The sequence below is a fragment of the Marinimicrobium locisalis genome, assembly GCF_039822625.1.
Classification (GTDB): domain Bacteria; phylum Pseudomonadota; class Gammaproteobacteria; order Pseudomonadales; family Cellvibrionaceae; genus Marinimicrobium; species Marinimicrobium locisalis.
The window spans coordinates 1-57,671 of sequence record NZ_JBDLLG010000027.1 but is presented as its reverse complement, the minus strand read 5'-3'; the positions used below and the strand labels follow the sequence as shown (position 1 = coordinate 57,671).

At 58.3% G+C, this 57,671-nt stretch carries 42 protein-coding genes (1 of these 42 running past the window's edge); 37 read left to right on the top strand and 5 right to left on the bottom strand.

The features are described 5' to 3' along the window. Positions 1-72, bottom strand: partial view of a phosphomannomutase/phosphoglucomutase gene (locus AAE514_RS16080; protein ID WP_347332577.1) — the beginning only. It extends 2,391 nt beyond the left edge of the window; only the first 72 of its 2,463 coding nucleotides appear in the window; it begins with the start codon at positions 70-72; its stop codon lies beyond the left edge, outside the window. A 29-nt stretch (positions 73-101) separates the two neighbouring features. Then, complete coding sequence (gene coaBC / locus AAE514_RS16075) at positions 102-1,316, bottom strand: bifunctional phosphopantothenoylcysteine decarboxylase/phosphopantothenate--cysteine ligase CoaBC (RefSeq protein WP_347332576.1); 1,215 nt, start codon at positions 1,314-1,316, stop codon at positions 102-104. Between the two features lie 109 nt (positions 1,317-1,425). Between coaBC and radC the strand changes: the two genes are divergently transcribed. The 6 genes from radC (at position 1,426) to AAE514_RS16045 (ending at position 5,645) form a co-directional block, all read left to right on the top strand. Next, complete coding sequence (gene radC / locus AAE514_RS16070; RefSeq protein WP_347332575.1) at positions 1,426-2,100, top strand: RadC family protein; 675 nt, start codon at positions 1,426-1,428, stop codon at positions 2,098-2,100. 659 nt (positions 2,101-2,759) lie between these two features. After that, positions 2,760-2,996, top strand: coding sequence for a 50S ribosomal protein L28 (gene rpmB, locus AAE514_RS16065; RefSeq protein ID WP_347332574.1), 237 nt, complete (start codon positions 2,760-2,762; stop codon positions 2,994-2,996). Between the two features lie 12 nt (positions 2,997-3,008). Further along, positions 3,009-3,164 (top strand): 50S ribosomal protein L33, encoded by a 156-nt coding sequence (rpmG, locus tag AAE514_RS16060; RefSeq protein WP_027329872.1) that lies wholly within the window; start codon positions 3,009-3,011, stop codon positions 3,162-3,164. A gap of 185 nt (positions 3,165-3,349) precedes the next feature. Then, a complete protein-coding gene (locus tag AAE514_RS16055) occupies positions 3,350-3,931 on the top strand; it encodes an outer membrane beta-barrel protein (RefSeq protein WP_347332573.1) in 582 nt (193 codons plus the stop codon). Between the two features lie 41 nt (positions 3,932-3,972). Beyond that, positions 3,973-5,214 carry an RNA polymerase sigma factor gene (locus AAE514_RS16050; protein ID WP_347332572.1) on the top strand — a complete coding sequence of 414 codons (1,242 nt, stop codon included), beginning with the start codon at positions 3,973-3,975 and terminating at the stop codon, positions 5,212-5,214. A gap of 86 nt (positions 5,215-5,300) precedes the next feature. Further along, positions 5,301-5,645, top strand: coding sequence for a YciI family protein (locus tag AAE514_RS16045; protein ID WP_347332571.1), 345 nt, complete (start codon positions 5,301-5,303; stop codon positions 5,643-5,645). A 17-nt stretch (positions 5,646-5,662) separates the two neighbouring features. On the opposite strand, the gene AAE514_RS16040 is transcribed toward AAE514_RS16045, so the two are convergent. Further along, entirely contained in the window at positions 5,663-6,649 is a 987-nt protein-coding gene (locus AAE514_RS16040; protein ID WP_347332570.1) for a helix-turn-helix transcriptional regulator, read from the bottom strand. Between the two features lie 165 nt (positions 6,650-6,814). Here AAE514_RS16040 and AAE514_RS16035 point away from each other — a divergent pair, with 165 nt between their 5' ends. The 10 genes from AAE514_RS16035 to AAE514_RS15990 all read left to right on the top strand — a co-directional run bounded on the left by AAE514_RS16035 (position 6,815) and on the right by AAE514_RS15990 (position 23,103). Further along, entirely contained in the window at positions 6,815-7,360 is a 546-nt protein-coding gene (locus AAE514_RS16035; protein WP_347332569.1) for a GyrI-like domain-containing protein, read from the top strand. Positions 7,361-7,368: 8 nt separating this feature from the next. Then, positions 7,369-8,295, top strand: a complete 927-nt coding sequence (locus AAE514_RS16030) for an ABC transporter ATP-binding protein (RefSeq protein WP_347332568.1) — start codon at positions 7,369-7,371, stop codon at positions 8,293-8,295. Then, positions 8,292-9,053: an ABC transporter permease gene (locus AAE514_RS16025; protein ID WP_347332567.1), complete on the top strand. Its 762-nt coding sequence runs from the start codon at positions 8,292-8,294 to the stop codon at positions 9,051-9,053. The genes AAE514_RS16030 and AAE514_RS16025 overlap by 4 nt, the downstream gene beginning before the upstream one ends. Positions 9,054-9,724: 671 nt before the next feature. Beyond that, complete coding sequence (locus AAE514_RS16020; protein WP_347332566.1) at positions 9,725-11,218, top strand: discoidin domain-containing protein; 1,494 nt, start codon at positions 9,725-9,727, stop codon at positions 11,216-11,218. Between the two features lie 553 nt (positions 11,219-11,771). After that, entirely contained in the window at positions 11,772-13,418 is a 1,647-nt protein-coding gene (locus AAE514_RS16015) for a cellulase family glycosylhydrolase (RefSeq protein WP_347332565.1), read from the top strand. Between the two features lie 232 nt (positions 13,419-13,650). Continuing rightward, positions 13,651-15,660: a glycoside hydrolase family 6 protein gene (locus tag AAE514_RS16010; RefSeq protein WP_347332564.1), complete on the top strand. Its 2,010-nt coding sequence runs from the start codon at positions 13,651-13,653 to the stop codon at positions 15,658-15,660. A gap of 131 nt (positions 15,661-15,791) precedes the next feature. Beyond that, a complete protein-coding gene (locus AAE514_RS16005; RefSeq protein ID WP_347332563.1) occupies positions 15,792-16,949 on the top strand; it encodes an LpqB family beta-propeller domain-containing protein in 1,158 nt (385 codons plus the stop codon). Positions 16,950-16,954: 5 nt separating this feature from the next. Then, the gene (locus AAE514_RS16000) at positions 16,955-19,552 is read left to right on the top strand and encodes a glycoside hydrolase family 9 protein (protein WP_347332562.1); all 2,598 of its coding nucleotides are present in this window, start codon (positions 16,955-16,957) and stop codon (positions 19,550-19,552) included. A 267-nt stretch (positions 19,553-19,819) separates the two neighbouring features. Then, on the top strand, positions 19,820-21,640 hold the full coding sequence (gene recQ, locus AAE514_RS15995; RefSeq protein ID WP_347332561.1) for a DNA helicase RecQ: 1,821 nt from the start codon (positions 19,820-19,822) through the stop codon (positions 21,638-21,640). Between the two features lie 197 nt (positions 21,641-21,837). Next, positions 21,838-23,103, top strand: coding sequence for a Dol-P-Glc:Glc(2)Man(9)GlcNAc(2)-PP-Dol alpha-1,2-glucosyltransferase (locus AAE514_RS15990; RefSeq protein ID WP_347332560.1), 1,266 nt, complete (start codon positions 21,838-21,840; stop codon positions 23,101-23,103). A 30-nt stretch (positions 23,104-23,133) separates the two neighbouring features. Here the strand turns inward: AAE514_RS15990 and AAE514_RS15985 are convergent, their stop codons facing one another. Then, entirely contained in the window at positions 23,134-24,003 is an 870-nt protein-coding gene (locus AAE514_RS15985) for an SDR family oxidoreductase (protein ID WP_347332559.1), read from the bottom strand. Between the two features lie 72 nt (positions 24,004-24,075). Between AAE514_RS15985 and AAE514_RS15980 the strand changes: the two genes are divergently transcribed. The 5 genes from AAE514_RS15980 to AAE514_RS15960 all read left to right on the top strand — a co-directional run bounded on the left by AAE514_RS15980 (position 24,076) and on the right by AAE514_RS15960 (position 30,093). After that, complete coding sequence (locus tag AAE514_RS15980; protein WP_347332558.1) at positions 24,076-25,020, top strand: hydrogen peroxide-inducible genes activator; 945 nt, start codon at positions 24,076-24,078, stop codon at positions 25,018-25,020. Positions 25,021-25,032: 12 nt separating this feature from the next. After that, a complete protein-coding gene (gene recG / locus AAE514_RS15975) occupies positions 25,033-27,123 on the top strand; it encodes an ATP-dependent DNA helicase RecG (protein ID WP_347332557.1) in 2,091 nt (696 codons plus the stop codon). A 305-nt stretch (positions 27,124-27,428) separates the two neighbouring features. After that, entirely contained in the window at positions 27,429-28,829 is a 1,401-nt protein-coding gene (locus AAE514_RS15970; RefSeq protein WP_347332556.1) for an HDOD domain-containing protein, read from the top strand. 68 nt (positions 28,830-28,897) lie between these two features. After that, complete coding sequence (locus AAE514_RS15965; protein ID WP_347332555.1) at positions 28,898-29,674, top strand: 2-keto-4-pentenoate hydratase; 777 nt, start codon at positions 28,898-28,900, stop codon at positions 29,672-29,674. After that, on the top strand, positions 29,674-30,093 hold the full coding sequence (locus AAE514_RS15960; RefSeq protein ID WP_347332554.1) for an acyl-CoA thioesterase: 420 nt from the start codon (positions 29,674-29,676) through the stop codon (positions 30,091-30,093). The genes AAE514_RS15965 and AAE514_RS15960 overlap by 1 nt, the downstream gene beginning before the upstream one ends. Before the next feature lie 350 nt (positions 30,094-30,443). Here the strand turns inward: AAE514_RS15960 and AAE514_RS15955 are convergent, their stop codons facing one another. After that, on the bottom strand, positions 30,444-31,709 hold the full coding sequence (locus AAE514_RS15955) for a dicarboxylate/amino acid:cation symporter (protein WP_347332553.1): 1,266 nt from the start codon (positions 31,707-31,709) through the stop codon (positions 30,444-30,446). 218 nt (positions 31,710-31,927) lie between these two features. On the opposite strand from AAE514_RS15955, the gene AAE514_RS15950 reads away from it, so the two are divergent. From AAE514_RS15950 to AAE514_RS15875, 16 genes are all read left to right on the top strand, one after another. After that, entirely contained in the window at positions 31,928-32,542 is a 615-nt protein-coding gene (locus tag AAE514_RS15950; RefSeq protein ID WP_347332552.1) for a chorismate--pyruvate lyase family protein, read from the top strand. Next, positions 32,539-33,435 (top strand): 4-hydroxybenzoate octaprenyltransferase, encoded by an 897-nt coding sequence (gene ubiA, locus AAE514_RS15945; protein WP_347332551.1) that lies wholly within the window; start codon positions 32,539-32,541, stop codon positions 33,433-33,435. Before AAE514_RS15950 ends, ubiA begins: the two co-directional genes overlap by 4 nt. Before the next feature lie 150 nt (positions 33,436-33,585). Then, a complete protein-coding gene (gene phoB, locus AAE514_RS15940) occupies positions 33,586-34,281 on the top strand; it encodes a phosphate regulon transcriptional regulator PhoB (protein ID WP_347332550.1) in 696 nt (231 codons plus the stop codon). 67 nt (positions 34,282-34,348) lie between these two features. Beyond that, positions 34,349-35,641 carry a phosphate regulon sensor histidine kinase PhoR gene (gene phoR / locus AAE514_RS15935; protein ID WP_347332549.1) on the top strand — a complete coding sequence of 431 codons (1,293 nt, stop codon included), beginning with the start codon at positions 34,349-34,351 and terminating at the stop codon, positions 35,639-35,641. 238 nt (positions 35,642-35,879) lie between these two features. Further along, positions 35,880-36,692, top strand: coding sequence for a bifunctional DNA-formamidopyrimidine glycosylase/DNA-(apurinic or apyrimidinic site) lyase (gene mutM / locus AAE514_RS15930; RefSeq protein ID WP_347332548.1), 813 nt, complete (start codon positions 35,880-35,882; stop codon positions 36,690-36,692). Positions 36,693-36,772: 80 nt separating this feature from the next. Beyond that, a complete protein-coding gene (locus tag AAE514_RS15925) occupies positions 36,773-37,951 on the top strand; it encodes an acetate/propionate family kinase (RefSeq protein WP_347332547.1) in 1,179 nt (392 codons plus the stop codon). 22 nt (positions 37,952-37,973) lie between these two features. After that, positions 37,974-40,109 carry a phosphate acetyltransferase gene (gene pta, locus AAE514_RS15920; protein WP_347332546.1) on the top strand — a complete coding sequence of 712 codons (2,136 nt, stop codon included), beginning with the start codon at positions 37,974-37,976 and terminating at the stop codon, positions 40,107-40,109. A 1,463-nt stretch (positions 40,110-41,572) separates the two neighbouring features. Then, positions 41,573-46,177 carry a GLUG motif-containing protein gene (locus tag AAE514_RS15915; RefSeq protein ID WP_347332545.1) on the top strand — a complete coding sequence of 1,535 codons (4,605 nt, stop codon included), beginning with the start codon at positions 41,573-41,575 and terminating at the stop codon, positions 46,175-46,177. Positions 46,178-46,284: 107 nt separating this feature from the next. Then, complete coding sequence (locus tag AAE514_RS15910) at positions 46,285-47,181, top strand: hypothetical protein (RefSeq protein ID WP_347332544.1); 897 nt, start codon at positions 46,285-46,287, stop codon at positions 47,179-47,181. Positions 47,182-47,582: 401 nt separating this feature from the next. Then, entirely contained in the window at positions 47,583-48,476 is an 894-nt protein-coding gene (locus AAE514_RS15905; protein ID WP_347332543.1) for a hypothetical protein, read from the top strand. Between the two features lie 46 nt (positions 48,477-48,522). Further along, the gene (locus AAE514_RS15900) at positions 48,523-49,686 is read left to right on the top strand and encodes a hypothetical protein (RefSeq protein ID WP_347332542.1); all 1,164 of its coding nucleotides are present in this window, start codon (positions 48,523-48,525) and stop codon (positions 49,684-49,686) included. Positions 49,687-49,776: 90 nt separating this feature from the next. After that, positions 49,777-50,424 (top strand): hypothetical protein, encoded by a 648-nt coding sequence (locus AAE514_RS15895; protein ID WP_347332541.1) that lies wholly within the window; start codon positions 49,777-49,779, stop codon positions 50,422-50,424. An 80-nt stretch (positions 50,425-50,504) separates the two neighbouring features. Next, a complete protein-coding gene (locus AAE514_RS15890) occupies positions 50,505-50,858 on the top strand; it encodes a hypothetical protein (protein WP_347332540.1) in 354 nt (117 codons plus the stop codon). Positions 50,859-50,870: 12 nt separating this feature from the next. After that, positions 50,871-51,761, top strand: a complete 891-nt coding sequence (locus AAE514_RS15885) for a hypothetical protein (protein ID WP_347332539.1) — start codon at positions 50,871-50,873, stop codon at positions 51,759-51,761. A gap of 392 nt (positions 51,762-52,153) precedes the next feature. Then, the gene (locus AAE514_RS15880; RefSeq protein WP_347332538.1) at positions 52,154-54,112 is read left to right on the top strand and encodes a hypothetical protein; all 1,959 of its coding nucleotides are present in this window, start codon (positions 52,154-52,156) and stop codon (positions 54,110-54,112) included. Positions 54,113-54,185: 73 nt separating this feature from the next. Beyond that, on the top strand, positions 54,186-57,671 hold a 3,486-nt coding region (locus AAE514_RS15875), incomplete at its 3' end, for a two-partner secretion domain-containing protein (RefSeq protein WP_347332537.1).

The window sequence follows — 57,671 nt, the reverse complement described above, 5'->3', positions numbered from 1 at the left end:
GCTGCCAATCAGTTTCTGGCGCGCCTGGCTGGCGCGTCGTCGTTGCTGTTCCTTCTGAGTCTTGTTTGCCACAGTTATTCGGTTCCGGTTGTCAAAGTGCGTTATGAGTCGGAGGCTGTTGCCGGCAAGTAATCGGACAGCTCGGTGATCAGCGCTCGGGCCAGTTGGGCTTTGCTCATGGGGCCAAGTTCCAGGGTCCGCTCTCTATCGAGTAGAACCACGGCATTGTTATCGCTGTTGAAACCGAGCCCTTCGCGGCTGATGTCGTTGGCAATGATCCCGCGCAGGCCTTTGCGCTCGAGCTTGGCGCGCGCGAATTCGAGCAGGTTCTCGCTCTCTGCGGCAAAGCCAAACGTGGTTGGGCCCGACGGAAGCGCCGCCACAGCGGCCACGATGTCCGGGTTCTTAACCAGCGTCAGTTGCCAGTGCTCGCCCTCGCCTTTTTTCTGTTTTTGCTCGCGGTACTCCTCGGGGCGGTAGTCGGCCACGGCGGCGGCGGCGATGAACAAATCGCACCGGGGGGCATGCTCCAAGCTGGCTTCGTACATCTGCCGGGCGCTGGTCACGTCGATACGGCGCACCCGGTCAGGGGTGGGCAGCTGGGTGGGGCCGCTAACCAACGTCACCTGAGCGCCCGCCTCCACGGCCGCCTCGGCCAGAGCGTAGCCCATTTTTCCCGAGCTGTGGTTGCTCAGGTAACGCACCGGGTCGATGGCCTCCCGTGTGGGGCCGGCGGTAATCACCACCGCTCGGCCCGCCAGTTGGCCGCTTTTGAATTGGGCGGCCAGGGCATCGGCGAGCATCGCCGGCTCAAGCATGCGCCCAGGGCCCACCTCGCCGCAGGCCTGGCTGCCATCGCCCGGGCCGAACAGCGACACGCCGCGCCGCTGAAGGCGGAGGATATTCGCCTGAGTGGCTTCATTCTGCCACATGCCCTGGTTCATCGCCGGGGCCAGACACACCGGCGAGCGTGAGGCAAGACAGAGCGTGGTTAGCAGGTCATCGCCCCGCCCCTCGGCCAGTCGGGCCATAAAATTGGCGCTGGCCGGGGCCACGAGAATACGGTCCGCCCAGCGCGCCAGTTCGATGTGGCCCATGGCCGCCTCGGCCGCCGGGTCCAGCAGGTCGGTATGCACCGGGTTGCCGGACAGGGCCTGGAAGGTCAGCGGGGTCATAAACTCGCGGGCCGCCTCGGTCATCACAACGCGCACATCCGCCCCTCGCTCTTTCAGGCGGCGGACCAGGTCGGCACTTTTGTAGGCGGCAATCCCGCCGGTAACCCCCAGCAGAATGCGTTTGTTGGTGAGAGAACTCATAATGGCGATGCGGCGCGGCTCCCCGGACTTGACAGATTAGGGGGCTAAGATACCATTCTCTCTACCTTAATCACTAGGAAGTCACTCAAACCACGACAGGGAGTCATTAATGTCCATAGCCCAATGGCCCGAGGCCGAGCGCCCCCGGGAAAAGCTTCTCCACCGCGGCCCCGCCGCCCTATCCGACGCTGAATTGCTGGCGATTTTTCTGCGTACCGGCTGCGCCGGTAAGTCCGCCGTGGACTTGGCGCGGGAGCTACTCACCGAATTCGGTGGCCTGCGCCCCTTGCTGGAGGCCTCCCAGGAGGAGTTCTGTCGGGGGCTTGGCCTAGGCAATGCGAAGTTCACGCAATTGCAGGCGGTGCTGGAAATGGGCCGCCGCCACCTCTCGGCGAGCCTGGAAACCGGTGAGTCTCTGACCAGCCCGGACTTGGTGCGCCGCTATCTGGTGGCCCAGCTTCGCCACCTGAACCACGAGGTGTTTGCGGTGCTGTTTCTGGATAACCAGCACCGGTTGCGGGCGTTTGAGGAGTTGTTTCAGGGGACGATTGATGGGGCGAGTGTGTACCCGCGGGAGGTGGTGAAGCGAGCGCTTACTCACAATGCGGCGGCGGTGATCCTTGCCCACAACCACCCCTCGGGGGTAGCCGAACCCAGTCAGTCGGACCGCCGGATCACGACTCGCCTATGCGAAGCGCTGGATCTGGTCGCGGTCCGGGTGTTGGACCACATGGTGGTGGGTGACGGCGAGGTGGTTTCTTTTGCCGAGCGCGGTTGGCTCTGACTCCTCAAGGTACGTGGTGTAACGTCCGGCCCGGTGTGGGGTGCACTGTTCCCGGACACGCCGTAAACCCATCCCTGGGGGCTCGAATCGCGTGTCCCGCGCTCCACGGTCCGGGAACAGTGCACCCCACACCGGGCCTCAGTGCCACGCTCAATGTTTGTAGAGTTGGTAAGGCCGAAGGTCGCCACCTATCAAAGGTCTTAATCAACCTTAAACGGTGGGTGGCGCGCTTCGCGCTTACCGCACCCTACGTTCTATCTCCGTGATGGCCACTATTGGCACTGAGGCCCGGCATGGGGTAGACCCGTCGTAGACTCTCTGAGGCATGGATGCCGATGAGAAGCCCCCAGGGACGGGTTCACGGCGGGTCTACGGCGGGTCTACCCCATGTCGGGCCGGGCTTGATGCGACAAAGAACCACGGGTGAGCAAAAAAGCACCAAAATATGGAGAAATCATTGCTATTGACTCCGGGGTTTGGTATAAAACGCGCCTTTCTGCGGCTGGGTAGCCGGCAATCGCGCCAGGAACCGCCCCCGAACATCGCGTTTCGGGCCGCATGATGATCGAATATAGGCTGCAAAAACACCCCGCGCCGGGCTGTGGTGTGGCAACAAACCAACCCGCAGCGCAGCGCGCTGAATACGACGAGGCAAGACCATGTCCAAGGTATGTCAGGTAACCGGCAAGCGTCCCGTTACTGGAAACAATGTATCCCACGCAAAAAACCACACCAAGCGTCGTTTTTTGCCCAACCTGCATTCTCACCGTTTTTGGGTGGAATCCGAGAAGCGTTTCGTAAAGCTGAAGGTATCCTCCAAAGGTATGCGTGTAATCGACAAGCGCGGCATTGAAGCCGTACTGACCGATCTGCGCGCTCGCGGCGAACAAGTTTAAAGGAGAACTCCCATGCGCGATAAGATTCGTTTGAACTCCACCGCGGGCACCGGTCACTTCTACACCACCGACAAGAACAAGCGGAACATGCCCGAAAAGATGGAAATTAAAAAGTTTGATCCCGTGGCTCGCAAGCACGTGATCTACAAAGAAGGCAAAATCAAGTAAATGATCTTGTGCGTTCTTTAAGACCAAAACCCGGCCCCGGCCGGGTTTTGTCGTTTATGGGGGGCATTATGGGCGCCGCTGGCGCACAAACGTGACCCGGTCCGGCAAAAATCCGCACTGCCAGTTGATCCACGGCCCCGCTGTGAGATACTTCGCCACCTGAACTTGACCTCATGGAGCAACCTATGAAAACAGTCTGGATAAGCGGTTTGGCACTCGCCCTGCTCACCGCGCCGGCGCTGGCCGATAATAAACGGGGTTTCTATGCCGGAATCGGCACCGGAGTGGTCGCTGGCAGGGCGCACACCCCCTACGACGAGGCCCGAATGCCGGTACTGGAATTCTCCGGCGGCTACAAATACAACGGCCTCCTCGGCGTGGAAGCCCGCGTGGGTGTGGGCATCAAAGAAGAAGGCGACACAGAGTCGAATTACTTCCAGGCCGAGCAGGAGGACAACGACGCGCTGACGGAAATTGAGCGTGAAGTGGACCAGTTCTCCGCTATCTACTATCGCCCGGAGCTGACCAACGAGACCGCGCGCCTTTACGGGTTGCTTGGTTACGCCGAAGTCGACACCGTCGTCACCCGCTGGGAAGGCAATGCTTCGACGGAGCAGAGCGAGTCGGTTTCCGGCACCTCCTACGGGCTGGGTGCGGGCTGGTACGTGAATGACCGGTTGAACTTCAACATTGAATACCGCCAGTTGGTTAAGACCGATGAGCAGCGCTTTGAAGCCCTCACCATCCAGTGGGACTACCGCTTCTAGCGCCTTCTCCTATCACCTTCTTGAGCAAGTGAGGCGAGAAAGTGCAACCGGAGACTCAGCAGCGACTAGCCGCGCTTTATCAAGAGGAGTCCCGCCGGGTTCTGGCAACGCTGATTCGCCTGCTCGGCAGCTTTGATCTGGCCGAAGAAGCCTTACACGACGCCTTTGTGGCGGCCGCCTCCCAGTGGCCCCGCGAGGGCGTGCCGGAGAATCCGCGCGCCTGGTTGGTGTCCACCGGGCGGTTCAAGGCCATCGACCAACTTAGGCGCAAGGCTCGCTTTGATGACTCCCTGGACCACATCGCCGACAGTCTGTACCAACAGGCGGAGCGGGACGTCTTCGAGGACGATGACCGGATCGAAGACGACCGGCTGCGGCTGATATTCACCTGCTGTCACCCCAGCCTGGCCCCCGAGGCGCAAATCGCGCTCACCCTGCGCGAAGTTTGTGACCTGACGACCGAAGAGATTGCCCGGGCCTTTCTGACCACCCCTTCCACCCTCGCCCAGCGAATCGTCCGAGCCAAGCGCAAGATTCAATCGGCCGGCATTCCCTACGAAGTGCCCGGCCCCGTGGAGCTGCCCCAGCGGCTGGGAGCCGTGCTGCAAGTGATTTACCTGATATTTAATGAAGGCTACTCGAGCTCCAGTGGCGAGCAAGTGACCCGCCATGACCTTGCCGAGGAAGCCATTCGACTCGGTCGGTTACTGGCGGAGCTAATGCCGGACCCAGAAGTGGATGGTTTGTTGGCGTTGATGCTGCTGCACCAGTCCCGGCGAGCGGCGCGCACTTCTCCCGAGGGGGACTTGGTGCTTCTGGAGGAGCAGGACCGCACCCGATGGGATTCAACCATGATCGCCGAGGGCGAGGTGTTGGTTCGCCGGGCGCTGGTGTCTCGCCGTTTCGGGCCTTATACCCTGCAAGCGGCCATCGCGGCGCTGCACGCCGATGCCCCCTCGGCCGCGGACACTGATTGGAACGAGATTCTCGGCTTTTACGATTTGCTGCACCAGGCCCACCCCTCGCCGGTAGTGGCATTAAATCGGGCTGTGGCGGTGGCCATGCGGGACGGGCCACAGGCCGGTCTCCTCTTGGTTGACGAGCTGCACGACCAAGGCCAGTTGCAGAACTATCATTTACTCTATGCCGCCCGGGCGGATTTATGCCGCCGACTGGGGCGCACTGAAGAGGCCAAGCAGGCCTACGAGCAAGCGATTGCCCTCTGCCGGCAGGAACCGGAGCGGCGTTTTCTTCAGGCGCGGGTACACTCGTTGACCGACTAAGGTCGATTCCGTCCCACCTCAAACGACCAGCAGAAGAGAGACCCCTTTTATCCGCAACCAAGAAACGTTTACTGAGGAGTGCGATTATGAAATATCTCTGCCTGGTGTACAGCGACGAAAACGAGCTTCATAGCCTGCCGGACAGCCCCGAGGACACTGAATGCTACGCCTATGCCCAAAGCCTGGGGGAAAGCGGCCATTTGGTGGCCGGCGAAGCGCTGGAGCCGGTCTCTACGGCCACCACAGTGCGAGTGCGCGGCGGCCAGGTCAGTATTACCGATGGGCCCTTCGCGGAAACCAAAGAGCAACTGGCCGGCTTCTATATGATTGAAGCCAAGGACTTGAATGAAGCGCTGCGTATTGCGGCGGATATTCCCCCCGCTCGGGTAGGCAGCATTGAGGTCAGGCCGGTACGCCAGCTACAGGTTTAACCGCGCGGCTCGCTCCGTCAGCTCACCAGTGCGGCCGTATTCTGCTCCTCCAGGGGGTACTGAACGGCGATGGCGCGGGCCCGCTCGGCCACATACGTCTTCAGTTCCGTGGGGGCAATGACTCTGGCGTCGGGTAAAAAGCACATGACCCGGCGCGTCGCGGTCTCCAGGTCCGGGGCTCGAAAACCGGCAATAACCGAGCCGTCCGGCCGCTCTTCAAAACTTTCCCAGCAGCAACGATAATCATGCGCCACGTTGGCCGTTTCAGCGCTGAAATGGAGCCGGACCTCGTGGGTGGACTCCCCCTCAAAATTTTCATCAAGGTACTGTGCGGGGTCAAAGTCCGCCGGTTTGCTAAAGGCGGTATCCAAACGCTTCATCGCCTGAATGCGGTCTGCCCGAAACGAGCGCATGGCACCGCGCAACTGACAATAGGCGATGCAGTATTGTTGCCCCCAGCTGTAAACCAGCACATAAGGGTTCACACGGCGCCATATGGGCGACTCCTGGTTTTTGCCCTGGTACAGAATCTCCACCTGAAAGCCCTGGCGAACCGCTTGATACAGGGTTTCGAGTTGCTCCATATCAAGTTTCGGGTTGATGCGTGGAATCCCCTGAGTGATTAGATTCCCCCGTGCCCAGGCAATTTCCCGCAGCTGCTCTTCGGGCAACACATTTTCAATTTTGGTCAGCGCGCTCAGGGCGGAGCCGCGGAAGAGCTTGCCCCAGACGTGCTCGATTAAGCCGGTCCCCAGGTGCACCGCCACGGCTTCTTCGGGGGTGAGCATCAGTGGGGGCATGCGGTAACCGCGTACCAGAGAGTAACCCCCCTGAGAACCTCGTTCGGCGTAAATGGGAACACCCATGTCCTCCAGTGCCACAATGTAGCGCTGAACGGTGCGTGGAGAGACCTCAAGGGCCTCCGCTAATTGGGTCGCGGAGCTATTGGGGTGGCGTTGCAAAAACGCGATCAAATTAAACAGGCGGGTAGCGGTGTTGGCCATGTCTCTACCCCTTGGTTGGACATTTTGGGCGATTGTGAAGGCGAACTACGTCAAATAATGTCGTATTTATCGGTTAGATTCCACCTTAGTTGCGCAGACGTGTCGATTTTAGCGTTGAGCAGTCGACCGTAAGAGTGTAAGGCACTGAACAAACAGGTGGGCACTATGACAGGAATGCAACGAATTAAGTCCCAGGCAACCCCCGTCCCCGCTTTGCAGGGTATCTATGAGCAAGGGCCGATTCACCTGGCCGGCTTGCGACGGCCCATCGACGGAATGCCACACCAAGTGATACCCGGGCTTTGGGACCGATTTCACCCCTATCAGGGTTGGTTTCCGGGGCAGAAAGATAAAGCCAGCTACGGCGCGCTGTTCAAGCGCGAAGACCAAGGGTTTGATTATCTCACGGCGGTAGAGGTCAGTGACTTCGAGCGTATCAACGCCGACTGGGACTGTTTCGGTATTCCCCGCCAGCGTTACGCGGTCTTTCCCCACCAGGGGCATGTTTCGCAATTGCGGCAAACGCTGCATCGGGTATTCGCCCACAGTCTGCCGGCACTGCAACTGACGCCCAATCGCCAAGGGGCCAACCCGCCGTTGCTATTGGAGCGGTATGCGGAATCATTTGACCCGCGTACCGGCTGGGGTGATATTCAAGTGTGGGTTCCCCTTGAGAGGGCGGGACCGGCGGCCATGACAGGAACACTCTAGGAGGCAAGGTGCAGCCGATTATTGAAGTTAACAAACTCAGCAAAACGTACCAATCCGGGTTTCAGGCGCTCAAAAGCGTCGACCTCAGTATCCGAAAAGGAGAAATCTTCGCCCTGCTGGGCCCCAACGGGGCTGGCAAAACCACCCTGATCAGCATTATCTGCGGCATTGTAAACCCCTCCGCCGGCCAGGTGCGGGCCGATGGTTACGACATCGTCAAAAACTACCGCCAGGCACGCCAACTCATCGGTTTGGTGCCTCAAGAGCTGGCGGTCAATATCTTTGAAACCGTGTGGAGTACAGTGAGCTTCAGTCGCGGGCTATTCGGCAAGCCGCGCAACCCCGCCTACCTTGAGCAGTTACTCAGGGATCTGTCGTTGTGGGACAAAAAGGACAGCAAAATCATGGCGTTGTCCGGTGGAATGAAGCGGCGGGTATTGATTGCCAAAGCATTGGCTTATGAACCCAAAATCCTCTTTTTGGATGAGCCCACCGCCGGTGTGGATGTCGAGCTGCGCCGGGATATGTGGGAGATGATTCGAAAGCTTCGGGACAATGGCGTCACCATTATTTTAACCACTCATTACATTGAAGAAGCCGAAGACATGGCCGACCGGGTGGGGGTGATTCAGCGCGGGGAGCTGATCCTGGTGGAGGACAAGCAAGCCCTGATGGAAAAACTCGGCAAAAAACAGCTCAGCCTGCAGCTTGCCGAACCAATTGAACAGATTCCACCGGCCTTGAGCGGCTACTCACTCTCCCTATCCGAGGACGGCACGCAGCTGACCTATCAGTACGACCACCAGAGTGACCGGGCGGCGATCCCCCGGCTGCTTCGCTCCCTGTCGGAGCAGGGGTTGGACTATCGGGACCTGCACACCTCCCAAAGTTCTCTGGAAGATATTTTCGTCAGTCTGGTGGAGGAGAAAGTATGAACGGCCACGCAATCAGAGCCATCTATTTATTCGAGCTCGCCCGGGCCTGGCGGACGTTGATGCAGAGCATTGCCTCGCCGGTCCTGTCCACCTCCCTTTACTTCGTGGTATTCGGGGCGGCCATCGGCTCCCGTATGGTGGCCATTGATGGAGTGAGCTACGGCGCCTACATCGTCCCGGGGCTGATTATGCTGACGGTGTTGAACGAGAGCACCTCCAATGCGGCCTTCGGTATTTACATGCCCAAATTCACCGGCACCATGTATGAAATTCTGTCGGCGCCGGTTTCTTCGCTGGAAATCGTCATCGGTTTTGTGGGCGCCGCCGCCACCAAATCAATGATTCTGGGCCTAATTATTCTGATAACCGCCCGCGTGTTTGTCGACTACTCGATCGAGCATCCCTTCTGGATGCTGGGGTTTCTGCTGTTCACGTGCCTTAGCTTCAGCCTCTTCGGTTTTATTATCGGCGTAGTGGCCGAGAGCTTTGAGCAACTGCAGATCGTCCCGATGATGATTATTACGCCGCTGGCTTTTCTGGGGGGCAGCTTTTACTCCATTCAAATGCTGCCGCCGCTCTGGCAAACCATCACCCTTTTCAACCCCGTCGTCTATTTGGTCAGCGGTTTTCGTTGGAGTTTTTACGGCGTGTCCGATGTAGGGGTAGGCCTCAGCCTCGCCATGATTGTCGTGTTTATGCTTATCTGCCTGGGTGTTGTGACCTGGCTGTTCAAAACCGGATACAAAATCAAGCCGTAAAACGGAAAGCCTCGGCGGCGGCTATCTCGGTAGTCGTCGTCTCCTTCGTCTTTTTATGTTTTTAATACCCTAGAGGCGAGGTCAAAGAAGCCTATTTATTCAATTATTTTATTATAGATCCAGCCCTATCCTAGCCCTCCGGTTATGAATCTAAATCGACATATTCCCTGAGTGCTCTCTGCTCCTTGATTTTTTCGTTTTCAGTTATCGTCCGGCGAACCCAGCGTCGGAATGCTGACGGCCTTTCGTTGTGGCTCGGGGCACCTCGCTCCTCTTATAAAAAGCTTGGGGTGCCAGCTCCTGAGGCAAAAAGGAGACGTATACCACACTGTTCGGTTTCCCTTGCTTTTCCAGGTTAGTAATAACTCACACACATGGTAGCCTGCCCGTCATAAATCTTACGGTAGTGGCGCTCAAATCCTGTTTTGACAGGGGTTTGGAAATCCTTAATCTGCGCTTCGACAGCGAAGGCAAAGCGCCCCTGTCACCCCAAACACGCTATTTAACGGTCGGATGGAATCCCTTTATGAATAGCTCGACTGGTTGTACCCGTAATAGATTTATCGCTTCTTCCCGGTGGGTTGAGCACGACGGCGGAACACTCCCCGGCGAGCCCTAACCCTGAAACCTCGGAGGTGAGCGATACACATCGACCACCTTCGAGGTTATCAATGAAAAACGTCGCTACTGCAATACTCGCCACTTCTCTGTTGGCTCCGGTTTCCGCTCTGGCATCCACGTCCACCAATCTTGCGTTGGGCAAGCCGGTCACGGCCTCCAGCATTGAAAAAGACCAGGCTTCTCTGGCCCCGTGCTTCGCCGTAGACGGTGATGCCGGAACCCGCTGGTCCAGTGAGTTCTCGGATCATCAGTGGATCACTATTGATCTGGAGGCGACCTACCAGCTGACCGGCATCAACCTTCACTGGCAAAACTCCTACTCCAAGGACTATAAGGTGCAGGTCTCTGTGGACGGTCGGAACTGGATTACCGTTCACTCCGTGGTGAACAGCGATGGTGGATTGGACCAGCACGCCCTCGGTGAACAGGCTCGCTATGTTCGCGTTGAAGGCTCCAGCCGCGCGACCGCTTGGGGACACTCCCTGTGGGAGCTCGAGGTACAGGGGCACCCGATTGAGAGTCAAATTACGCTGAATCAGCAGGCGGTTACCGCCTCTAGCATTGAAAAGGGTGATGCTCGTTTCTCTGCCGCCCATGCGGTAGACGGTGACCCGAATACCCGCTGGTCCAGCGAATTTACCGACCAGGAGTGGCTTGCCGTTGACCTGGGGGGGAAGCACCAGATCACGAGCCTCAAGCTCTACTGGCAGAACTCTTACTCCGAGAATTACGAAGTACAGACCTCTTATGACGGTGTCACCTGGACCACCATCGAAGCGGTGACCGGAAGTGACGGTGGTATGGACAGCCTTAGTCTGTCAGGCCATGGTCGTTACTTGCGAGTGGCGGGCTCAAGCCGCGCGACTCGCTGGGGACATTCGCTCTGGGAACTGGAAGCCTATGGCTATGCCAGTGCTACCGGCGATGGCTACACTGGCGGTGACCAAGACAGCGGTTCTGGCGACAGCGGCAATGGCGGAGCCGATCCGGTGGTGGATACCGAAGCACCGACCGTGCCCGTTAGCCTGACCAGCTCAGAGCAGGGCGCCGTGTCCATCGGCCTTCAGTGGGGGGAGTCCACTGACAATGAAGGGGTTCTGAGCTACGAAATCTATCGCGATGGGGCGAAGGTGGCAGAATTGGTGGCACCGGTCACCGAATACGTAGATGCCGGCCTGGCACCGGCGACCGATTATGACTACCAAGTGCGCGCCAGCGATGCGGCGGGCAACTGGTCGGCCCTGAGCGATGTGATGTCGGTAGCCACTGTCGATGCCTCTGTGATCAGCGGTGCGGTTCGTCTGGAGTGGGCAACCCCGGAGCAGCGCGAGAACGGTGACTATCTGGAGCTTGATGAGATTGGCGGTTACGAAATTCGTTATCAAGCGGGCGCCGACGCCGAGCTGACTTCCATTGTGGTAGAGGACCCCTACGCAACGGCTCATGAACTGACGGTAGCGGAAGGGGTTTACCTTTTCTCCATCGCGGTCTACGACAACGATGGCCTCTACAGCGAATTCGTCTCAATTGAGCCGGTGCAGTAAGTACTAACAGTCCGTACTCCCCACCTCCCTTGAAGCCGGCCCAGTGCCGGCTTTTTCGTTTAAATCCTCTTTATATTTAGAAATTAAATAATACGTCTATTTCCTTATGTAGAAATAATCGTAGGGGAAAACGAAAAGTTTTGACGCTGATGCCCGCCAGATTGTGACAGTTTCGTTATTTTCAGGTTGACTTTTTGAAACCGTGACACAGTGCGCGTCTTTTGGCGCCAGCTTTCAACCCTTCTCCTTGTGTTGTAGTCAAGGAGTGGCTTAGTGTGTCTGCGGTTTTCGTGGCGTTACTCCGCTTTGGTATTTCCATTGAAACGCCAAAGCCCAATAAAGCGTTTTAAAAACGCAAGCTACGAGGATAAACGCGACAATGAACAATATCCGAATAATAACGATAACGGTGGGATAAGGAGGGTCATAGCCGTTCGGGGTGCTTGGGTTGTTTGAAGTAACTCGTGATGAGCGCGGCCATCTTGATCTTTTCTAGCGTCGAGCAGCCGGCTTTATCACTTAACCCTTACAGCACAATAAAGAGGCGATAGCCATGCGTGTTATGAAAAAAGCACTGCTGGGCGCAACCATTTGCGCCACGGCACTGTCAACGGCAATGAGTGTTCAGGCTGGGTTCCAGGTGTCGGGAACCCAACTGCTGGACGATAATGGCAATCCATTTTTGATCCGCGGGATCAACCACCCGCACACGTGGTTTACCAGCCGCACCGAACAGGCGCTGCAAGACATCGCCAGCGTTAATGCCAACTCGGTTCGCATCGTGCTGTCCGACGGTCAACGCTGGAATCGAAACAGTGCGTCGGATGTGGCGCAACTCATCGAGTGGTGTAAAGAAAACGATCTGGTCGCGATTCTCGAAGTGCACGACGTTACCGGCTCCGGAGAAGAGTCCGCCGCGGGGGATATGTCCACCACCGTGGATTATTGGCTCGATATCGCCAGCGCGCTACAGGGCGAGGAAGGTTACGTCATCATTAATATTGCCAACGAGCCGTTTGGTAACGACGTACCCGAAAGCACCTGGATCAACGAGCACGTGGAGGCCATTCAACGCCTGCGCGAAGCCGGCCTTACCCACACACTGCTGGTCGATGCCGCCAACTGGGGTCAAGACTGGCAGCATGTTATGCGTGACAATGCCTCCACCGTCGCGGCCGCTGATGAGCTGAACAACACCATGTTCAGCGTCCACATGTATGAGGTCTACCAGGATCGCAGCACCATCGAGAACTACGTTTCCACCTTCCTGGACACCCATAACCTACCACTCATTGTGGGTGAATTCGGTGCAGACCATTACGGCAACGATGTGGATGAAGAGTCCATTCTCGCGGTGGCCGAGCAGTACGACATCGGTTACGTCGGTTGGTCCTGGTCCGGTAATAGCAGCGAGGTCGACTCACTGGATATTGCCCTGAACTGGGATGTAAACAACCTCTCCAGCTGGGGCGACTTCTTGATTAACAGCAGCAACGGTTTGCGGGCCACCGCCGAAACGGCATCGGTTTACGGCGGCCAGAGTTCCTCCAGCCCCTCTTCAAGTGTTTCTTCCAGCGCTTCTGAGAGCTCATCAACGAGCTCCTCGATCAGTTCCAGCGCGTCCTCCAGTGTTAGCTCGGTGGCTAGCGGGCAGCAGTGTGACTGGTACGGCACGCTCTACCCATTGTGTGAAGACGCTCAAAGCGGTTGGGGTTGGGAAAACAACGAAAGCTGCCTGGCACCGAGCACCTGTCAGTCTCAGCCAGCGCCTTACGGTATTGTGGGCGAAGGTGCCTCCAGCGCGTCGGCTCCGGCCTCCTCCAGTGCCTCCAGTAACTCATCCGTGAGCTCCTCCACTGTTTATTCCTCCTCTTCAAGCAGCTCACAGCCCGCCGCGACTGGCAGTTGTGAGTATCTGGTGAACAACGAATGGAGCTCCGGCTACACCGGCGCCATTCGCATCCACAATGATGGCAACCAAGCCCTGAGCGGATGGTCGGTCAACTGGGAATACAGCGATGGCTCGCAGGTGACCAACGGCTGGAACGCGCAGATTGAGGGCAGCAACCCCTACTCCGCGACGGATATGGGCTGGAACGGCACCATCCAACCCGGACAATCTGTGGAATTTGGTTTTCAAGTCAGTAAAGGCGGCGAGAGCGCCTCGGTCCCGGCCGTGACCGGCGGCCCGTGTGACTGACTTAATAGAACTTCCGGCCAAGCGCTGTTAAAAATAACGCTTGGCCAGGAAGTGCCCGTGACGGACATTTTTCCGGCACGGGCACAGGCGCCCGTCAGGGCCAGACAGCCGACCGTGACCTTTAGTGAACATTCATGATTGGGCGCGGCTCGGTTCAACAGGGAGGGGCAGAACGTCTTGAAAGTGGCAGTACTTCATTCTCTCACAATATGTGTTCAGGAGATTTCACACAATGATAACGACATTTAAAAAAGGCAGTGGTTTGTCGGCAGTGCTGGGGTTGGCTATCGCCGCCGCCAGTCACGGCGCGGCAGCTGACTGTAGCTACTCCATCAGCAATGAATGGGGCTCAGGCTACACGGCAGAGATTACGGTCACCAACGACACTGGCAGTACCGTGGAAGGTTGGGACGTAAGCTGGCAGTACAACAGCAACCAGGTAACCAATAGTTGGAATGCCCAGGTCTCTGGTAGCAACCCATACACCGCCACCGATATGGGCTGGAACGGTACCTTGCAGCCCGGCCAGTCGGTCAGTTTCGGTTTTCAGGGCAGCACAAACGGCGGCTCCGCCGAGCAGCCCACCCTGGAAGGCTCTCTGTGTGGCGGCGGTACAGCCTCCTCCAGTGCCAGCTCGGTCGCAAGCTCGGTCGCCAGTTCCGTGGCGAGCTCGGTAGCCTCCAGTACCCCCAGTGGCGTGTTCCTGCAGTGTAACTGGTACGGCACGGTCTACTCAGTGTGCAGCGACACCCAGAGCGGTTGGGGCTACGAAGACGGTGAGAGCTGCGTCTCGCGCAGCGCTTGTGAATCCCAGCCCGAACCCTACGGCCTTGTGGATGAAGACAACTCCAGCAGCGAAGCGTCCAGCGTCGCCTCAAGCGTAAGCTCCAGCGCTAGCAGTGCGGTCAGCTCCAGCGTGAGCAGTGCCGTGAGCTCCAGTGCTTCTTCCGCTGTAAGCTCCACTGCCAGCAGCGCGGCCTCCTCCAGCGCGCCGCCCACCGGCGACTACCAGCGTGTGGATAACCCGTTCGAAGGCACCCAGCTGTATATCGATCCGGTATGGTCTGAAAAGGCTATGGGCGAGCCCGGCGGCGAAGCCATCGCTAATGAAAACACGGCCGTATGGATGGATCGCCGAGGCGCGATCACCGATGGCATTGGCTTGAAAGGTCACTTGGACGAAGCGGTCAACCAGGGCGCCGACACCTTTATGTTTGTGGTGTACAACCTGCCCAACCGCGACTGTGCGGCCCTGGCCTCCAACGGCGAGCTGCGCATCTCCGAGAACGGCTTCCAAATCTACCAGGACGAGTACATTGCTCCGATCAAGGAACTGCTGAGCCAGCCCAAGTACAGCAACCTGCATATCGTGGCGATCATCGAGGTAGATTCTCTGCCCAACCTGGTAACCAACCTGGATGAGCCCGACTGTCAGGAAGCGAACGGCCCCGGCGGCTACGCCGACGGCATTCAGCATGCGCTGAACGAGCTGAGCGATCTGCCCAACGTCTACTCCTATGTCGACATTGCCCACAGCGGCTGGCTCGGCTGGAGCGACAACTTCTCCGAAGCGGTTCAGCTGATTGGCGACACCGTTAAGGGTACTGACAAAGGTGTTGATAGCATTGCCGGTTACGTAACCAACTCGGCCAACTACACGCCTCTGGAAGAGCCGTACCTGCCCGATCCCAGCCTGCAGGTGGGTGGTCAGCCGGTGCGTTCCGCTTCGTTCTACGAATGGAACCCCTACTTCGGCGAGTTGGAGTTTGCTCAGGACTGGCGCGATGCCATGATCCAGAACGGCTTCCCGAGCGATATCGGTATGCTGATCGATACTGGCCGTAACGGCTGGGGCGGACCCGATCGTCCCACTGGTGTCTCCAGCAGCAGTGATCTGGATACCTACGTGGACGAATCCCGTGTTGACCGTCGTCACCATCGCGGTAACTGGTGTAACCAGCCCGGCGGTGTAGGCGAGCGTCCGCAGGCCAACCCGGCTCCCGGTATCGACGCGTTTGTTTGGGTGAAGCCGCAGGGTGAGTCCGATGGTGTATCCACTGCGGACTTCGAGCAGGATCCGAACGATCCCGCCAAGCAGCACGATCCCATGTGTAGCCCCGATGCCAACAACGAGGACGCTGGTGTCCCCACCGGTGCACTGCCCAACGCACCGCACGCGGGTCGCTGGTTCCCCGAAGCGTTCAACCTGTTGCTCGACAATGCCTATCCTCCGCTGGATTAATTCAGCGCGATAAGAAAGGCGAATGAGGGTTCGCTGTTGACCCCCTTTCAGCGAACCCGGCAACGCCGCCCTTCGGGGCGGCGCTTGTCTACTATCCCTCCACATCTAACAGCGAGTTCTCTGAACCACTCATGAACGTTAAATGCTTAAGCGTTGAATCGTTAAAAGGGCACCTGATTTTATTGAGTGCCATCTTTATGTTTTCGATGGGCTGCCAAACGACCGGCCCGTCATCCGCCGCTGATAACGGCTCATTGATTTTTCTGGCCCAAACCCTGGGTCCCGCAACGCAGTTGCAACGCGCCGACGAGCAGGGCGAAACCAGCCCCATTCTTGTCAGTGAAAAATGGCGCGACCTACACCCCGATGTGGCCAGTGACGGGCGCATTGTTTTTATGTCCAACCGCCACACGGAAAGCGGCATTGATTTAAGTGTACGCCGCGACCGCCTTCGGGTCTTTCTCTGGGCCCCGGGTGATGACTCCCCGCAGGCGTTGACCGACGGTCCCGGCAGTGCCGTTATGCCGCGCTTTGGCCCCCAGGGAAAACGCGTAGCCTTTGTGCACGCCGGGCCAAGTGAAGCCACGCTGAAGTACCTGCCCGAACCCGGTGCCGATCCAGTTCCTTTGGTCGCCTCGCGCGACGTGCTGGATTACAGCTGGTCCGCAGACGGCTCCCAAGTGGCAGCCGTCTTGTTTGCCTCCTCGGATTCCCGTCTGGCGTTGGTGGACGTGAAAGAGGGCGGCGGGGAAACCACGGCTATTACACCGAAAGAGAGTGGTGGCGTTATTACCGCCGTGAGTTGGTCCCCCACCGGCGATGCGTTGGCCTATATCGTCAACACTCGTGATGAAGCTCGTCGGCTGTACCGGTATGAGCTCGCCACGGGCGAGCACACACTGTTATCCGACCCCGAGGCGGATGTGCAACAACCCATTGACTGGTCGGATGACGGCGAAACCATTTTGTATTCCGCCCTGGTGGATTTTGATTTCTTTTACGACGAAGAAAAGCGGGAAAAGGTGTACCGCGGCAGCATGCAGGTTTTTCGGGTAGATCGGCAAGGCAATCGCCAGGCCGTGACTGAAGGCCCTGGCCGCCACGGTACTCCGGTGTTCTCTCCGGGGGAGGAGCGCATAGCCTACCTCCACGCGGAGAAACTGGACGCGAGGCGCTTGTCCTTGCGTACGGTGAACCTCGAGGGCAAGGAGGAACGGGTGCTGTACGACCGTGTCGCCCCCGAGTCCACTTTGCAATGGAGCTCTACCAACCTAAAAAATCGGAGATAACAACAATGCAGTTTTTCACATCGCATCGGCAAAAAACGCTCGCCCGCGTGATCGGTCAAACGATCGCGGGCTCTCTTCTCATCGGCTCGGCGGCCCTGGCCCAGGCCGAGGTGGGCAACCCCCGCGTAAACCAAGTGGGCTATCTGCCCAACGGGGAAAAAATCGCCACCTATGTCAGCGACAGCACCGTCGCCGAGACCTGGCGCTTGTACCGTGACGGGGAACTGATCGACCAGGGCACCACCGTGCCCCTCGGCACCGACGCCGCTTCCGGTGACAACGTCCACCAGCTGGGCTTCACCGACGTCACCGAAGAAGGCGACGGCTATGTTCTGATGATCGGCGCGGACGAAAGCTATCCGTTTTCCATCTCCGCCGACAACTTTACCGCGCCCATGTACGACGCGCTGAAGTACTTTTACCACAACCGCAGTGGCATCGAGATCGAAACCCAGTACACCGGCGGCGGCAATACCAGTTATGAGCCGAGCGCCGACTGGGCTCGCCCGGCCGGGCACCTCAACGAAGGCGTCAACCAGGGCGACTACGACGTGCCCTGTCGCGAAGGCACCTGCAACTATTCTTTGGATGTGATCAAAGGTTGGTATGACGCCGGTGATCACGGTAAATATGTCGTCAATGGCGGCATCTCCGCCTGGAAGCTGCTCAATATGTACGAGCGCGCTCAATACCTGGGCGATAACGCCGAGCGCTTCGCCGATGGCGCGCTGAACATCCCCGAGAGCGGCAACGGCACCCCCGACCTGTTGGACGAAGTGCGCTGGCAGATGGAATTCCTGCTGTCCATGCAGGTACCCGCAGGGGAAGAGAAAGCCGGCATGGCTCACCACAAAATGCACGACGTAGGTTGGACCGGCCTGCCGCTCGCTCCCCACGAAGACAGCAACCCGCGCGCCCTGGTACCGCCCAGCGTGACCGCCACCTTGAACCTGGCCGCGACTGGCGCCCAGTGCGCCCGTATTTGGGAAGGCATTGATGACAGCTTCGCAAACCAGTGCCTGAGCGCCGCCGAACGCGCCTGGGACGCTGCACAGGCCAACCCGGATGACATCTACACCGGCGGTTACGACGACGGCGGTGGCGCCTACGGCGATGAAGTGCCGGCGGACGAGTTCTATTGGGCCGCAGCCGAGCTCTACATCACCACCGGTGACGACCGCTACCTGCCCACCCTGAACAACTATGAGCTGGAGCGTACCGATTGGGGCTGGCCCGACACCGAGCTGCCCGGCGTTATGTCCCTGGCCACCGTGCCGGCCGCCCACACTCAAACCCTGCGCGCGGACGCCCAGCAGCACATCATCAATGTGGCGGATAGCCACCTGGGCACCATCGAGAGCACAGGCTATCGAATTCCCAGCACCGACGAGGAATTCTACTGGGGTTCCAACAACGTCATCGCCAACAAGCTGTTCCTGCTGGGTCTGGCCTATGACTTCACCGGCAACGAGCAGTACGCCGACGGGGTTGGCTTCGGTGTCGACTACCTGTTCGGTCGCAACACCCTGTCCTTCTCCTATGTTTCCGGCCATGGTGAAGACGCATTGACCGAGCCGCACCACCGCTTCTGGGCCGGCACCCTGGACGCCAGCTACCCCTGGCTGCCACCCGGCGCGCTCTCCGGCGGCCCCAACTACGGCCTGGAAGACGACGTGTCCGCGTCCGCTCTGGCCGGTTGTGAGAGCACCCCGGCAACCTGTTACCTCGACGACATCGAGGCTTGGTCCACCAACGAAATCACCATCAACTGGAACAGCGCCCTGGCTTGGGTACTGGCCTTCCAGGACGACTACGCCGAAGCGGGTAGCAACAGCTCCTCATCCAGCTCCGTTGCCTCCTCCACCGCCTCCTCGGTTGCCAGCAGCACCGGCTCCAGCGTCTCGAGCAGCATGAGCTCAAGCCTGTCCAGCGCTGCCAGCTCCACCGTATCCAGCAGCGCCAGCTCCACGGTATCGAGCACTGCCAACTCGAGCATCGCGAGCAGCATCAGCAGCTCGATCGCCTCAAGCGCCGCCTCCTCGACATCGGTCAGCGTTGGCCAGCAGTGCGACTGGTACGGCACCCTGTACGAGCTGTGCGACAACACCACCAGTGGGTGGGGTTGGGAAAACAACCAGAGCTGCATCTCCCCGAGCACCTGCGAGTCCCAGCCCGAGCCCTACGGCATCGTCGGCGGATCCGCCAGCTCCCAGGGTAAATCCAGCAGCGAAGCCCAGAGCAGCAGCTCCATCGCCAGCTCAGCGGCTAGCTCCGTCGTTTCCAGTGTTCCGGCGGGCGAGTCCCAGTGCGAATTCGTCATCAGCAACGAATGGAGCGACGGCTACACCGGCGCCATCCGCATCACCAACGACGGCGGCCAAGCCATCAGTGGATGGAGCGTTAGCTGGAACCTCACCGGCGGCGCCAACCTCACCAACAGCTGGAACGCCGAAGTCTCTGGCAGCAACCCCTACACCGCCACCGACATGGGCTGGAACGGCACCATCCAACCGGGCCAATCCGTCGAGTTCGGCTTCCAGGTCAGCAAAGGAAGCGGCGGCTCCGCAGAAGTACCCGAAGTTACCGGTGAAGTATGTGACTGAGTGACAGAGGGAGCATAAGCCAAGGAGTGGCACGTAGGTGCCCCGGGAGGTGCAGGGTTCCAGGACCGTAGAGCGTGGGATTCGCGGTTGCGAGCGTACAGGGATGTACTTGCAGCGTGTCCTGGAACCCTGCACCTCCCGGGGTGCCGGACCTTCTACGACGTCCCCGCTCGACTCACCCGAGAAGTCATCGAAACCCGAATCGCCCCCACAACTTGGCACCTCCCCCACTGGCTTTGACCCATTCGGCCCCGTATACTTCCCGCCATGCAGAACCCACAGGACATCCTCCAGCACGTCTTCGGCTATCATGACTTCCGCGGCCAACAGGAACAGATCGTCAACGCCCTCATCGACGGCCAAGACGCCCTCGTCCTCATGCCCACCGGCGGCGGCAAATCCCTCTGCTACCAAATCCCCGCCCTGGCCCGACAAGGCACCGGCATCGTCATCTCGCCGCTCATCGCCCTCATGCAAGACCAAGTCACCGCCCTGCGCGAACTGGGCGTCAACGCCGGCTTCCTCAACTCCACCCTGGCCTACCCCGACGTCATCGACACCGAACGGGCCCTGCTGGACGGCGAGCTCGACCTGCTCTACATCGCCCCCGAGCGACTGATTCAGCCCCGCACCCTCGACCTGCTGCACCGGGCCCACATCGCCCTGTTCGCCATCGACGAAGCCCATTGCGTCGCCCAATGGGGCCATGACTTCCGCGCCGACTACCTGCGCCTGGACCTGCTCCACAACGAATTCCCCCAAATACCGCGCATCGCCCTGACCGCCACCGCCGACATGCGCACCCGGGAAGAAATCATCGAGCGGCTGGAGCTGGGCGAGGCCAACCAATTCATCGTTGGGTTTGATCGGCCCAACATCCAGTACCGAATTCAGCAAAAAGACAACCCGCGCCGGCAACTGCTCGGCTTTCTGAAAGACGAATACCCGCAACAATCCGGTATCGTCTACTGCCTTTCGCGCAAAAAAGTCGAACAAACCGCCGAGTGGCTCACCCGGGAAGGCTTCAACGCGCTGCCATACCACGCCGGCCTTTCCCCCCGGCTCAGGGAAACCCACCAGAGCCGCTTCCTGCGCGAAGATGGCATCATCATGGTGGCCACCATCGCCTTCGGCATGGGCATCGACAAACCTGATGTACGGTTCGTGGCCCACCTGGACCTGCCCAAAAGCATCGAAGCCTACTACCAGGAAACCGGCCGGGCCGGGCGCGACGGCCAGCCCGCCACGGCGCTGCTGCTCTACGGGCTGGAAGATGTGGTCAAACTGCGCCAGATGATGGCCGGCTCCGAGGGCAACGAACAATTCAAACGCATGGAACAGCAACGGCTCAGCGCCATGCTCGGGCTGTGCGAAATCACCAATTGCCGCCGCCAGACCCTGCTGCGCTATTTCGGGGACACCCTGGATGAAGCCTGCGGCAATTGCGACACCTGCCTGATCCCGCCCCAGACCTGGGATGCCACCGAAGCGGTGCAAAAAGCCCTTTCGTGCGTTTACCGCACCGGACAGCGCTTCGGCGTAACCCACATCGTCGATGTACTGCGCGGCAGCAGCAACGAGAAAGTGCTTACCCAAGGGCACGACAAACTCTCCACCTACGGCATCGGCACCGACCTCACCGCTGATGAGTGGAAAGCCGTGCTGCGCCAACTGGTGGCCGCCGGCTACCTGGATGTGGACCCCGAAGGCTTCGGCGGCCTGCAACTGACCGAAAGCTGCCGCCCGATTTTGCGGGGAGAGCGGGCCGTGCACTTGCGTCGGGATGTGCGTACCCGCAAACCAGCCACCGCGCGCACGGCACGCCGCCCCGATGCGGACATCCCCGAGGCGGCCCGCCCCCTGTGGGAAGCGCTGCGGGCCTGCCGGCGCCGCCTGGCCGAGGAGCACGGCGTGCCGCCCTATGTGATTTTCCACGACGTGACTCTGCGCGATATGCTTGAGCAGCGCCCCCGACACGAGCAGGATTTGCTGGCGGTCAGTGGCGTGGGGGATAGCAAGCTGGAGCGATTTGGGGCAGACTTCCTGGAAGTGCTTCGCTCCTTCGAGGAAACGGGCGCCACCGTCTGAGGACGAACCGTCTCGTGGCTCGGCGGAAGGAGTAGTTAGCTGCCATCCCCCAACCAGTTGACTCAAAAAACCTTATAATCGGCTTAAAAATTTGATTTAGTTCCCAAAAAGGGAACTTTGGTGGCGTAGACTACCGCACCTGTATTCGGTCTATTAACGTCAAAACACTCGATAATAAAACTTTAGGTACCGCTCTTATGGAAGAGTCCGCTATCCGCAACGTGTCGGTCGCGCCCCACACCGAGCATCCCGCTCATACCGTATTGCTGGTACTGGCCGGTTGCACTTTCGGCTACGCATTATCCTGCGTGCTCGGTGGCCCCGCCTCCGACGAAGGCTTTCACGCGCCCCAAATCTGGCATTACTACCAGGGCGGGACGGATCATTTTGACAATATTACCGTGCCCACCACCTATCACTATGTGATCGGTTTTGTGATGCGGCAAATCGGTTACTATCACGACTACCTTCTTCGTTTGACCAGTCTGCTGGTGGCCCTGTGCGTGCTGCCGGTGTTCTACCAGTCGGTGCGCCGGTACCTGCCTGAACACGCCGGCGTGCGCACGCAGCAACTGTTTTTTACCCCGCTGATGTTTCCGTATTTCTTTATGATTTATACGGACTTATGGGCGCTGCTATTTGTCGCCACCTGTTTTTATTTTACGCTCGGGCGACGCTATATTCTGGGGGGCTTGGCCGCGCTCGTGGCCGTGCTGCTCCGACAGGACTCCATCATCTGGGTGGGGCTGGCCTATTTGCTGGTGGCGACGGAAAACCTCGAATTCCGGCGCCCACTGCCGATCAAGCCGCTGCTGGGTAATGCCTTCAAGCGCGGGGCCCCGCTGGCTCTGGTGCTGCTATTATTTCTCGGGTTTGTTATTTACAACGGCGGCGTGGCAGTGGGGGATAGAACGGCCCACCAAATCTCCCAGTTTAATATTAGCAACCTCTATGTATTGCTGACTTGCGCCTGGTTGTTGTTTTTTCCTTTGTGTATTCAGCAAGCTGGACGAATCCTCGCGCTGCGTCACTGCCCCAAAGTGTGGCCCTGGGTTGTGTTGTTGGTGTTGGGGGGCTTTCTGTTTTATATGGGAACGTTCAGTAACCCGCACCCGTATAACAACACCCTCTTTCACTTCTTCATGCACAATGGCTTGATGTACCTGATGTCCGAATACGTTTTGTTTCGGGCGTTGCTGTACATTCCCATCGCCTGGATGGCGCTCACCCTGTGTGTTATGCCTTACCCGGACAAGCGTTGCTACTGGTTGCTGCTGGTCGCGCCTATTGCCGTCATCAGCCACCCATTAATCGAGCCGCGCTACTATTTCCCGATCTACTTGCTGATCCAACTGTGGCGCCCGGCCATGAATACGACCGCGGAGTGGTTTACGCTCGCCTACTACATCGTCGCGGCAAGTTTTATTATGTACGGCACCGTGACGGGCTGGTTTTTCTTGTAAGAAAACCAGCCACTCAGGCTGTTGCAACACTCAAAAACCTTCTTCAGCCAACAACGCCTTATACCCGGCCCGGTAATCGGGGTAGAGAAATTCGTAGCCGGTGTCTCTCAGCCGCCGGTTGGAGCAGCGCTTCCCTTGGCCGCCCTGGTCCGGAGCGAACTTGGCCTCGTCGACTTTCAAGTGCATGGACAGCCAGTTGACCACCTCCGCCATTGGGGCAGGCTCGCAGTCACTTGCCAGGTACAGCGGGGCGACCTTCTCCCCGAGGCGGTGACGTTCGATCAGGTGAGCCATCACCCCCGCGCAGTCTTCAGAGTGAATACGGTTGGTGTAACGGCCGCTGAGGGTGGCGCGCCCGCGCCGGACCTGCTCCAGCAAGCGGTGGCGTCCCGGCCCGTAAATGCCGCTGAAGCGGACAATGCAATGAGGGAAGCCACTGCTGCCTATGACTTGCTCCGCTTCCAGCAGCCGTTCGCCACTGGCTCGGTTCGGGAGGGTGGGGCTGCTTTCATCCACCCACTCTCCCTCGCCCTGACCATAAACGCCAGTGCTGGAGACGTAAAGAATCAGACGGGGCGCTTTCCCGCTGGCCTTCAGCCCGGCCACCAGGTTCTCGCAGGTTTGCACATAGGCCCGGCGGTAGCCTTCATCGCCGCGCTCCGAGGGCGTCATGGTCACGACGATGACACCGAACCCCGAGGCGAGCACCTCCTTCATAGCCTCGGCATTGGCGGTATCCACCGCTTGGTAGCGCAGTACATCCGAGTTCTCCGGCGGGTGGCGGCGCAGGCCGGTTACCTCATAGCCTTCGGGGGCGAGCCGGTGGGCCAGCCGGCGGCCGAGGTCTCCACAGCCTACAATCAATAGTTTTTCGCTATTTACCTTTGCGTATCCGATCATAAAAGGGCAAACTTGTGTCGAATTGAACCGGCGGCCCACCAGTCGCTTGGGCCTCATTGGGAACGGGAAAGCATGACCTTAACAGAACTGCGCTATATCGTAACCCTCGCTCAAGAACAGCACTTCGGTCGCGCGGCCGAACGTTGTTTCGTCAGCCAGCCCACCCTGAGTATTGCGGTGAAAAAGCTGGAAGAAGAGCTCGGGGTGGCCCTGTTCGAGCGCTCCAAATCCCGGGTCCAGGCCACGCCGTTGGGCGAGAAAATCGTCGCTCAGGCCCACTTGGTGCTCGAGCAAACCTCGGCCATTAAGGACATCGCCAACGCCGGCAAAGACCAGCTCAGCAGCCCCTTGCATGTGGGCGCTATTTTTACCATTGGCCCTTACCTGTTGCCGCACTTTATCCCCGAGCTGCAAAAAGTCGCCAGCAATATGCCCCTGTATGTGGAGGAAGGCTACACCGCCACCTTGCGCCAAAAACTGCGCAAGGGCGAACTGGATGTGATTATCGTTGCCCTGCCGTTTACCGAAGCGGATGTGGTGACCCAGCCGCTGTTTGACGAGCCTTTTGTGGTGCTCCTGCCCCACGATCATCCGTTGGCGGAGAAAGAGGAAATCCAACCGAACGATTTGGACGACCATAACGTCCTGCTACTGGGGGAGGGCCACTGCTTCCGGGACCAGGTGCTGGCTACCTGCCCGAACCTGCAATCCTCCATGGAAGACCCTCACGGGCGCATCCGCACCGCCTCCGAAGGCAGCTCCCTGGAAACCCTGCGCCACATGGTGGCCTCGGGCCTGGGTATTACCATCCTGCCCCTGTCGGCGGCGGTTACTGCCAACTACACGCCCAACCTACTGGTCACCCGACCCTTTTCCAAACCCGCGCCCAGCCGCACCGTGGCGCTGGCCTGGCGGGCCAGCTTCCCCCGCTACAAGGCCATCGAGGCGCTGCGCAAGGCCATCAATATGTGCCGCCTGAGCGACCCCAAAGACACGCCCTCCAAAGCGCAACAATAGGGAGCGATGGGCGTGACCGGGAACGCCACTAGCCTTGATCGCATGCCGGTCACCGCTCTGAAAGGGGTGGGGCCCCGGCTTGCCGAAAAGCTCGCAAAAATTGGCCTGAACACGCTTCAGGATGTGCTCTTCCACCTGCCTCTGCGCTACCTGGACCGCACCCGCGTCACGCCCATCGGCGCCCTGCAGCCCAACGTCAACGCGGTGATCGAGGGGGAAGTGCGGGCCGCCGACGTGGTGTACGGGCGGCGTCGCAGCCTGGTGTGCCGCCTTCAGGATGGCACCGGCACCACCACCCTACGGTTCTATCACTTCTCCGGCGCTCAGAAGCAGCGGCTAACCCCCGGCACCCGCTTGCGCTGTTTTGGGGAGAGCCGGCGCGGTGCGTCCGGCCTGGAGTTCTACCACCCGGAGTACGAATTTCTCGACGGCGCCGATGCCGTCCCGCTGGCGCAGCGGTTAACCCCCGTGTACCCGGCCACCGAAGGGCTGACTCAACCCCGTTTGCGGGCGCTGGCCTCCCAGGCGCTCACCTGGCTCGACCGGCACGCCCTGAGCGAGCTGTTGCCCGAGGAAATGCGCCGCGCGCTCGATCAGGTCTCCCTGGCCGACGCCTTGCGCTATGTTCACGCGCCGCCGGCCAACGCCAATGTCGAACTCCTGATGGAGGGGGCGCACCCCTATCAGCAGCGGCTGGCCTTTGAAGAGTTGCTGGCTCACCACCTCAGCCTGTTACTGCTGCGCCGCCAAACCCAGGCCGAAGGCGCGCCGGTGCTCAAACCGAACACGGATTTGCAGCAGCGTTTTCTCCAGGCCTTGCCCTTCCAACTGACCGGCGCCCAGCGACGAGTGGGCGCCGAGATTGCCAAAGACCTGGCCAAACCCCTGCCCATGCTGCGGTTGGTGCAGGGGGATGTGGGCTCGGGTAAAACCCTGGTCGCCGCCCTGGCGGCGCTAACCGCCGTGGCCAGCGGCTATCAGGCGGCAATTATGGCGCCCACGGAAATCTTGGCGGAACAGCATCGCAACAACTTTGGCGCCTGGCTGGAGCCATTGGGCATTGAGCCGGGCTGGCTCACCGGGCGGCTGAGCGCCGCCCGCCGGCGCGAGCAACTGGAGGGCTTGGCCAGTGGCGAGGCCCAAGTCATTGTGGGCACCCACGCCCTGTTCCAGGAGGGAGTTCGGTTCGCCAACCTGGGGCTGGTAATCGTGGACGAGCAGCACCGCTTTGGCGTGCACCAACGCCTGGAGCTACGCCAAAAAGGCAGCCAGGGCGGCCTGCGCCCGCATCAGTTGATCATGACCGCCACACCCATTCCCCGCACCCTGGCCATGAGCGCCTACGCGGACCTGGACACCTCGGTGATTGACGAGCTGCCCCCGGGGCGAACCCCGGTCAGTACGGTCGTCATCGGCGAGCAGCGACGCCCCGAGGTGATTGAGCGGGTCAGCCGCGCCTGCGAGCAGGGGCGACAGGCTTACTGGGTGTGCACCCTGATTGAAGAATCCGAAACCCTGGCTGCGCAAGCGGCCGAAGCCACGGCGGAAAACCTGGCGGCGGCGCTGCCGCACCTGCGCACCGGCTTGGTCCACGGCCGCTTGAAAGCCAAGGAAAAGGAGGCGGTTATGGCCGCCTTCAAGGCCGGCGACATTGACCTGCTGGTGGCCACCACCGTCATTGAGGTGGGGGTGGATGTGCCCAACGCCAGCTTGATGATCATCGAAAATCCCGAGCGGCTGGGGCTGGCTCAGTTGCACCAGCTGCGCGGCCGGGTGGGCCGGGGCGCCCAGGCCAGCCACTGCGTGTTGCTCTACGGCTCGCCGCTCTCGCGTCAGGGCAAGGAGCGACTAGGGGTGATGCGCGATACCAGCGACGGCTTTGAGATTGCCGAACGCGATCTTGAACTGCGCGGCCCGGGCGAGGTGCTGGGCACCCGCCAGACCGGTGACATGCAGTTCAAAATTGCCGACCTGCAGCGCGATGCCGAGCTGCTGCCCAGGGTCCAGCAGGGCGCAAAGCAACTGCTGGAGCGTTACCCCAACCTTTGTAACCCGATTATGGAACGCTGGCTGGGGGAGAACCGCCGCTACCTGCGTGTCTGACCGCGCGGGTTACGGGTCTAACCACGCGGGGCGCCGGGACGGACAATAGCCTCGCGCCCGTGAGTGCAAAAGTGTGCACCAATAGACACCGGGGCTGCGTTCATCAGCTAAACTGTGGGTGTATAACTGCCCGCTAAGTGCGGCGGCGCTTGGGATTGCCAGGACAAAACCCTTGATCATGGGCAATGCTTCTTACACACTGGTAACCATGAAAGGGTTGTTTTATTTGGCAACAAGGGCCGAGTCAGAACCTCTGAATGCTCTGAGCAAAAAGACGGGCGTCTGTTGAACAAAAGGAGTCAAACGTGCCGCTACCCACCAGCGTAGAATCTCTGCTGAACAGCCAAAACATTCACTACGACCTGGCCTTGGCCCCGGTGGATGCCAACAACCAACTGCCCTGGCACGACCAGCACCTGCGCAACGTGGACGCCGCCAAGGCGGTGCTGCTGGAAGATGAGAAGGGCCGCATCCTATCGGTGATATCCGCCGACACCCTACTCGATCTGAATGCGGTTAACCGCCAGTTGAACCGTGAACTGCGGGCCACCAACCAGGATGCGGTGCGCCAGTTCTGCGACACCCACAGCCTGCAGTCGGTGCCAGCGGTGCCCAAGCTGGAGGGGCTGCCCACCCTGGTGGACAAGCAGTTGCTGCAAAAGGAGAGCCTGCTGCTCGACTCCGGCGACGATGCGCAATTGCTGCACCTCAACCGCGAGGACTTTCAGCAGGTATTGGAAGATGCCCTGATCTGCGATATCGCCACGCCGCTGGATGCGTTGGAAAAAGACATCAGCGCCGAACGGGATGGGGAGCAAATCCTCGGTGCCGTGCGCAATTTTACGCAGTTGCGCATCAAACAGCGTCTGGAAGAAACCCTGGAGCTGCCGCCGCTGTCCGAGACCGCCCAACGAATCATCAATCTGCGGGTGGACCCCAACGCGGATATCAGTGACCTGGCCCAGGTGGTCGAAACCGACCCCAGCCTCGCCGCCCAAGTGGTCAGTTGGGCCGCTTCGCCCTATTATTCGGCGCCGGGTAAAATCCGCTCCGTTCACGATGCCATAGTGCGCGTGCTCGGGTTCGACATGGTCCTCAACCTGGCCCTTGGGCTGGCGCTTGGCCGCGGTTTGACCGTCCCCAAAGAAGGGCCCGATGGGTATCTCGGTTATTGGCATAAATCCATCTACACCGCCGCGGCCATCGAAGGACTGGTTACCGCCATCCCGCGCGAGCACCGGCCCACCTTTGGCATGGCCTATTTGTCCGGCCTGCTACACAACTTTGGCTTCCTTATTTTGGCGGAACTGTTTCCTCCTTACTTCAGTCAGTACTGTCGCATGGCCGAGGCCAACCCTCACGTCACGCACCAGCCCATTGAGCGGCACCTGCTGGGGGTGACCCGAGAGCAGTTGGCCAGCACCCTGATGTCGCTCTGGTCCATGCCCGAGGAAGTCGTGCTGGCCATTCGCCACCAGGGCAACCCGGATTACCAGGGTGAGCACCATCAGTACGCCAAGTTGATTTATGTGGCCGAACGCTTACTCGTCCAACAGGGCATAGGGTTTGGGCCCAAACTGGAAATTCCCGACCGGGTATTTGCCGAGCTGGACCTGGACCGAGAGAAAGCCGAGGCAACGGTGGCCAACGTCATTGAATCCCAAGACGACCTGGACCACATTGCTTTACAGATCAGCCCCCGCTAACCGCCGTCGCCACCATCGTTAGCGCGGGGCCAACGAACCGGTGGCCCGATTATCCAAGAGATGACGCTATGTTGAACCCCCCCGGGGTCGCCAAGGCGGCCCGTATTCTGGCAGAGCGGCGCCGCAGTGGCGTCCAGGCCGAACGACTGCCAGAGGACTGTCGCCCGGCCGACCTGGAGTCGGCCCTGGCGATTCAAACCGAGGTCACCCGCGAACTAGACGCGAACATTGGCGGCTGGAAGTGCCTGCAACCCCCGCCGGACCGTTTGGTGGTGGCGCCCATCTACCGCGAGGATATTCACCGGGGCGCGCCCGTCTCGGTATGGGCCCCCGAAGGTCACGCCCGCATCGAGCCCGAGCTGGCCTTCGTCCTCGGCCGCGATCTTCCCGCCCGCCCGGAGCCTTACACGCGGGAGGAGGTGGACGACGCTATCGCCCACACCCACTTGGTGCTGGAGCTAATCCACAGCCGTTACTCCGACCCCGCCTCGGCGGACTTTCCCGAAATGCTGGCGGACGGTTTGCTCAACCAGGGCCTGTTCGTGGGCCCGGAAGTCGACCCGGACATGGCCGAGGAGGCCAACGAGCTGACCATCGCCCTAAACACCCGCAGCGCCGCCCCGGAAGTCCACCAGGGCCGACACCCGAACACTCAGCCTCGGGCGCCTTTGTATTGGCTGGTTAACTTTCTGCGGGAAAAAGGGGAAGGCGTGAAGGCCGGTGAGTTTGTCATTACCGGCTCCTTTGCCGGCGTGCTGGAAGCGCCCCTGGAAGAACCGGTCCGGGTGCTGTTCGGGGACCTGGGTGAGTTGAGTGTTTCATTTAAAGCGAGGGTTCAGTCGTAATGGAATCGACCCAACGGCCTGAGTTGCCGGAAAAGCCACACTTTCAATGTGAAATCCCCATGCGCTGGGGCGATATGGATGCCTTGGGGCATTTGAATAATACGCTGTATTTGCGCTACTGCGAGGAGGCCCGTTTTCTGTGGCTATCCGCCGCCGGGGTGAAGATGAAGCCGGACAGTTATCCGGTGGTGGTAACGGTGGGCTGTACTTTCTTGCGCCCGGTGGTCTATCCCGCAACGGTCCGCTTGGACTGCTATGCAGTAGAGCCGGGTCGTTCGAGTTTTATGGCGTATTTCCGTATGTTCACGAATGACGAGCCCAATAAACCCTGCGCGGAAGCCCACTCAAAAGTCGTCTGGCTCGGCGCCGACGGCAAATCCCGCCCCCTTCCCGACACCGTCCGTGCTTGGTTCGATTGATACTCCCATAGTGCGGAGTTAATACGGGGTCCGGTTCGGGGTGAGGTGCACTCTTCCCGGACACGCCGTAAATACGTCCCTGTAGGCTCGAATCGCGTGTCCCGCGCTCTACGGTCCGGGAAGAGTGCACCTCACCCCGAACCTCAGTGCCAAGATCAGCCTGTGATGGCAACTGTCCTGCGCATATGAAAGTTTAATTGATGGCACTGAGGGCCGAGGTGGGGTGAACCCGTTGTAGACTCTCTGAGGCATGGATGCCGATGAGAAGCCCCCAGGGATGGGTTCACGGCGGGTCTACAACGGGTTCACCCCACCTTGGGCCGGACTCGAAGTTTACCTCCGCAAGTGCCCTACGTGTTATCAGACTCCAAAGGCCGCTCAAACTGCTTGCGATCCAGCATCCCCTCACTATTCGCCACCACCGTCGAAACCATCGCATCCCCCGTCACATTCACCGCGGTGCGCACCATATCCAACAGCCGATCCACACCAATAATCAACGCCACACCCTCCACCGGAAGGCCCGCCTGCTGCAACACCATCGCCAGCGTAATCATCCCCACACCGGGCACCCCAGCCGTACCGATAGACGCCAGCGTCGCCGTCAACACCACCATCAAATAACCCATCAAACTGATATCAATCGCATACACCTGCGCGATAAACGCCGTCGCCACCCCCTGCATAATCGCCGTGCCATCCATATTAATGGTCGCCCCCAAAGGCACACTAAAAGAAGCCACGCGATTGTCCACACCCAGGTCTTTTTCCACCGTGCGCAAGGTCACCGGAATGGTGGCGTTACTGGATGCCGTACTGAAACCAAAAACCATTACCGGCCACATTTTGCGCAGGAAAATGCGGGGGCTGAGGCGGCCGAGAAACTTGAGTAGGAGGGTGTAAGTGCCCAGACCGTGCAGCAGCAATACAAACAGCAGCGTACAGAAATACAGTGCCAGGTCCGCAATGGCCTGCCAGCCCAGGTCCGCAAACAGTTTCGCCAACAGGCAGAACACCCCGTAGGGGGCCAAGTGCATCAGAATCATCACCAGTTTCAAAACCACCGTATTCAGGTGATTAAAAAACTCCTGCATGTAACGGGAGGCTTTGTGTTCGCTTTGGGAAATGGCCAGGCCCAGCAGCAGGGCGAACACGATGATCTGCAGCATGCTGCCCTCTGCCATGGCTTCCACCGGGTTGCTGGGGAAAACATTGACCAGTGTGTCCTTAATGGAGGGCTTCTCGGTGGGGGAGAAGTTCTCCACCTCGCCGGGCATATCGATGCCTTCGCCGGGTTTGACCAGTTGACCAATGCCCAGGGCGAGGGTAATGGCCACGGCGGTGGTGGCCAAGTAGAGCGCGACGGTTTTGCCGGCCATGGCGCCCATGCGGCTGTGGCCGCCTAACGAAGCGCTGCCGCACACCAGCGAAACGAACACCAGCGGCACCACCAACAGCGTCAGAGAGCGAATAAACACCTGCCCGATGCCATCGAACAACCCACGGGCCAGCCAGGCGCGCAGGAAATGCTCCTCTGAGGGGGCGATTAAATGAATCAGGACGCCGGTGGCGACCCCCAGGACCATGGCGAGCAGAATGCGTTTGGTTAGGCTCATAGGTAGCTCTTTTATCGGTGTTATTGGGCAAAGGCGCCCATTAAAGCAACCCGGGGCGGCCGGGTAAAGGTGCATGCAAGGCGGCGGTAGAGAGGGGTGCCTATGGGGGCGGCGCAGGTTGGCAGAGAGCCCTGCAGCGGGAAAGGAAGCTGTTAGAATAGCGCCCCTCGGTGCCGGAGAATACACGGCACCCGGTTTCGAGCCCCAGAGGAGGTGTTTTGACTCAGGACCAACCGCTGCTTCAAGCCCTGCATCGAGCGTCCAGTGGCGGTGACGCCCCCCGCTTTCCGGACCGGCGGGAGCCGCGCTGGCACTGGGCCGGCGCCCGCTCGCCCGCCCCATGGCCGGCCTCCCTGGGGCCCTGGTTGCTGGACCAGGGGTCGCTCACCGCCGCCCTTAAGGCCCGCAGCCAGGGGCAGTTCCGGGTTCAGGTCCTCTCCCAGGGGCTGGCCCGGCCCTATCATTCCGAGGGGCGGGTGCTGGGTATGGCCGCCGGGCGCTGGGCCCTGGTGCGGGAAGTGGTGCTCTGGGGGTGTGAAGAGCCCTGGGTATTCGCCCGCAGTCTGCTGCCCATCAGTAGCCTGAAAGGGCGCTTGCGCCAGTTGCGCTTGCTGGATACCCGCCCGCTGGGTGGCTTTCTGTTTCGCCAGCCGGATTTGGAGCGCGAGCCTCTGGAAGTGGCCGAACTGAGCCCCCGGTGCCGCTATGTGCCCCAGGTGCTTCAGGGCGGCAAGCCCCTGTGGGGCCGGCGCTCGGTGTTCCGGCTGGATCATCGCCCGCTGCTGGTCAGCGAGGTGTTTTTGCCCGATTTTGTCCAACGGTTGAACTCATGAACCGAAAGTCTTCTATTCCCCATCGCTCGGTGGATTGGCGTAATCGACTCTCCGCCTACTGGCGGTTAACCCGGATGAACCGCCCCATCGGCACGCTCTTGTTGCTCTGGCCCACGCTCTGGGCGCTGTGGCTGGCGGCCGAGGGCCTGCCGGACTGGGATCTGTTGATCATTTTTGTGCTGGGCGTGTTTGTCATGCGCTCGGCCGGCTGCGTCATCAACGACTACGCCGATCGCCATCTCGACGGCCACGTCAAACGCACCAAGGCCCGCCCCATGGCCACGGGAGAGGTGAGCGAGCGGGAGGCCCTGACACTGTTCGTCGCCCTGTGCCTGGTGGCCTTCGGGTTGGTGCTGCTCACCGACCGGTTCACCATTCTGCTGTCCCTGGGGGCGGTGGCCCTGGCGTTCTGCTACCCCTTTATGAAGCGCTACACCCATCTCCCCCAGGTGGTGTTGGGGGCCGCTTTCGGCTGGGCGATCCCCATGGCATTTTCCGCCCAGCGGGGCTCCCTGGGCACCGATGTCTGGCTGGTGTACACCGCCGCGCTGCTTTGGACGGTGGTGTACGACACCCTCTATGCCATGGTGGACCGGGACGATGACCTGAAAATCGGTATTAAATCCACGGCCGTGCTCTTTGGGGACATGGACCGGGTCATGATCGGCCTGCTTCAGGCGATGACGCTCTACGCCCTGCTGCTGGTCGGGGGCCGGTTCGAACTCGGGCTCTGGTACCACCTGGGGCTGGCGGTGGCCGCCGGGCTGTTTGTGTACCACCATTACTTGATCCGTTACCGGGAGCGGGGCCCCTGTTTCAAGGCCTTTCTCAATAACAATTGGGTAGGCTTTGCGGTGTTTGTCGGCATCGTGGTGGACCTGCATTTGTCATAGGTACCCGATTTAATCCGGACGGATTCCCGGTTTGTCATAATTGTGTAACACTGAGTTTATTAAATACGTTGGCGCGAAAGGTTGATTTTCAGCCTTGGGGCGTCGGCGTTTCGCCTCGTCCCGATCGATGACTGATGACAGGCAGGTATTATGGCAGGGCGCAGGATTCTAATAGTTGACGACGAGGCGGCGATCCGCGATATGTTGCGAGTCGCCCTGGAAATGGCCGACTACGAATGCATTGAGGCCAGCAACGCCCAGGAGGCACTGGCGCTGACCGTCGACGAAAGGCCCGATCTGGTGCTGCTGGACTGGATGATGCCCGGCACCAGCGGCATAGAACTGGCCCGCCGGCTCAAGCGCGAGGAGTCCACGGCGGAAGTCCCCATCATTATGCTCACCGCCAAGGGTGAGGAAGACAACAAAGTCCAGGGCCTGGAAGTCGGGGCCGATGACTACATCACCAAACCCTTTTCCCCCCGGGAACTGGTGGCTCGCCTCAAGGCGGTGCTGCGTCGGGCGGACCCCCAAGTCAACGGCAACCCGATCCGGGTTCAGGGCCTGTGCCTGGACCCGGCCAGCCACCGGGTCACCATTAACGACCACCCCGTGGACATGGGCCCCACCGAGTATCGCCTCCTGGAGTTCTTCCTCACCCACCAGGAAAGAGCTTATACTCGCAGCCAATTGTTGGACCATGTGTGGGGCGGCAACGTCTATGTGGAGGAGCGCACCGTGGATGTTCACATCCGCCGGCTGCGCAAGGCCCTCGCCGTGGACGAGCACGAAAACCTGGTACAGACCGTGCGCGGCACCGGCTACCGGTTTTCCACCCAGGCGGGCTAACCGCTCATAACGGATTTGTTTCTACAAGCGGAGTCACTGCGGCGGCTCCGCCAAGAGGCCGGCTATTTTGCTTCGAGGGTTTAGCGTCGAACTGCGACGCCTGCTGATTCTTCTCTCTATTTCCGCGCTGCTCGGGCTGTGGCTCGACCAGGTGGTGTGGGCGTTGCTCATCGGCGGCGGCTGCTATGTGGCTTGGATGGTGTGGCAAATCCGCCGGCTCAATCTGTGGTTGCTGCACATGAACGACGAACCCCCGCCCGAGTCCAGTGGCATTTGGGGGGACCTGTTCGACAACATCTACCACCTACAGCGCCGGCAAAAGCAGGAAAAGAACAGCCTGCAAGCCGTGATCAACCGGGTGCAGGAAACCAGCTCCGCCCTGCGCGATGGGGTCATCGTGCTCGACTGGCGCGGCTGCCTGGACTGGTGGAACCCCTCGGCCCAACGCCTGCTCGGCTTTCACAGCAGCGACCAGGGCAAGTCGGTCATCAACTTCATCCGCCACCCGCGTTTCGTCAGTTACTTTGAAGAGGGCCACTACAGCGAACCGCTGGAAATTCCCTCTCCCCGCTTTACCACCAAACAACTGCAGTTTCAGATTACCCGCTTCGGCCGCAACGAACGCTTAATCGTCGTGCGGGACGTGACTCAGTTGCACAAGCTTGAGCAAATGCGCCAGGACTTCGTGGCCAACGTCAGCCACGAACTGCGCACCCCGCTCACGGTCATCAGCGGCTACCTGGAAACCCTCTCCGACAGCGGCGCGGACCTAAGCCCACCCTGGCGCCGGGCGCTCCATCAGATGGAGCAACAGTCCAAACGCATGTCGTTGCTGATCAACGACCTGATCACTCTCTCCAAACTGGAAACCACCGAGTCGGGCTTCAACCACAAACCCGTTCCGCTGGAACCGCTCCTGCAAACCATCAAATCCGAAGCCCAGGCGCTCAGTGGCGAAAAGAACCACGAGATTACCCTGGAGTGCGAGTCCAGCGAACTCGAGCTATTCGGCAGCGAGAAAGAACTCCACAGCGCCTTTTCCAACCTGGTCACCAACGCGGTCAAATACACCCCGGCCGGTGGCGAAATCGCCATGCGCTTGTGGCAAGCTCACAACCAAATATTCTTTTCGGTCGCCGACAACGGCCCGGGCTTTGACAGCAAGCATATTCCACACCTGACCCAGCGCTTCTACCGCGTAGAACAAAGCCGCAACAGCGGCACCGGCGGTACCGGCCTGGGCCTGGCCATCGTAAAACACGTCCTCCTCCGCCACGACGGCGAACTCCAAATCAACAGCGAACCCGGCACCGGCAGCACCTTCACCTGCATCTTCAGCCAAACCCCCTCAGATAAATAAGTTTCGGTTTGAACCTTTATCAGTTCGCGACGTTCCGGTCTGTCGGGAGGTATACCGTTTGGAGACCCGCCGTGAATCCATCCCTGGAGGCTTCTCATCGGCATCCATGCCTCAGAGAGTCTATGGAGGGTGTATCCCGTCCAGGGCCGGACCAGAAATCTCGCAAAGAGGGCCATCAGAGAAAAGCCCCTGTTCGTGATATAGTTTGCCAACCGCAACACAGGCCCCAAAACACCCTATGCCCGAACTACCCGAAGTCGAAACCACCCGCCGCGGCATCGCCCCCCACATCGAACGCCGCAAAATCACCGCCGTCCACATTCGCCAACCCAGCCTCCGCTGGCCCATCCCCCACACCCTCGAAAGCAGCCTCCTAGGCCAACAACTCCTCGACACCCAACGCCGAGGCAAATACCTCCTACTGCGCTTCCCCACCGGCACCCTCCTCATTCACCTGGGCATGTCCGGCAACCTGCGAATCGTCACACCAAGCGAACCGCCGCGCTTCCACGACCATGTCGACATCGCCTTCGGCAACAACATCCTGCGCTACTGTGACCCGCGCCGCTTTGGCTGCATGCTCTGGGTGGAGGGCGACCCACTGGCCCACTCACTCCTGGCACACCTGGGGCCGGAGCCGCTGGGTGAGGACTTTACCGCCGAGTACCTGTTCAAACGCAGCCGTAAACGCACCGCGCCCATCAAACAATTTTTGATGGACAGTAAAACCGTCGTGGGGGTGGGCAACATCTACGCCAACGAAGCCCTGTACTTCTCCGGCATCAAGCCCATCCGCAAAGCCGGCACCGTGACCCGCAAGCAGTTCGAGCGGCTGGTGGAGAATATTCGCTTCGTGCTGCAGCGCTCCATCGAACAGGGCGGCACCACGTTGCGGGACTTTGTCGGCGGTGACGGCCAGCCCGGCTACTTCAAACAGCAACTGATGGTCTATGGCCGGGGCGCCCAGCCCTGCAAGCAATGCGGCAAAGCGCTCAAGGAAATTCGCATGAACAACCGCACCACCGTGTACTGCGTGGCCTGTCAGCGTTAATGTAGTACCCCTTTGTTCGGATTCCCCTCGGCGGTGCTCACACGCTACACTGGGGGTTGCTACTGTTTACCGGAGTTTTCATGGTTCGTTCTCCCGTACTGGTCATCAACTCGGGCAGTTCTTCGCTCAAGTTCTCGCTCTTCGACATGCACGCCGAAAAAGAGGTGATCGCCGGCTTGGCCGAACGGCTGGAATCGCCCCAGGCGCTGCTGAGCTGGCGGGGCGAGGGCGAGAAACAGCAGCGTGAGATTCCCGACCAGGGGCACGAAGGGGCGCTGCGGGAGGTGTACGCGCTAGTTGAAGACCTGGGCGCGCCGCTTGCCATCGGCCACCGGGTGGTCCACGGCGGGGAAGCGTTCTCCGGCTCGGTGGTCATTGAGGAGTCGGTGGTCGAAGAAATAGACCGCTGCGCCAGCCTGGCGCCGCTGCACAACCCGCCCAGCCTGTTGGGCATCCGCGCCATGCAGCGCTTGTACCCGAACACCCCCCAAGTTGCGGTGTTCGATACCGCCTTCCACCAGAGCCTGGCACCCGAGGCTTACCTCTACCCCGTGCCCATGCGCCTTTACCGGGAACAGGGCGTGCGCCGCTACGGGTTTCACGGCACCAGCCATCAGTACGTGGCGGGCGAGGCCGTGCGCCGGCTGGAACTGGACCCGAGCGACCACGGTCTGATAACCGCCCACTTGGGCAACGGGTGCAGCGCCACGGCGGTGCGCAATGGCCGCTCGGTGGACACCACCATGGGCATGACGCCCCTGGAAGGGCTGGTAATGGGCACCCGCAGCGGCGACGTCGACCCCGGCCTGCACGAATTCCTGGCTGACCGGCTCGACCTGACCCTCAATGAAATCACCACCATGCTTAACCGGGAAAGCGGCCTGCTGGGGCTCTCGGAGCTGTCCAATGACATGCGCACCCTGACCGAAGCGGCGGCCTCGGGCAACGCCAACGCCCAACGGGCCATCGATGTTTTTTGCTTTCGGCTCGCCCGGCACATTGGCGCGCTGGCCGCGAGCCTCCCGCGCCTGGACGCGCTGGTCTTTACCGGCGGCATCGGCGAAAACGCCGCACCGGTACGCGAGCAGGTGCTCAAGCACTTGCCCCTGTTTGGGTTCGAATGCGATTCGGCCCTGAATCGAGCCAATGGCGATGACCAGGGCCGGATTACCGCCCCGGGCTCGCCGGCGGCACTGGTGATTCCCACCCGCGAGGAATGGGTCATCGCCAATGACGCCTACCGACTGACACAACACTGACTGCGAGCGGGAGCGGACTGCCGTGCAACACACTTTTTTCATCACCGCCACCAGCGCCGGCACCGGCCTGACCTCGGTCTCCCTGGGCCTGGTCCGGGCACTGGACCAACTGGGGGTCAAGGTCGCCTTCTGCAAGCCCATCGCCCAGCGCTCGGGGGATGATCGCGGGCCGGAACGCTCCACCCACATGGCCCACTCCACCCTGGGGCTAACCCCCGCCGAGCCCCTGCGGCTGGTGGACGCGCAACAGACACTCGCCCAGGGCAAGGCCGACGCCTTCATGGAAGACGTCATCCAGGTGTACCAACAATCCGCCCAGCAAGCCGAAGTGGTGATTGTCGAGGGGCTGGTGCCGCTCGCCGACAACAACTACATCGACCGCCTCAACCAGGAAATGGCCAAAGCGCTGGATGCGGACATCATCCTCGTCGCCGCGAAAAACGCCGACAGCACCGCGCAGCTGAATGAACGCATCAAAATGACCGCCAGCCTGTTCGGCGGCTTTAACAACCCACGGCTGCTCGGCTGCGTGCTTAACAAAGTGGGCGCGCCGGATCTGGAAAACCAACAAGTCCTGGCCGGGGAAGAACCCAATGACGATACGCCGGTCGATATCGGCCTTGAGCGAATTATCGCCTCCTTGCCCGTGTTCTCCCAGGATCGGTTTCGCTGCCTGGGCGCCATTCGCTGGCATCCACACCTGGTTGCCCCCCGGGCGAGGGATGTGTGCGATTACCTCAAAGCCGAGGTGTTAAACGAAGGTCAGTTAACCGAGCGGCGGGTGCAGAACATCACCGTTTGCGCCCGCACCATGAAAAACATGCTGCAAACCCTAAAGGCCGGTACCCTTGTGGTTATCCCCGGTGACCGGGAAGACATTCTGGTCGCCAGCTGCATGGCCGCGCTGAACGGCGTGCCGCTCGCTGGGGTCCTGTTAACCGGCAGCATCCTGCCCGACCCCCAAGTCATGACCCTGTGCCAGGCGGCTCTTAAAACCGGCCTGCCGGTGATGCTGGTGGGAGGCAACACCTTCAAGGTGGCGCAGCAACTGAACAACATGAACACCGAAGTGCCGCCCGATGACGTTGAGCGCATCAACAACGTCATGGACGCCGCCGCCGCGGAGCTGGACGCCCGCTGGCTGATCGAGCGCACGCAAGTGAAACTGGAAAAGCGGCTCTCGCCGCCGGCGTTTCGTTACCAGTTGGTGCAACGCGCCCGTGCCGGCGGCAAACGTATTGTGTTGCCCGAAGGGGAGGAGCCGCGCACCGTTCAGGCCGCCGCGCTGTGCCACCAGAAAAAAATTGCACGCTGCGTGCTGATCGGCAAACCCGATGAAATTCACAGCGTGGCCGCCAGCCACAACGTGACCCTGCCGGATGATGTGGAAATCATCGACCCGGAAACCGTCCGCGCCCGTTATGTGGCCCCCATGGTCGCCCTGCGCAAACACAAAGGCCTGACCGAACCCATGGCCGAAGCCATGCTCGAAGACACCGTCGTCCTCGCCACCATGATGCTCGCCCAAGGGGATGTGGACGGCCTGGTCTCCGGCGCCGTGCACACCACCGCCAACACCATTCGCCCGGCGTTGCAGTTGATTAAAACCAAGCCGGACGCGGCCCTGGTCTCCTCCATATTCTTTATGCTCCTGCCCGAGCAGCCGGTCATCTATGGAGACTGCGCCGTCAACCCGGACCCGAACGCCGAGGAGCTGGCCGACATCGCCATCCAATCCGGCGACTCCGCCATCGCCTTCGGCATCGACCCGCGCATCGCGATGATCAGCTACTCCACCGGCAAATCCGGCTCCGGCAGCGACGTGGAAAAAGTGCGCGAAGCCACCCGCCTCGCCCAGGAAAAGCGCCCGGACCTGATCATCGACGGCCCCCTCCAGTACGACGCGGCGAGCGTGCCCTCCGTCGCCAAAAGCAAAGCGCCGGACAGCCCGGTGGCGGGCAAGGCCAACGTGTTCATCTTCCCGGACCTCAACACCGGCAACACCACCTACAAAGCCGTCCAGCGCAGCGCCAACCTGGTCAGCATCGGCCCCATGCTCCAGGGCCTGCGCAAACCGGTAAACGACCTCTCGCGCGGCGCCTCGGTGGACGACATTCTCTACACCATCGCCCTCACCGCCATTCAGGCCAGCGCTTGAATGGCAGGTAAAGGCGCCTACGCACCCCGTCGGCCCGACGCCGACAGGCGGTAATGTGATATGCGTCACACAAAGAATGAGGCGCCTGTAGTACCATCTGGCGCCATAGCAAACCGCAACACCACCACCGTTTTAGGAAGCCTCTAGGCGCAACAAGGAACAGTAAGGATAACCCCGTTATGCAAAGGACCGCTCCACCGCACCGCGCTCCTCTAGCTCGCACATTCCCGACTTTTGCCCTCCCTTGGCGAAAGCTGACTCACCCTATTGCATTTTATTTGTTCGACTTCCAACACCAAAGACCCACGGAGAGGACTATGTCTCGTCTGTTTAGTACTGTTTTGCTCGCACTGTTTGCCACCGCCGTACAAGCCGAAAGTGGCCGCGAGGATTACGACCTGGACAACGACGGCCTGATCGAAATTAACGACCTGGCCGACCTGAATGAAATCCGCAACAACCTCGACGGCAGCTCGCTCTATGGCAGCAGCAACGGCTGCCCCGTCGACGGCTGTGTCGGCTTTGAGCTCACCACCGATTTAAATTTTGATACTAATGGCGATGGGGTGATCGATGAGCTGGATGACTACTGGAATGAGGGAGAGGGGTGGATACCGATTGGTGTGAGTTGGGATAGATTCGTCGCCGAGTTTGACGGTAGGGGGCACCGAATACGCAATTTGTATATTGATAGACCTGAATCAGATCATCAAGGGCTTTTCGGCCTAGTGGAAAGATCAAGCATTAGACATTTGGCGCTAACGGGTCGCTTGATGAGAATTACTGGGCGGAGATACGTCGGCGCATTGGCCGCCACCGCTGATCATACCGAGATTGAAGGAGTGCTCAGTGCCGGCGCTGTGTACGGAGAAAGCAGTTTCGTTGGTGGGTTGATTGGCGATGCTCGGAATGAAAGCGTGATCAGGGCGACCTTCGTGGGTGGCTCAGTGCTTTCCGAGGGCGGCAGCGTCGGAGGGCTGGTGGGGAGGCTGGCAAACAGCCGAGTTTCATCAAGTCTCGCTGCCGGTCGAGTTGAGGGGGTGAGGGCTGGCGGTCTAATAGGTTTCCGCCTGACGTCGTATGAAGTTGTAGAGTTCAGCTACTGGCTTCAAGACAGTTCTGGTCGCTTGGATAGCGATGGTGGTGTAGGTGCTCTGCTCTCGGAGCTGCAGTGCCCCCGGGTGGCAAATGAAAGAGACTGTGCTGGCCCAGTACTTTACGAAGGATGGGATCAAGTGCGGGGTGCAGAAGGTGATGCTTACTGGCATTTTGGTTATAGTCACCAACTACCGGGGCTAATACTTTCTGGACACATATACCGTGATAGTGACGGAGACGGCGCTTTGGACTTCGAAGATGATTTTCCCTCGAAGCCAGCGGCGTATATTGATACTGATGGAGATGGAGCCCCCGACAATTGGTCTGCTTTTTGTGACTCCGCTTGTCAGAGTGACGGTGGTCTCGTGCTGGATCAATTTCCAGATAATCCTGCTGCCGCTATTGATGTCGACTTGGACGGCTTGGTGGACGAATGGAATAGTGGCTGTGACCTGTCTTGTCAAGACCGCTCCGGTCTGACTTTGGACTCGAATCTAAGCGATGCCGATAATGATGGCGTGCTTGATAGCGAGCATCCGAATGCTAATGGGTTGATTAGCGTTGATAGTCTGTTTCAGCTCCATGCTATCCGTTATAGCTTGGATGGCGTGGGTCGTCGGATGAGTGCGGAAGGAGAGCTGGATACAACTGGTTGTCCCGCCGTTTTATACGAAGGAATCTTACAGCGTCGCTGCCACGGATACGAATTGACGTCTGACCTAGACTTTGACACCAATGGGGACGGTGTCCTGGATGAGCAGGACGAATACTGGAACGGCGGTTCTGGATGGGAAAGCATCGGTGATTCGGAAAATGGTTTCCAGGCAGATTTTGATGGCAATGGTTATGTAATTCGAAACCTAAATATCAACCGCTCAGAAGCCCCTTCTGGTTTGTATCAGGGACTATTTGGATACACCCAAGAAGCTCAAATTCAGAATCTTGGTCTCACCGGCTCACTGACGAGTATCTCGGGGCACAGTTATGTCGGTGCTTTAGTTGGTTACGCAGATGCTACGATCATTGATGGCGTTTTCAGCACAGGCCGTGTCCGAGGCAATAGTACAAACGTTGGTGGCTTGGTAGGCCGGATTACTGGAGGAGGTCAACTGCGTAACGCCTTTAGTACGGGGTCAGTTGCGAGTCAGAGCTCTAGAGTCGGCGGTTTGGTGGGGTTCCTTTACACTGGAGAGATTAAATCAAGCTATTCGACGGGTCACGTTGAAGGAGCGGGTGGTCTGCTAGGCGCAGAGTTTCAATATAGCCCTAGTGCGTCTGTCAAGACCAGCTATTGGACGACGGACACACCTGAGCTGTCTGAAAGTGGCGCTGGGGTTGAAGCGACGCTGGCAGAGCTGCAATGCCCAATTGCGGCCAGCGACACCTCATGTGCGGAAGTAATACTCTATGAGCAGTGGATTCAGGTTGAGAGTGCTGACGGGCATGCCTACTGGAATTTCGGGACCCATGAGCAACTGCCAGCTCTTGTTTTGGAAGGGAAGACCTACCACGACAGCGACGGTGATGGAGCTTTAGACGAAGATGATGCTTTCCCTAGGAACCCTTCTGCTACCGTTGATGCCGATGAAGACGGTCTTCCCGATGAATGGCGTTATGGCTGCGACAGCGATTGTCAGACTGCCTATGGCCTGACGTTGGACAAGCACCTTGATGATACTGACAATGACGGCGTGATCAACGACGAAGATGACTTCCCGCAGCTTGCCGAAGCCTCGGTTGACACAGACGGTGATGGAAACCCGGATGCTTGGAGTGAGAGCTGCGATACGACTTGTCAGTCAGGTTCCGGTCTAACCCTCGATATGGATAACGATGGCGACGGAATCGACAACGACGTCGATGCCTTCCCGTTGGTCGCGGCGGCGTCCAAGGATGAAGACGATGATGGCTTGGCTGATGCCTGGCTTGAGGGCTGCGACAGCGATTGTCAGACTGCTTCGGGCCTAATGTTGGATAAGCATCTCGATGACACTGACAACGATGGTGTGATCAATGACGAGGATGATTTCCCGCAGCTCGCCGAAGCTTCGGTTGACACCGACGGTGATGGAAACCCGGATGCTTGGAGCGAAAGCTGCGATGCGACTTGTCAGTCGACGTCTGTCCTCACCCTAGATAAGGATAAGGATGGGGATGGAGTCAACAACGACGCCGATGCCTTCCCGTTAATAGCGGCGGCGTCCATGGATGCCGACGAAGATGGACTGCCTGACGCCTGGCACGAAGGGTGTGGCACCACCTGCCAAGGTGACTCAGGCTTGGTACTCGATGAACATATTGATGACACTGACAACGACGGTGTGATTAATGACGACGATGACTTCCCGCAGCTTGCCGAGGCCTCGGTCGACACCGATGGTGATAGAAACCCGGATACTTGGAATGAGAGCTGCGACGTGACTTGTCAGTCGTCTTCAGCCCTCATTCTCGATACGGATAACGACGGCGATGGGGTCGACAACGATGCGGATGCCTTCCCGTTAATCGCGGCGGCGTCCAAGGATGCCGACGAAGACGGTCTCCCTGATGCGTGGCATGAAGGTTGTGATACAGACTGCGAAGAGAACTCAGGGCTGACGTTGGACGATCATCTCGACGACACCGACAATGACGGGGTGGTTAATGATGAAGACGATTTCCCGCAGCTGGCCGAAGCCTCGGTAGACACAGACGGTGATGGGAACCCGGATGCTTGGAACGGGAACTGTGATGCGACCTGTCAGTCCGAATCGGCTCTCACCCTCGATACGGATAACGACGGCGATGGCATCAACAATGACGCCGATGCCTTCCCATTAATTGCGGCGGCGTCCGTGGATGTCGACGAAGATGGGTTTCCTGATGCCTGGAATGAAGGGTGCGACAGTACCTGCGAGAGTGAGTCGGGTCTGACATTGGACGAGCGTCTTGATGACACTGACAACGACGGCGCGATCAATGGCGCCGATGATTTCCCGTTGATCGCGGCAGCCTCTTTGGATACCGACGAAGACGGCCTGCCCGACGCTTGGCACGATGGCTGTGCCACCTCTTGCCAGGACAGCTCCGGCCTGACCTTGGATGGGCATCCGAACGACACCGATAACGACGGTGCGGTGAATGAACAAGACACCTTCCCGGGCAATCCTGCCGCCTCGGTAGACGCCGACGAAGACGGTCTCCCTGATGCGTGGCATGAAGGCTGTGATATAGACTGCCAAGAGAGCTCAGGGCTGACGTTGGACGATCATCTCGACGACACCGACAATGACGGGGTGGTTAATGATAAAGACGATTTCCCGCAGCTGGCCGAAGCCTCGGTAGACACAGACGGTGATGGGAACCCGGATGCTTGGAACGGGAACTGTGATGCGACCTGTCAGTCCGAATCGGCTCTCACCCTCGATACGGATAACGACGGCGATGGCATCAACAACGACGCCGATGCCTTCCCATTAATTGCGGCGGCGTCCGTGGATGTCGACGAAGACGGCCTGCCCGACGCTTGGCGCGATGGCTGTGACACCTCTTGTCAGGACAGTTCCGGCCTGACCTTGGATGGGCACCCGAACGACACCGATAACGACGGTGCGGTGAATGAACAAGACGCCTTCCCGGCCAATCCTGCTGCCTCAGTGGACGCGGACGAAGACAGCCTCCCTGACGCGTGGCATGAAGGCTGCGATACTAGCTGCCAAGAGGGCTCCGGGCTGACGCTGGACGAGCATCCAAACGACACCGACAACGATGGCTTCGTCAACTCCGAGGATGCTTACCCCAACAATCCCGCTCTCTGGGAAGACGACCAAGCGCCTGAAATGGTTGAAGTTCCCGAGTCCATCAAGGTTGCCGCCACCGGCGAAACCACCCGGGTCACCCTGCGTGTCCAAGACGCGCTGGGCTACGACAACTTCGACTCCCAAGTGAATTACGAAGTGAGCTTGGCCGACGAAGCCTTGACCATGGATGCCGATAACCGGGTTGAGCTGCCTTCCGGGGCTTTGACTCTGCAATGGCGCGCCGTGGACGATGCCGGCAACCGCTCCGAGCCCATGGAACAAGCCGTCAATGTCTATCCGCTGGTCCGTTTCGGTCAGGCCGAGAGCACCACTGGTGAAAATAAGCAAGCTCGGATTGCCGTTACCCTGTCCGGCCCCTCACCGGAATACCCGATCGAAGTCAGCGCCGCCTGGATCGAAAACGACAGCACGGCGAACCTGAATGATCTGGTCACCGACGGTGAGCAAGGCGTCGATCCCAACGAGCTGACCGTGGTCATTGAATTCGGCGAGGCGCTTGAAGAAGAAGCAGCGTTGATCATCCCGGTCGCCCGTGACGACGAGTTCGAAATCGAGGAAACGCTAAGGCTGGAAATTCAAAGCGCCCGTGCCGGCGAAAGCGATGCGTTCGAAATGCCAGTAGATGAAGAGCGCCGCCTCCATACGTTGACGCTCACCGACGAAAACCTCGCTCCGTCCCTCACTCTGAGAGTGCTTCAGGACGGCCAGCCGGTCGAAGTGGTCGACCCGGAAGCCGGCCAAGTGACCATTGAGGCCGAAGTGGACGATCCCAATGGTGGTGACGAGCATACCCTTGAGTGGCAAACCGGCAGTCTGCCGGTCGCGCCCGGCGGTGCGGCTCGGTTCCGCTTCGATCCGGCCGACCTCGATGAAGGCGACTACCAGGTAAGCGCCACCGCGTTTGATAACGGCAACCCGGTACTGTCATCCGGGGAAGTGACCCTCGAGTGGTCCGTGGAAGCAGCCACCTCGGAAGAAGAGGAAACGTCGGAGGAGGAAACTGAAGAGGAAACCAACGAAGGTAATTCCGGCGGCGACAACAATAGCAACGGAGGCGACGAAGAATCCTCCGGCGGCGGCTCAGGTGGCGGTGGTCAAGTATCACTGTGGCTACTGATGGCACTGCTCCTGATGGGCCTCTCGCGTCAGCGAGCGGTCCGCCGGAAGTGATAAGCGTAGCGATGTTGGCAGGCTGTTAATGAAAACAGTCTGCCATCCGCAGCCAGAAGCACTGGGAATACTGATCGCCAAAGCCAGGCGAGAAAGGATATAAGGTCGTGATGTTCAACCGCTTGTTAGCCTCTAGAAAACGCCCCTGCTTTAAGCAGCCTCGCCAATGGGACACGCTGAACCTGGATCTCTCGGGTTGCGAGTTCAGTATCACGCTGCCGCCCCAGGACTATGAGTTTCCCGAAGAAAAATATGGTAAGCAATTCAACCTATTTGATGCCGATTTCTACTATTACAGCGAAAAGCCGGACAGAAATGGCTACCCTCCTACCTTCAAGGGCGTTAGTGACGCTGGGGTGTTGAATCGAAATTGGTATACCTACGGGCCGATATGGCGGTCTCAGCACCTGGGAACATTGCAGTGCAGTGCAGTCGTTTGCGATATATCGCGAATGGCAACGGAATTCAATAGCTTTAATCCAGAGCAGTTTGAGCGCTTGTTAATGCATGGCTTGTATTACACTTTCGGTCCTGGGGGCGGACTAAACGAATACACCACGCCAGTTAACTGGGAGGTTAAGACAATTCATGGTGTAGATTGGGCGTACTACGAGTCTTGGAGCCGAAAAGCGGAGTGGGAACCGGCTAGGACAGCTATTAATGATGCTTCTCTCTTTACTGCTTGGCTGGCAACTCCCCTATTCAAAGACAAGTATCTGCTGCTTAGCTTTTTCTCCATCGGATCCGTTCCTGCCGAGCCCAGCAACGCTCTGATGTTTAGTCGCATTAACGCCATTATCCCGAGCCTAAAACTGAAGCTGTCCCCGGAGAGTACTCAACAGAAAGCAAGCGCGCGACAGCGGAATCCTGGGGCGCGGTACAGTACTCAACGCGATCCCGAGAACTGGCGCTACTACGGCAGCTACCGCCAAGGGGATTTCATGGCAGACGAGGATCCACTGGTATTCGAGGGGGAGTGCTCGCCGCCTCCAAAACTGTACTGATGCACTGATGAAGTGGCTGGTAATCAAATAACAAGTGCGAACGGTCCTCCTCACCAACAAACAAAACGGGTATCGAGCCGGAAATCCCTTGTCGCCTATTTCCCAGCTATATCTGAGATGTGAGTCACAAAAAATATCTTGACAAGTATGGCTATGTCGGTTGAATGTCGTTTAGAATTAGCAATTAGTTTCGGAGTCGAAAAGGAATGGATATGGACATAATCTACCCTTATCAACATAGACAGCCACACTCTCCAGGCAGAGCCTCTGCGGAGCCAGGTAAATTGGCGGGAACCAATGCTGCTTCTCCGTCACCGTCTATCTTTGTCCTTTCCCTCCCAATCCCGGTAAGCTCAAGGGCTTAACAACGACGCCGTAAACCGGAAGGATGTAATATCGCGATGTTCAACCGCTTGTTCGCCTCTAGAAAACGTCCCTGCTTTAAGCAGCCTCGCCAATGGGACACACTGAACCTGGATCTCTCGGGTTGCGAGTTTAGTATCACGCTGCCGCCCCAGGACTATGAGTTTCCCGAAGAAAAATATGGTAAGCAATTCAATCTATTTCAGGCTAACCTTTACCGCTACAGCGAAAAGCCAGACCGAAATGGCTACCCTCCAACCTTTAAGGGTGTCAGCGACTCCGGTATTCTGAAGCGGAAATGGCAAACCTATGGGTCAATTTGGCGATCTCGCCATCTGGGAACATTGCAATGTAGTGCGGTGGTTTGCGACATTTCGCGCATGGAAACGAATTTTGACTGCTTTAACCCAGAACAGCTAGAGCGCCTATTGCTACATAGTTTGTATTATAGTCGTGGCCCGGGTTTTGGTCTCAATGAACATACCACCCCGGTGAACTGGCAAATAAAAACGCTCCATGACGTGGACTGGGTGTACTACGAATCTTGGAGCCGAAAAGCGGACTGGGAGCCCACTAATACACCGTTCAATGACGAGTCTCGCTTTACGGCTTGGCTGGCAACCCCTCTTTTCAAAGACAAGTACCTGTTGGTTAGCTTTTCCTCTATCGGATCCCTTCCTGCCGAGCCCAGCAACGCTCTGATGTTTAGCCGCATTAACGCCATTATCCCGAGCCTAAAACTGAAGCTGTCCCCGGAGAGTACTCAACAGAAAGCAAGCGCGCGACAGCGGAATCCTGGGGCGCGGTACAGTACTCAACGCGATCCCGAGAACTGGCGCTACTACGGCAGCTACCGCCAAGGGGATTTTATGGCAGGCGAGGACTCATTGGTATTCGAGGGGGAGTGTTCGCCCCCTCCCAAATTATACTGATTCACAACTGAAGCAATCCTATTGCAAAGGAAAAAAGGAGTATGCGATGAAGAACTACGCGGGCTATACCCAGGTCTACGCTGGCTTCCAGGGGGCAGGGCGAACGGTCTACGTCAAGAACGAAATGGTGGATATCGTTCAACAGGCCCTGAAGGACTACCGGAAAAGCTACCACCTGACGACCATTTTCCGTCAGGTCGTCGGGCTAAATGCTAATCCCCTGCAAGGAAAAAGCCTCAACCCCGCCGGCGATGCGCGCACGATCGCTTCTGGAAATGTGACACTCAAGTACTATATGTTTAATGGTGTGGTGCTTATTCAGCTTCTGGCAATCGGCCATGGTAATGATGATCGGAGGGTGGGACTTTACAGCGTCGCCTACGATCCTGATGACAAAGCATGGCTTCCCTCCAAAAGTTCTGTGGACTCCTTGAACGGTGATCACCAGTGGAGAAGCGAGGGGGGAACCGCCCACTATGCGGCCGTTTCGGGCCGTTTTGACAACCTCGATGATGCCAGCGACCGGTTGGTTGAGCATGTGGTCGGCGGCTATAGCAAGGCTAAATACCTTATTCCTCACGATGCGGAGGGCCCCTACTCCGTGTTCTGGGTAGAAAAAGGCCAGCACAAAAAGCCCGAAGCCGCCCAGCAGCTGGCTTCTGTAATCCAGCACGGCACGCAGAATAAACTACCGGTGAACTGGCTTGTGCATGGTGAAGGGGCTCACACCTTCAAAAATATGTCCAAACTGCTAAAGGCCACGGCTCAAGCCGAAAACCAAAACGTGTACTTTTCCAACCCCAGTATTGATTCAGAGAATCAGCTTAAGCAACTCTGTGCCGATGCAGGCATGAACTTTGTCGGCCTGAACACCAGCTATCGCGACCTGCGTCGGTGGAGCACTCTCAAGAACGTGGGCGCTGAAATCGGAAAAGCGGCCGCCATCGGGCTAGGTTCCAGTGGCACAGTGTCGGCCGCGGATGGCCTTCGCCCCCTGGGGGGAGGTGGAGCCACCAAGATTGTAGAAAATGGAGTTGATGCGCTGCTCAGTGGCAATCATTTCGCGACGCTATCGTGTTTAGTAGCTACCGGCGTTATTGTGGCGGGTATGGTCAAAAAGTCCAAAACTATTGGTGCCGGAATCAGCTGTACGTTTGGCAAGGGTAATCAACGGTGGTACGTAAGTGATAAAGACCTGCTTCAATCTTGATTAACTGAAGGGGCTTCTTCTATCCAATCGTTGCCGTTCGACTCACCTGAACGAGGGGTTCTGTATGCGTGCTTTTGGAGTCATGAGCCAATGAGCTGTACAAAAGCGCTATTGGCTCTGATTCCGCTTACCCTGATCGCTTGCCAGGCTCAAGGGGTGACCTATAGGGAGGCTACAGAGAGTTATTGCGATCTTTATGATCCTGCGGCGTGGTCCGAGGTTGATAATCAAGATAGTCTTCAGGAGGTTTACGGATATATTGCTTCAAAATCGATGGATATTGAGAATGATCAGTTCCGGTCCGACTTGAAGTCTATGGAGGTCGAGAGCTTTTCAGGGTTCCATAAGGCCATACATAGAACGTTCGAATCCCGGTTGGGACGGAGCTGGCAGTGCGATAGCTTCGAAGACTTTTTCTTTCCAAAACAGAAGGTCGTAGAGCTTCTATTGGGTAAGGAGGCCGAGAAACATATTAACCCTTCCGCCCCCAATACATTGGTTCTTACCCTCTCTGCTAGTGGGGACGTCCTCATCGATAATAAACCGCTTTCGGATACGTCGCTTGAGACGATATCTAAAGCGATTGATATATCCCTCCCGAGGAAGGGCGACTCAGTCGCCCAGGTGTACCTCTACTTGGAAGAAGGCGTGGATGCTGGAAACCTTTTCGACATTATTACGCTGTTGAAGAATAAGAATGTGGAATCCGTGGGCCTTATCGGACACTCAAAGAGCTAGGGCAAACCGGGTTCGGCGCTGGCCGTTGGGGAGATTGTTGATCCAGCCTCCCATAACCATCGGAGCACGAGGATGGGAGCATGACCCAAGTAGGAGAAGACATCGCCCCTGGCAGCGGCAAGGGCCTAACTCCTACATCGGGGAATTCGGGCTTAAAAATAGCCAAAGATCTTGACATAACACCTCTCGGTAGTGGCAAGAGCGCCGGGTTGCGTCCCTCTGAAGTCGTCGGCAATCATTTGCACTCCGACGTAACAGCGCAAAGCGCATTGAAAACCGGGCTATTTGGTTTATCGACGGCCAGCGCCGCCTTTGGTGTTCTCGGGTTTGGGCTTTCCACTGCTGGCGCGGTCGGCCTGGGAGGCGCCATGTATTATGTCAGTACCACAGTGCAGTCTGGCGCCAAAAAGCTCAAAGGCAAAAAGTACAAATAAAGGGGTCGGCCAATGATGAATGTTCGTCTAAAGCTGCGCGAGCCAAAGCAATTAGTGGTGCCCAAGGGCCCCAGCTTTCGCTGGGCGCGAACAATCTCTAGCGATCTGGATGGTACGCTTATCAGCTTTAAAGCACCGCGGCATAGTCCGCGCCGCGCCAATCATTTACCCACCTTCCCTCAACGTCGCTACCGGTCAGGCTCTCAGTCTGGTGGTTCCATGCCCTTTCGCAGTATGTATAACGAACAAAAAGCCGAAAAGGGGGTCAAAGATCACTTTGATAAGTTGGAGTTTTTTTACCACGCGTGGGCCTTTAATGGCCCTTGGTTCTCCGGCACAGTAGCAGAGCTGGGCATGTCCTTTGATTTCATCAAAGCGATAAACTTCCCCAAATCCATGTCACTGTTCCATCCGCGTGCCATGGAGCAGGTTATCGGCGAAAATCTAACCTTTATGTATTCGTACCACTTGGACTCTACGCGGGACTATGTCCAGGAATTTGATGCGCCGGTTAATTGGCAACCACTGCATCATTTACCGGTTAATGCCGTGAGAATGGAAGCAGTTCCCAGGAATTTTTCCGCTCATAAAACCAGAAATCAACTTGTATTTTTCCCTATCAGCGACAACGTGATGGCTAAACTCTTTTTCCGCCCGAGCCGAATCCTAGGCCTGCCCCGCTCTGAGCTGGACAAGCGTGTCAGCGTGGCCCCTATGTATGAGCTGATGGATAATATTATCAACAGCATCCAACTGGAGCTCTCACCCGAAGCCAGAGCCCAACAAGCCCGCGCTCTTGATGGACTGGAAAATACCGAGCTGGTGAAGGACTATCCGTTATTGAAATGGGACAATGCCACATGGGAAGTCGAGCAGAAATACCTGAACAGCGGCGCGGCTTGATAGAGTTCAGCCTGGCAGCGCTGTTCCGCAACATTGTCTGTGATCTCAATAAAAACGAGCGAGTACCAAATGGAGAACGTCGCCCCATGGTGATTGGTGAACGGCTGTTGGTTGGGCAACGTGTGGCGGGCAGCGTCCATCATAAATTTAAGCGCTAAGGAGGGTCCACGTTAGCAAAATACTGGGCGAACGCCACCCCTTTTGCGTGCTCGCAGTGAAAGAGGGGGCGGAAAATACGACAAAGGAGAGCTTTAAACGCCACCTTGTAAAAAGTGAAGGATAATGCGCCAAATTCCAACTGGTTCACACTTTAGGGACTCAAATTGTGGCACAATCCAGCGCTGATGCTAATACCACCACACCACTGACACGGAACACAAGGAGTGCACGTCATGCCCCTCCCCATGCTGCGCCAGCTCACCCTGGCCTCACTGGTTGCTTTCGGACTGGCCGCCTGCGGCGGTAGCGATAGCAATCCTCGCCAGATTCCCAACAGCTCCAGCGCCGGACAGTCCTCCAGTGCCTCGGTGGACGAAAAGCCCCAGCAGTTCTCCTTTGAGGCCCAATCCGACGTTGAGCGTGGCGCCACCGTCACCAGCAACACCATTACGGTCAGCGACATCAACACAGACACCTCTGTCAGCGTTTCCGGCGGTGCCTACGCCGTGAACGGCGGCCGCTACACCGAGGCCCAAGGCTCCGTGGAAGACGGCGACAAGGTCACCGTCCAGCTCACCGCCCCGGAGAGCTTCAGCGCCGAGGCCTCGGCCACCCTGACCATTGGGGGCGTGAGTGACACCTTTACGGTGACCACGGAGGAGGAAGACGCTACGCCCGAGTCATTCAGCTTCGCCCCTCAAGCGGAAACCGAAGTTGGCGCGGAAAACGTTGCCAGCAACAGTGTCACCGTAAGCGGAATCAATACCCAACTGCCGGTGCGGGTAGTCGGAGGTGAGTACCAAATCAATGACCAAGCCTTCACCTCGGCCGACGGGGAGGTAGCGGCCGGTGACCAGTTGATCTTGAGAGGCAACGCGCCTGAAACTCCCGAGAGCACCCATGAAGTGGTGGTGCATGTCGGTGAAATGGCCGAGACCTTTGCCATTACTACCGTAGCGGATGAGGAACCGCCAACGGTTGAAGTGATTTTCCCCACCCCGACTACTGCTACCGAGGGCGATGCGATTGCTATTCGTGGGGTAGCGAGTGACGAGATCAGCTCAGTCAAATCGGTAACCCTGAGCGCTACTCAGGGCGATGGCAGCACTGTTACGGGGCTTGTCGCTAAGACTGACAATGATTTTGAACAATGGACTGCTGAGGTGAGTCTGTCTTCTGGCGAGAACATAATTTCTATTACCGCAGAAGATGAGCATGGCAATATGACCGAAGAGGCGGTGACGCTTTCGGTGACCCGCCAACTGTTTACGGATGCGTTTCCAGCGAATCAGCCATTTACTCCTTTGGACGACTCTCACGATTTAGTTCTAGATGAGAATCGAGAGTCCGTTTATGTAGCTAATCGTGCGGGGCGCAATGTGGTAGAAATTGACTTAAATACAGCTAAGTCTAGTGTGCTTGTGAACGATCTAGGTGCATTCAGGTCATTGGCTTTGGATAAAGACAATGATCAATTGATAATGGCGGTTAGTTTTACTTCCGGGGATACAGACTATCGTGACGGAGTGTTTGGTTATAGCTTTGAAAGTGGTTCGGTAGAAATGATCACCACTGATCTTTACCCTGAGGAAGGCGCGACAAGTATTAGTAATATATCTGCGATAACGATTAATCTGAGCGATGGCGATGAAGCATTCCTGGTGGAGTCAAGTAGTCCCAATGTTGTCAGCAAACTTGACTTGCGAACTGGGTACAGGTCCTATGTCTCAAGCAATGAAGAGCTTGGAGGCCGATTGAGGCTCTCTGCGTCCTTGCTAGTGGATATCCCTGGAAACCGAATTTGGGCCCCAGAACCCGCAGGGATTTACCATATAGATCTTAAAACAGGCGAGCGCACGCCATTTATGATTGAGGGAGCTCCAGAGGGTACCCCCCGACTTTGGATTTTCGAAATGACAACGGATGATATCGGCGACCGTATTTTCGTCAGCGATGACTTTTCGCGGGAAATTTGGTCGATTGACGTCAATGACAAATCTCGCACGGTAATTTCGGGGGAGGCGGTTCGCGGGAATATTAATCCTTTGAATACAATGCTGGGGTTGGATGTGACCGAGGACGGGCAGTTAATGTTCGGGGTAGGGTTCGACTCCACGGCCGTTTGGGTTATAGACGTCCAAACGGGCGAGCGTGTCATACTCGCCAAGCCAGAAGGCGACCTGCCCAACTAGATTGTTCTAACTCAGTAAAAAACATACTGTTAACGGCCCGCCGCACAGACGGCGGGCCATGCAAGGAGGTAGCATGACCCGCCGAACCTATTCCTCTCGTAACGCCTTTCCTTCTATCGCTTTTCGCAAGCGCCTTTTGCCCGCCATTGTGGCGGCTGGACATATGATGACGGTACCTGCCGCTTTGGCGGGGCCGGAAGGCGGTAACGTCGTGGCCGGTTCCGGCGCCATCACCAAGAGCGATAAGCAGACCACGATTACTCAGCGCTCGGACCGCTTGATTGCCGAGTGGGACAGCTTCGATCTGGCCTCTGATGAGGTGGTTACCTACTTGCAGCCAGGGCGTGATGCGGTTGCGTTGAACCGAATACTGTCACAGTCGGCCTCCAACATCCGAGGCCGCATTAACGCCAATGGTCATGTGGTGCTGATTAATCCGCGCGGTGTCGTGTTTGGTGAAAGTGCCCAGGTAAATGTGGACGGAATCATAGCCAGTGGTTTGGATATTGCCAATGAAGATTTTCTGAGTGGCGACCTTGTCTTCTCCGAAGTAGCCAATACCGAGGGGAAAGTAATTAACCAGGGGATGATTACGGCGGCTACCGGTGGCAATGTCGTACTACAGGGTAAAAGTGTCAAAAACGAGGGCTTGATTTCCGCCCACATGGGGTCTGTCAGTCTTGCCAGTGGTCTCGAAACCGTCGTCACCTTTGATGAGGCCGGTCTTATGGGCGTGCGCGTAGCGCGGTCCCAACTTCAGGGAGAAGGCAACGAAGACGCTTTGGTCAATGCGGGCTCCATCACCGCTGAGGGCGGTAGGGTGTTGCTGACTGCGAGCACCAGCCGCGACATATTCTCCCAAGCCGTCAATACGGGAGAGTTGGCCGATGCCAAAAGCGTACTCATGCACGAGGACGGCAGCTTTACACTCGGTGCGGGCGGTAATGTCAGCAACACGGGCACCATCTCGGTCTCTAGTGGCGATGTAGGCGCGGGTCAAGTCGCACTGATTGGCGAGAACGTCAACCACACCGGTGAAATCGCTGCCAACGCAACGAATCATGGGGCAGCCGGGACCATTGAACTGCACTCGCGGAATACTACCTTACTAGAAGGTAGCTCCGTAACCGAAAGTCGCCATGAATCCGGAATTGGGGGAGAGGTCTACGCCTTGGGAGATCGTGTTGGCGTAGCCGATAGCAGTCGTGTTGACGTTTCGGGGACAACCGGTGGTGGAACAATTCTGGTTGGCGGCGACTATAAAGGTGACAATCAGCTGGTACGTAATAGTCAACGCACGTTTGTTGGACGAGATGCCGTACTGAACGCAGATGCGACTGCCAAGGGAGATGGTGGTGAAGTAATCGTCTGGTCAGACGAGGCTACCCGATTCTATGGGAGTCTGACCGCCAAGGGGGCCGGGCAGACAGGACGCGGGGGGTTTGCGGAGGTTTCGGGCAAAGACCAGTTATTGTTTCGGGGCGATGCTAACCTAAGTGGAACGGCAGCATCCGGCACGCTATTGTTGGATCCGCAAGACATCACTATATCAATAGGGGGTAGCGAGGTCGATTTGGATAGCCAACAGATCACTTTCGATTTGCTTCCTTCTGACAATATTACCATTAATAACTTTGATATCCAGGATCACTTGAATCAAAGTGGAAATCTTGTTCTTAACGCTTACAGGGATATAGTAATTGATGCGAATATTGAAACTAATCAAGATAGCACTAGTTCCCTGACGCTCCGTGCGGGGGATGATATCGTTGTAGGCAATGATCGACAAATGCGTATAGGGAAGGGGAACCTGTCCTTTTACTCTGGATCTATCGCTGCACATGACTATTGTAAAGAAAGCACCTATTCTTGTGCTGAGGGGTCCCAGAGCGATACAGATCAAATCGGCGGCAGAAGCATATTGATCAAAGGATCAATCGATACCGAAGGAGAAATACTGTTTAAATCTGGCGGTCAAATTAAAGTCGATGGCAGTATTGGTCAAACACTAAGCCCTTCATCTGTCGAGTTTCTCTCAACATACCAAACCACCGTTAATGGTGCAGTGACTCTTTCAGCCCTTGACGAGTCTATCGTAGGTGATAATGAGCGGGGGCTTGTCATTTCTGCCGGGGACGACTCTTTGGCAGGAGGCGATGATGCTGTAGGGATTATTACTGGCGATAATGTTGACGATCTTTCTCCTGAAGCCGTTGTTAACAGCACAATTCTCACCCAAGGCCGATTTGCCGACATCGACACTCCCGGTGCTGTTCTGGTACGTGGGAGTATCAGTACCGCAGGCGGCGACTTTCTCATTGGAGATTCTGATGATCGCGTAGGCAGTTTTACCTCCTATTTCGAAAATGAAACAGACCCGGCTGCTTCGACATGGGGAACAGTTTCGACGGGGGGAGGAGCGGAGTCTGAAAGCCGAAATGCCGGCAAGATTAGGATCTACGCTAGCGGAGACGTAGACCTCGGCGAACTCAGCATCGAGCAGGACTACGTCGCTCTCAACAATAACGGCGGCTCTGAATCCATCGGTAGTGTCGAGGTTTTTTCAAGCGGAAGTATCACGCTGTACCGAGAGTTTAACTTTAATAACTCGGGACCGTTTACTTGGGACGGTCAAGGCGGCGAGGTGGAGGTAGTCGAAGACGGGGAAACGGTAACCAAACGTCTACCTCAGCCTCACCTGACCTTCGATGCCGATAGCGACATTAACCTGCGGGGGCGTATTTACGACCAGTACGCTGATGCGAGGGAAAGCCTGAACGTCACTTTCAATTCATCCAGTGGCGCCGTCAACTTGTACGCAAACGTCTTTACCGGTGGCGGGAATATTTCAATCGATGCCGACACTGTGGACTTTCGTCCGGCGGACGCCACCTCTACGGCCAGGTTGGACACGCAACACGCCAACCTTGAGGCTACAAACGACAGTGACGAACCGATCGAGCAACTAGGGGACGAGTGGAGTAATTATCTTAATAACTTGAGCGACGGAGAGGCCCGCCATCTCCGCCCCTCCGATGGTGGCGACGTTACCATTACAGCGGGCACTAGTGTTGAGCTTGGGTCTGTTGTCACGATTGCTGACTGTGAGCATTTTACCGCAGAGACTTGTGGTGGGGTGACCATTCAGGGGCGCGACCTCTCACCTGACCTCGACCCCTGGGAACCGTCAACGGTTACGGTTAGCCAGGAAGAGGGCTCCACCCTCCGTTTCGGCGGTACAACCACTGCTAATATCGGCGGCGGAGATTTGACGCTGGACGGCAGCGACAATACCTTCCTTGGCGCCATTGATTTGAAGTCAGCAAAAACTGCGACGGTGCATTCTGCCGGTGACGTCATTTTTAAGAACGGCAACGAACTGGCGGTTGATAGCCTGGACGTTCAGCTACTAGGTGGCGGCGATGGCACCCTAACACTTCAAGACGGCACCAACAGTTGGACAGTGTCCGGAGCGGACTCGGGGTCAATTACCACTGGCAGCATCCAGAACGTTGTGGGTGAGGATCCACGCTTTACCTTCTCCGGCTTCACAGACCTG

Bases quoted from the DNA above. Each gene is read 5' to 3' on its own strand.
- coaBC (WP_347332576.1), bottom strand. From the start codon at position 1,316: ATGAGTTCTCTCACCAACAAACGCATTCTGCTGGGGGTTACCGGCGGG.
- radC (WP_347332575.1), top strand. From the start codon at position 1,426: ATGTCCATAGCCCAATGGCCCGAGGCCGAGCGCCCCCGGGAAAAGCTT.
- rpmB (WP_347332574.1), top strand. From the start codon at position 2,760: ATGTCCAAGGTATGTCAGGTAACCGGCAAGCGTCCCGTTACTGGAAAC.
- rpmG (WP_027329872.1), top strand. From the start codon at position 3,009: ATGCGCGATAAGATTCGTTTGAACTCCACCGCGGGCACCGGTCACTTC.
- AAE514_RS16055 (WP_347332573.1), top strand. From the start codon at position 3,350: ATGAAAACAGTCTGGATAAGCGGTTTGGCACTCGCCCTGCTCACCGCG.
- AAE514_RS16045 (WP_347332571.1), top strand. From the start codon at position 5,301: ATGAAATATCTCTGCCTGGTGTACAGCGACGAAAACGAGCTTCATAGC.
- AAE514_RS16040 (WP_347332570.1), bottom strand. From the start codon at position 6,649: ATGGCCAACACCGCTACCCGCCTGTTTAATTTGATCGCGTTTTTGCAA.
- AAE514_RS16035 (WP_347332569.1), top strand. From the start codon at position 6,815: ATGACAGGAATGCAACGAATTAAGTCCCAGGCAACCCCCGTCCCCGCT.
- AAE514_RS16025 (WP_347332567.1), top strand. From the start codon at position 8,292: ATGAACGGCCACGCAATCAGAGCCATCTATTTATTCGAGCTCGCCCGG.
- AAE514_RS16020 (WP_347332566.1), top strand. From the start codon at position 9,725: ATGAAAAACGTCGCTACTGCAATACTCGCCACTTCTCTGTTGGCTCCG.
- AAE514_RS16015 (WP_347332565.1), top strand. From the start codon at position 11,772: ATGCGTGTTATGAAAAAAGCACTGCTGGGCGCAACCATTTGCGCCACG.
- AAE514_RS16010 (WP_347332564.1), top strand. From the start codon at position 13,651: ATGATAACGACATTTAAAAAAGGCAGTGGTTTGTCGGCAGTGCTGGGG.
- AAE514_RS16005 (WP_347332563.1), top strand. From the start codon at position 15,792: ATGAACGTTAAATGCTTAAGCGTTGAATCGTTAAAAGGGCACCTGATT.
- AAE514_RS16000 (WP_347332562.1), top strand. From the start codon at position 16,955: ATGCAGTTTTTCACATCGCATCGGCAAAAAACGCTCGCCCGCGTGATC.
- recQ (WP_347332561.1), top strand. From the start codon at position 19,820: ATGCAGAACCCACAGGACATCCTCCAGCACGTCTTCGGCTATCATGAC.
- AAE514_RS15990 (WP_347332560.1), top strand. From the start codon at position 21,838: ATGGAAGAGTCCGCTATCCGCAACGTGTCGGTCGCGCCCCACACCGAG.
- AAE514_RS15985 (WP_347332559.1), bottom strand. From the start codon at position 24,003: ATGATCGGATACGCAAAGGTAAATAGCGAAAAACTATTGATTGTAGGC.
- AAE514_RS15980 (WP_347332558.1), top strand. From the start codon at position 24,076: ATGACCTTAACAGAACTGCGCTATATCGTAACCCTCGCTCAAGAACAG.
- AAE514_RS15965 (WP_347332555.1), top strand. From the start codon at position 28,898: ATGTTGAACCCCCCCGGGGTCGCCAAGGCGGCCCGTATTCTGGCAGAG.
- AAE514_RS15960 (WP_347332554.1), top strand. From the start codon at position 29,674: ATGGAATCGACCCAACGGCCTGAGTTGCCGGAAAAGCCACACTTTCAA.
- AAE514_RS15955 (WP_347332553.1), bottom strand. From the start codon at position 31,709: ATGAGCCTAACCAAACGCATTCTGCTCGCCATGGTCCTGGGGGTCGCC.
- ubiA (WP_347332551.1), top strand. From the start codon at position 32,539: ATGAACCGAAAGTCTTCTATTCCCCATCGCTCGGTGGATTGGCGTAAT.
- phoB (WP_347332550.1), top strand. From the start codon at position 33,586: ATGGCAGGGCGCAGGATTCTAATAGTTGACGACGAGGCGGCGATCCGC.
- mutM (WP_347332548.1), top strand. From the start codon at position 35,880: ATGCCCGAACTACCCGAAGTCGAAACCACCCGCCGCGGCATCGCCCCC.
- AAE514_RS15925 (WP_347332547.1), top strand. From the start codon at position 36,773: ATGGTTCGTTCTCCCGTACTGGTCATCAACTCGGGCAGTTCTTCGCTC.
- AAE514_RS15905 (WP_347332543.1), top strand. From the start codon at position 47,583: ATGTTCAACCGCTTGTTCGCCTCTAGAAAACGTCCCTGCTTTAAGCAG.
- AAE514_RS15900 (WP_347332542.1), top strand. From the start codon at position 48,523: ATGAAGAACTACGCGGGCTATACCCAGGTCTACGCTGGCTTCCAGGGG.
- AAE514_RS15895 (WP_347332541.1), top strand. From the start codon at position 49,777: ATGAGCTGTACAAAAGCGCTATTGGCTCTGATTCCGCTTACCCTGATC.
- AAE514_RS15890 (WP_347332540.1), top strand. From the start codon at position 50,505: ATGACCCAAGTAGGAGAAGACATCGCCCCTGGCAGCGGCAAGGGCCTA.
- AAE514_RS15885 (WP_347332539.1), top strand. From the start codon at position 50,871: ATGATGAATGTTCGTCTAAAGCTGCGCGAGCCAAAGCAATTAGTGGTG.
- AAE514_RS15880 (WP_347332538.1), top strand. From the start codon at position 52,154: ATGCCCCTCCCCATGCTGCGCCAGCTCACCCTGGCCTCACTGGTTGCT.